Below are 57,671 nucleotides of genomic sequence, written 5' to 3'. Positions count from 1 at the left end.
TTTATTTGGCCCCCTGCAGGAGCTTGGTAACGTTATTTTATCATGGCGAGAGGCCGAAGTATCACTGGGTAATTTCAAACGGATTCTGAGCACCCCTATAGATCAAAAACCTGTAAACCCTGTTCAGCTGGAGAAAATCAGCAAGCTTTCTTTTGAAAATGTCAACTTCCGTCATTTAACAGGAAAAAGCAATGCTTTGAATAACATCAGCTTTAACTCTTTTAAAGGAGAAACCATTGCCTTTGTTGGCCCTTCAGGGTCTGGTAAAACTACCCTTGTTAAGTTATTAGTAGGACTATATCAGCCAAAAGAAGGACAGGTATTATACAATGAGATTAGTAGTGATCAGATAGACCTTGACCAGTTGCGTGAAAAAATTGGTTTCGTTACCCAGGATACGCAATTGTTTTCTGGCACCATCAGGGAAAACTTATTGTTTGTACGACCCACTGCAACAGACGAAGAATGTTTACATGTGCTCCAACAAGCGGCTTGTCAGAATTTAATGGCCAGGGCAGAGAAAGGTCTTGATACAGTAATTGGTGAAGGCGGTGTAAAAGTTTCAGGTGGTGAAAAACAACGTTTATCTATTGCCCGTGCTTTGCTGCGTAAACCAGATATTCTTGTTTTCGATGAGGCCACATCTTCTTTAGATTCACTGACGGAAGAAGAAATTACCGCTACCATCCGTGAGATATCAGAGCAAACCAGTCATATCACCATTTTAATCGCACATCGCTTGTCGACCATTCGTCATGCCGACCGTATCTACGTATTAGAAAAAGGTCACATCATTGAACAGGGTAAACATGATGACCTGCTGGAAGAGAAAGGTTTATATTATGCCATGTGGCGTCAGCAAGTAGGAGAGAGGGTAGAAATCTAAATCTAAAATCCTGCATCATAGTTCTATGATACAGGATTTTTAACGTGATATATGCTAAAAATGCGGCAGTTAAAGCAGCAAATTATAAAATTCACTATAAGCATCCCGAAGGTCTTCTGCCTGGTTAATGGCAGCAGAAGCGGCAATGCCAAATACACCGGTTTGCAACAAGGGCTTTACATCGTTTAAAGTTACCCCACCCACGGCAAGAATAGGCAAATCGATATTCAATTCTTTTAAAGCTGCCATGCCTTCCTGATAACCATTTAAGCCTAACAGGGGGGCATTATTTGGTTTTGTAGTCGTTATATTAAAAGGACCAAAACCTGCATAATCAACACCTTCTTTGGCTAGCCTCATCAACCCTTCAACAGTATTGGCCGAGCCCCCAATAGTTGTTTCTTCACCGAGCAGTTGCCTTAAAGCTACAAAATCTGCGTCCATGTCCTCCATGTGGAAACCCTGAATATCAGCTTTCCCTTTAAATTGAACATGATCCGTAACGATCAGGGTGGCACCCCAATCGTCACAAATTTCCGCAATCTGGTTAATTTCATTTAACAAATCTTCCTCTGTTTTAGTCAAACAGCGATATTGTATCCATTTTGCACCTGCCTCACAGGCCAATTGTGCTTGTTGCACATGACTTAATTCAGGTAGGTCATGGGTAATGAAATGTAGCTTTTCTATATATTTTTTCATCTATTGTTTGTCTTTGGTCAGAGGAAGCTGTTTGTCTTTGTTTAAAAATGAAGCGCTAACATTAACCCAAACCTATTTCAGCTTAGAACTTCAAATTTAGCGAAAGTAAGAAGTTTGTGCCCGCCTGAGGGAAATAAAAGTTCTCCCTGGTGGTTACACCCTGGTATATAGATCCGTAGGTGTAGCCATTGCTTTCGTACTTTTTATTAAACACATTGTTCACCAGCAAGCCCAGGTTTACCTTTTTAATGCCAAAGGCCGTAAAATCATATCCCGTACGCAGGTTACTTACAAAATAGCCTTTCAGCTTTCTGGTCTCCTCCTGTGTATTATCTAAATACTGTTTACTCACGTATTTGTTTTGCAGGGCAATGGCAAAGCCAGTAAAGGGTTGATAAGCCAGTTCAGCAAATAATACTGCCGAAGGAGAGAAGCTGATAGCTGTACTTTTATAATTTGTTTCTACCGTATTAGTGATGTTCCCATCATCATCGTACTCATACAAGTAATCAACATAGTTGCTGATTTTATTTTTGCTGAAGGCCGCATTGGCATTTAAAATCAGCTTGCTGCTTAAAGTATATGCAGCATCAAGTTCTACACCAATTCTATAGCTGTCCTCTACATTCTGCCTCATGGAAGCACCTACGTCATTGATTTTGCCCGTAACCACCAATTGGTCTTTATAAAACATGCCATAAGCATTTACACCTGCATTCAGGTTTCCACTATTGATGCGATAGCCCAGTTCGGTGTTATATAAACGTTCGGGCCTTGGAAATAATCCCGGGTTGGCACTCACATAATCATCACGCTTTGGCTCTTTATTGGCTACACTTAATGATAAATAGACATTGCTTTTGTCATTGACGAAAAACGTCGCCCCAACTTTAGGGTTAAAGAAATCCATTTTATCTTGCAGGTCAAGGAAATTCAGTTTATTCTCTGTGCCCAGCACCGCGTAGTTAATGCTACGGTATTGCAGGTCTGCAAAGAGACTTACTTTTTCCGTCGGACTATAACTCACTTTACCGTACACATTGAAATCTGTTTTATCACCCTCATTGTCGTAATAATGATCTCCATAATTACCGTTAGCGGCATATTGTGCCCAGATGATTTCGCCAAAGTGTTTGCCCTTATACTCATTATAAGCACCGCCTAAAGTAAAACTCAGGTTAGCCTGTGGCTGGTAAACAAAGTTATAAGTAACGCCATAAAAGTCATTGTCAAGCCACCTTCTGCGAATTAAATCTGTCTTAGTGATAGCCGTTGTGCCGGTGCCAACTGGGGCTAGGCCATAGCTTGCCAGTTTTTGGTCCTCTTTGAATTCTTCATAATAACCGCGGCCATCCGTATAATGCAGGGCACCATTAAAAGAGAACTTGTCGGTAAACTGCCTGGCATACAACAACTGGTAATGATTTTGCCAATAATTGTCTGTTTGATCCTTATAGGTAAAAGAGTTATAGGTTCTGCTGTTGGAATTCAATAGCAGCTGGGCGTCGGCCTCACTGAGGTAATTTCTGTCGATGTAAGCTTGCATGCCTGCCACATCACCATTTAGCCGTGCTTCTGGAATACCATTCCAGGCCTGATAGGTTTTTTCTGCACCCGCAAAGACATTCAGGCGTAAGAGGTCTTTTTTACCCTGGTAAGCACCAGAAAGAAAGTACGACTTCAAATCTGCGCTGCCACGGTCAACAAATCCATCTGTTTTAATTTGAGAAAGACGGCCATCAAAACTAAACTTACCATTAATAAGTCCTGAACCTAATTTAACCGTATTTTTAAGGGTTCCAAAAGAACCTGCGGAGTTGTTAATTTCGGCAAAAGGTTCAGCAGCAATGGCGCTGGTTTGCACATTAATGCTGCCCCCAAAGGCACCTGCGCCGTTTGTTGAAGTACCTACACCGCGTTGAATCTGAATATTTTCTACCGAAGAAGCAAAATCAGGCATGTTTACCCAAAAGCTGCCCTGGCTTTCACTGTCGTTATAAGGAATGCCATTTACAGTTACATTGATCCGGCTGGCATCACTGCCTCTAATGGTCATGCTGGTATAGCCAATGCCGGCACCAGCATCAGAGGAAACGACTACTCCCGGCGTATTATTCAAAAGAAAGGGCAGGTCCTGACCAAAGTTGTTCTCGCTAATTTCTGCTTTACTTAGGTTTTTATAAGTAGTAGCAGACTTTTCATTAGCACGGGTGCCGCGAACAATGACCTCATCTGCCAGGTAAGCCGAGGCTTTCAGGTTAAAGTTCAACACTACATCGGCATTTAAGGTAATGTTTTTTACCTGGGTCTGGTAACCCATAAAGCTCACCTCTAAAGTGTAACTCCCTGCTTTAACATTTTTAAACTGGTACTGGCCCTGTTTGTTCGCTGTCGTACCCAGGCCTGCGTTTTTAATCCTGATACTTGCTCCAGGTAAATGTTGTTCATTTTCAGAAACGCTTCCTGAAATGTTAAACTGTGCTTTCGTCCATAGCGGCAAAAGCAACACAGCTAAAGCTGCGATCAATAATTTTTTCAATTTTAAAATTGTTTTTAGTAAAACACGCTATAAGTAGGGGTACTTACAGTTTAGTTAAACTCCATAACTCCAATCCCTCCGCCGGCATTATCCGGATCAGGTGCATACATCCGAACGTTTTTATGTTCGATGTAATGGGTATGATCTCAGCCTGTTTTTGTGTTTTTTGACAAAACAAGGCACCCCTTTTGATGATGCAAATCTATAACTTTAATTCACAATAGCAAATCATTCAATTTTTTAAGAATTTTCCTTAAGAAAATCGTCAACTGCTTTTACAGCCTTAGCAAAGCGATCTTCAATGCCGCTCACCACCATATAGTTGGCGCCTAAGGCTTTTAATTCCTGGTGCCATACCGACATAAAATGCTCACGCATATGAGGGAAATCACGCAGGGGATCCTCCTGCCATGGTAAATCAATATCCATCAACAGGTAAAGGTCGTATGGGTGTTTTGGCAATTCATCGAGTACAACTTGTGGCGTGGTGCCGAACATTTCATCACTCCAGATCTTGACCGTCAAAATGGTGGTGTCGCAAAATATAAAGGCTTTTTCAGCTGTCGCTATTACTGTATTCTCCAGGGCAAGCTGTCCGTAAAACATATTAACTTCATCCTGGAGGGTACAAGGAGTGGTTAAGCCGGCACAGTAATATCGTGAATATTCTGCTACCCATTGCGTATGGTAATGCCGGGCTAACGCTGCAGTGATGGTAGATTTACCCGTACTTTCAGGGCCTACAACAGCAATTTTTTTAATTCTTTTGATGGTGGCATTTTCCATGCTTCAAAAGTAAAGCATACAGGGAGATATTTATCAAAAAAAAATCCGGTAGAAATAATTCCTACCGGATAATAAACCAAACAAACTATTTATGAAGAATATCCTTCCGAAGAAGAATGCTTTTATTATAAGGTGGCGTTAGGCGATGAGCTGAAACTCAAAGCAGCCTTAACACTTACATCCGTAGTTACACCATTTCTTAAAACATATTCTGCTCTAATCCTTAAGCTGTTTCCTTTGATATAGTTATCTAAGAAACGTGAATTATCTATGTCTAGTACAAGTGAAGAGCCAATATTTTCTGCAATATCGTTTCGTGACGCTACCATGACTTCACCGCTGCTACCGTTAGAAATAAAGATTTTTACCGACTTAAACATACCCATACTTTGGGTGTTAGGATTAACAGCTGACAGTTTTGCAGAGGCAATTCTTACTTCCTTAATATAACTTGTTCCATTTTGATTGCCAAATACCTCATCGAAGCTACTCGCTGCACTGGTTGCAGAAATAGTGGTATTTGCTTTCGAAGATGCTGGTATAATTAAAGTTGCAGTATAAGGGAAGCTAGATTTAATGATGGACTGTACAGTTGCACATCCGCTAATTCCTATAGTGATGGCTAAAAATGCGATAATTACTTTTTTCATATCACCCTTCGAACAAATTTTGTTCCAAGTGCAGCACAACTGCCAAACATCATCATTTATTTGGTTGGCCACTGATAATTTTGCATCTTTAACAATACCGAGCATTAAAATCTATCTTATGAAATTTTTTAAAATTGCTGCCTTCATCCTGCTGCCTATTGCTTTATTTGCTTTTAAAACGCAATACAGTGGCGCCATACAGGGTAAAATCTCCCCAATAAATGGTTTTCAACAGGTGCTTGTCATTTCAGGCGTTGACACCCTTACCGTGCAAGCCACCAACGGCAGTTTTAATGTTGCTCACTTGCGCCCAAGAACCTATAAAATTTGGATCAAAGCCATTCCACCCCTTAGAGATTCGGTGCTCAATGAGGTTGCCGTTATTGACAGTGCCACAACAGATATTGGTCAAATACAATTGCAACAGCGCTAAGCGCTTATTTTGCCCCTTTTTACAAAAATGTATCATTCTTATGCTCTAAAAGCTTAACTTTGCACCCCGACAGAGAAGTCGGGACATTTCTTTTTCGTATAGAGATTCTCGCGCGCAAAACTTTTAAAGCCATATGCCTAAAGACACTTCCATACGCTCCGTATTGATCATCGGATCCGGACCTATTATTATCGGTCAAGCCTGTGAATTTGATTATTCAGGATCCCAGGCAGCCCTATCCTTAAAAGAAGAAGGAATTGAAGTTTCCATCATTAACTCCAATCCTGCAACAATTATGACGGATAAGGTCATCGCAGACCATGTTTACCTTCGCCCCCTCACGGTAGATTCCATTGAACAGATCTTAATTGAACGAAAAATTGATGCGGTTTTGCCTACTATGGGTGGACAAACAGCATTAAATCTTTGTAAAGAAGCTGAAGAACGTGGCGTTTGGGAAAAACACGGCGTAAGGGTAATCGGTGTTGATGTTGCCGCTATCGAAAAAACAGAAAACAGAGAAGCCTTCAGGCAATTAATGGTTGATATTGGTATTGGCGTTGCCAATTCTAAAATCGCTAATTCATTCCTGGAAGGTAAAGAAGCTGCACAAGAAATAGGATATCCATTGGTTATCCGTCCTTCTTACACCTTAGGTGGTTCTGGAGGTGGTTTCGTGCATAAAAAAGAAGAATTTGATGCTGCTTTAAAACGCGGTTTAGAAGCTTCTCCAACTCATGAAGTCCTGGTTGAACAAGCTGTATTGGGATGGAAAGAATACGAATTGGAACTGTTGAGAGACAGCAACGATAATGTCATCATTATCTGCTCTATCGAAAACTTTGATCCTATGGGTATCCATACAGGAGATTCCATTACTGTTGCCCCAGCAATGACTTTATCAGATCGTTGCTACCAGGACATGCGTAACCAGGCCATTAAAATGATGCGTGCTATTGGTAATTTTGCCGGCGGATGTAACGTTCAGTTCTCCGTTAACCCTGCAAATGACGAAATTATCGCTATCGAAATCAACCCAAGGGTTTCTCGCTCTTCTGCATTGGCAAGTAAAGCTACAGGTTATCCTATCGCTAAAATTGCCTCTAAGTTAGCTATCGGTTATAACCTTGATGAAATTGAAAACCAGATCACTAAAACTACTTCTGCTTATTTTGAGCCTAGTTTGGATTACGTGATCGTTAAAATTCCTCGCTGGAACTTTGATAAATTCAAAGGTGCTAACATGGAACTTGGCCTTCAAATGAAATCTGTAGGTGAAGTAATGGCTATTGGCCGTACTTTCATTGAAGCTTTGCAAAAAGCTTGTCAGAGTTTAGAAATTGGCAGAGCAGGTTTAGGTGCCGATGGAAAACACAACCGCAGTATCGAAGAAATTATGTACGGCCTGGAGCATCCAAGCTGGAACAGGTTGTTCCTTATTAAAGATGCCATGGCTATGGGCGTTCCTTTGGAGTCTATCCGCAAGGTTACCCGTATCGACAAATGGTTCTTATCGCAAATTCAGGATCTTGTACACCTGGAAACAGAATTAAAAAGATATTCCTTAAATAATATACCTAAAGACTTCTTCTTTACTTTAAAACAAAAAGGTTATTCTGATATTCAGATTGCTTATTTATTGGGTAACGTTACTGAAGATGAGGTTTATGACCGCAGAAAGTCGTTAGGCATTAAGCGTGTTTATAAAATGGTTGATACTTGTGCTGCTGAGTTTGCTGCACAAACACCATACTACTATTCTACTTTCGAAGAGGAGAATGAATCCATTGCTTCCGACAAGAAAAAAGTGATTGTTTTAGGTTCAGGTCCTAACCGTATTGGTCAGGGTATTGAATTTGACTACTCTTGTGTGCATGGTTTATTGGCTGCTAAAGAAAGCGGTTTTGAAGCCATCATGATCAACTGTAATCCTGAAACGGTATCTACAGATTTTAATATGGCAGATAAGCTATATTTTGAGCCTGTATTCTGGGAGCATGTACGTGAAATTATTGAACTTGAGCAGCCTGAAGGTGTAATTGTTCAGCTTGGTGGTCAGACTGCCCTAAAAATGGCAGAAAAGCTTCATCAGATGGGCATTAAAATCATCGGTACATCTTACAATGACATGGATATTGCTGAAGATCGTGGCCGTTTTTCTGACTTATTGAAAGAACTTGAAATTCCTTACCCTAGATATGGTGTTGCCGAAAATGCCGAAGAAGCTATTGTTGTAGCTAACCAGGTAGGTTACCCAGTTTTAGTACGTCCTAGTTATGTTTTAGGCGGACAGGGAATGAGCATTGTCATCAACGACGAAGATCTGGAGAAAGCTGTAGTTAAATTGCTGGGTGATTTACCGGGTAACCGTGTGCTGATTGACCATTTCCTTGACAGAGCAGAAGAAACGGAGTCAGACTCTATCTGTGATGGTGAAGATGTACATATCGTTGGTTTAATGGAACATATTGAGCCTGCAGGTATTCACTCTGGTGATTCATTTGCTGTATTGCCTCCGTTTAGTCTTTCAGAACAAGTGATGAACGACATGGAGACTTATTCTAAGAAAATTGCAAGAGCATTAAACGTTCGTGGCTTGCTGAACATTCAGTTTGCCGTGAAAGACAATAAAGTATATGTAATTGAGGCCAACCCAAGGGCATCCCGTACGGTTCCTTTCATTGCTAAAGCTTACGACGTTCCTTATATCAACATTGCAGCTAAAATTATGCTGGGTGTAAATAAATTGAAAGATTTCACCATTGAACGCAAGTTAGTGGGTTATGCCATTAAAGAACCTGTGTTCTCTTATGAAAAGTTCCCTGAAGTACCGAAGGAATTAGGCCCTGAGATGAAATCTACCGGAGAATCTATCCGTTTCATCAAAGACCTTGAAGATCCTTATTTCAGAAAACTGTATAAAGACAAATCGATGTATTTATCGAAATAATACAAGGTAATTTCACAAAAAAGTCCCGTAAGGGACTTTTTTGTTTGCTGTCTTTTTTAATTGTTTAATCAGCTGCAGTAAATTAATAAGCAGCAGTAAAACGTTGTTGCGGATGTTTATTGTTTTCCATTTCATCTACAATGGCTACAGCTAAATCTTGTACAGAAAGAATAGATCTTCCTTCATCATTAAATACCGGGCTATTGCTACCTAAACGGTAGTTTCCTGTGCGTCCAGTAGTGATACCCTGGTGCATTTCAATGGCCGGACTAAAAAAGCACCATTGCAATTCTTTTTCTTCTTTCAGTTGCTGGTAGTAATCTCTTGCTGCTAAAGCCCCCTGTTTATAATCAGCTGGAAAATCTGGACTATCTACCAATTGGTGACCATCAATTTCTAAACTTCCGGCTCCACCTATAACGATCAAGCGTTTCACACCTGCTTCCTTAACCGCTTGTTGAATGGCTTGTGAGCCTGCAATGAAATCACTGTAGATATTCGGATTGGTCCAGCCTGAATTATAAGCACTAATCACAACATCTACACCTTTAATGCCTTCAACCAGGTCTGTAGTTGCTAAAACGTCAATTTCTTTGATGACCAGGTTGTCGTGTTTAAAAGTAATTTTATCAGCATGACGTGCAATTGCGGTAACCTGGTGTCCGCGGTTTAATAATTCTTCAAGAATGCTGGTGCCAACAAAACCACTTGCACCAATTAATGCTGTTTTCATATTTTATAATTTAAATAAATACTAATAAGTTGCCCAATGTAATTTACCCAAATAAAGCACCGAATACATCTTCAATCTTTCCAACGCCAACCACTTCTATACCGTATTTTTCCAGCGTTAAACCTTTGAGGTTATACTTAGAAATAAAAATCTTTTCAAAACCTAATTTATCGGCTTCAGAAATGCGCTGATCAATCCTGTTCACTGCTCTGATTTCGCCAGAAAGGCCTACTTCTGCAGCAAAACAATACTTTGATGGAATGGCAATATCCTCATGAGAAGAGATAATGGCAACCATAATGGCCAGGTCAATGGCAGGATCTTCTACACGGATACCACCAGCAAGATTTAAAAATACATCCCTTGCACTTAACCTAAAACCACATCTTTTCTCCAGCACGGCAAGCAGCATATTCATGCGTTTGGTGTCAAAGCCCGTAGCAGAGCGCTGTGGTGTTCCATAAGCCGCTACGCTCACCAATGCCTGCGTTTCAATTAACATTGGTCTGGCGCCTTCTAAAGTAGCTGAAATGGCAATTCCACTGAGCTCTTCATCCCTTTGGGAAAGTAAAATTTCAGAAGGATTGGTCACTTCCCTCAAACCGGTGCTGTTCATGGCATAAATACCCATTTCTGCAGCAGCACCGAACCTGTTTTTAATAGACCTCAAAATCCGGTAAATGTGGTGCCTGTCGCCTTCAAACTGTAAAACGGTATCCACCATGTGTTCCAGAATTTTAGGTCCGGCAATGGCGCCATCTTTGGTAATGTGGCCAATTAAAAATACAGGCGTATCGGTTTCTTTAGCAAACCTTAACAATTCTGCCGTACATTCCCTCACTTGCGATACACTACCTGGCGTAGATTCGATATGTGCAGAATGCAGGGTTTGAATAGAATCAATAATTACGATATCCGGCTCAAGGCTTTCAATCTGTTTAAAAATATTTTGAGTTGAAGTTTCCGTTAGAATATAACAGTCTGCCGTAGGTTCATTGGTAATCCGCTCTGCACGCATTTTAATCTGCTGCTCGCTTTCCTCACCAGAAACATAAAGGATACGTTTTTTAGAAAGATTTAAGGCCAGTTGCAGCATTAATGTAGATTTGCCAATGCCCGGTTCACCACCAATTAAGGTAACAGATCCGGTAACCAAACCACCGCCCAATACGCGGTCAAGCTCTTGGTCGCCGGTTAAAATTCTTTTTTCTGTAGAAGATTCAATAGTTTCTACCCTGCTAGGCTGGTTGGCCCTGGTGCTGCCATTGTTGCTGCTTTTCCATGCCGGCACTTTTGCCGCTGTTTTTTCAATGACCTCTTCTACAAAGGTATTCCAAGAATTACAGGAAGGGCATTTGCCAAGCCATTTTGCGGATTCATATCCACAACTCTGACAGAAATATGCTGATTTAGTTTTAGCCAATGTATGCTGATTTAGAACTCCTAATTTAACGCTTAATAGGCGAAATTTCGAGCTATATTAAAAAGGACATTAAATAAATAAGCCTGACTTCAATTAGAAGTCAGGCTTAAATGATGCTTTAAACAGGAGTTACAATTTAATTTCTTCGTCTTTAGCAGACAAGAAATGGAACTCTGTAAGGTTGTACGAAGGTACAGCCCTTATTTTGATGCGTTGACCGAATTTGAAGAACCATTTCCATTTCAGGGAAACAATACCTTTTTTAATAAAGGCTTCAATATATGGATGTACACACAGCGTAACGTTTTTCTCATTCTGTTCTTGCAGAATATACGTCAGGTTATTTTCGATATCATCCATCAGGACAATACTTGCTTTAATTTCACCTGTACCGCCACAAGTAGGACATTTCTCGCTGGTAACGATGTTCATCTCAGGTCTTACCCTTTGTCGGGTAATCTGAACCAAACCAAATTTACTTGGAGGCAATATCGTATGTTTAGCACGGTCCAGCTGCATCAGCTCCCGTAAATAGTCAAACAACATTTTACGGTTCACAGGTTTGTGCATGTCAATAAAATCGATCACCACAATACCGCCCATATCACGCAGCCTAAGCTGACGTGCAATTTCTTTAGCGGCTTCTTTATTTACCTGAAGAGCATTTTCTTCCTGGTTTTCTTTGCTCGCTGTTCTATTACCGCTGTTCACATCAATAACGTGTAAAGCTTCTGTATGTTCAACAACCAGGTAAGCACCACCTGCAAGATTTACCGTTTTACCGAAACCATTTTTAATCTGTTTGTCCAGACCGAAATGTTCAAATATGGGTTCTTTCTGCTTGTAATACTTCACTATTTTCTCCATTTCAGGAGATATTTCATGAACATAAGAACGAATGTCTTCAAATAAACTTTGATCGTTTACATAAACATTAGTAAAATCTGTGCTCAGGATATCACGGATCAACGTAGAGGTACGATCCATTTCTCCCCACACTCGTTTTGAGGGTTCTGCATCAGGTAACTTCTTCATGAAGTTTTCCCATTTGGTTACAGAATCCAAGAGATCTTTTTGCAGTTCTGCTACACCTTTTCCTTCAGAGACGGTTCTAATAATGACACCAAAATTCTTAGGCTTTATACTTTCAATAATCTTTTTTAAACGATTACGTTCCGTATTGCTTTTGATTTTTTTGGAGATAGAAATCACATTCGAAAAAGGGACCAATACAATATAGCGACCCGCTATAGAAAGGTCAGAACTTAAGCGCGGCCCTTTAGTTGAAATAGGCTCTTTGGCTATTTGAACAGGGATGACAATATTTTTGGAGACAATTTCAGAAATCTTACCGGCCTTATTAATGTCAGGTTCCAGTTTAAAATTATCTAATAACGTTCCATTAACGGTGCCATTACGCTTTATTTTTGTCAGCTTTAATAAAGATTGCACTTGCGGTCCCAGATCAAAATAATGCAGGAACGCATCTTTTTCATAACCTACATCAACAAACGCAGCATTTAAGCCCGGCATAATTTTCTTTATACGGCCTAAATAAATGTCGCCAACAGCATAGTTGTTGTTGATGTGTTCTTTATGAAGTTCTACAAGTTGTTTATCTTCAATTAAAGCTATGGTTACTCCCGTAGGAGCTGAATCGATAATTAATTCTTTTACCAAAAGCTGTAAATTTAACGGCATCCGAAGATGCCCCATTAACACATGGACCAATAGGAAAACATTGTAAACGAGCAAAATATACGTCGATAAATCAACGTATATTTTACTTGTTTACATTTAAAAAATAAGAGGCTATTTTTTCTTATTCTTGTGTCTGTTCTTTCTTAAGTGTTTTTTACGTTTGTGCGTAGCCATTTTATGTCTCTTTCTTTTTTTACCACTTGGCATAATTCTGTAAATTAAATATTTTAAAAAATCTGTTTATTAATTATTTACTGAGCTCCTCTACACGTTTATCAATGAATTTAGATAACGTTGGATTTGCCGCAAGTTTTTTACTATTCAAATAGGCTGCAATAGCTTCTTTCTTTTTGCCCAGGTTTTCATAGGCTGTAGCCAGATAAAAATAAGCATCTGGTGAAGGCTTCTGTGCAATAATATCATTAAATCTGGTGATGGCTTTATCAAATTGACCTGACTTAATTGCAAATGTGCCTAAACTCATATTTGCTTTTAAGTTTTTTGGGTCTTTTTTAACAACGTCTAACAACATTGTGATGCCTTCCATCGGCATTCCAGCTCCATTTACGATGGTAATTCCCAAACCGGTTTTAGCATCGTTGCTGGTAGAGTCTAGTTTAAGGGCGTTTCTATAGGCCAAATTCGCTTTTTGAAGTAATATAGGCTGCATTACGCTATCCCTGGTTAAATCAAAGGCTTTCATAAACCTTTCGCCAGCATTTAACCAGTTTTTAAATACTGGTTGTTTGGTGGCAATAAGCTCTAAATACACGGCGCTAGGCACGGGTTGTTCAACATCATCCCATTTTAGGGCAAGCTCCTGTGCTATTTTAATCTTCTCATTTTCACCTGCAGCTTTAAAATTGTTCTCCAAGGTAGTAATTTCAGCGGCTATATTGGAGTTTATTGAATTCTTACCAATTGTAGATACTTCTGTTAGATTGATTTCCTGTATAGCAGCAGGAGTTGATGTTGCACCGGCAGCAGGTGCACTGGTGGTTTCTTCTTTAGGTTTAACCAAACCTGTAATATCTCTTGTAAACAAAAATGCAATCAGCAGCACTACTGCTCCAATAATTATAACTTGTTTAGTCCGGATATTTTTAATCATGATTAAGCTTCTACACTAAGTTTTTTTGTGTTATTTTTAACCTTGTCAACAAATACTTTTGCTGGTTTAAAGCTTGGTACATAGTGTTCAGGGATAATAATTGCGGTATTTTTTGAAATGTTACGCGCTGTTTTTTGTGCTCTTTTTTTAACTACAAAACTTCCAAAACCTCTTACGTAAACATTTTCTCCTCCGATCATGCTGTTTTTGATCACTTTGAAAAATGCTTCGACAGTCTCCTGCACATCTACTTTTTCAATTCCTGTCTTTGTTGATATTTCTGAAATAATATCTGCCTTAGTCATATTCTCTATTATTAATTTTTGTGTGTTAAATATTATAAGTGATTTGGGGTTGCAAAAGTATTGCTTTTTAATGAGATAGGAAAATAAAAGATCAATTATTTGTGCTATTCACCATCAGGGAATTGCAAGTTTTGTTAAAACTACGTTTCAACACCGTATTTTTGCGCATATGAATTTTCAGCAAGAAATTGTGAACTGGTATCAGCTGCATCAAAGGGATTTGCCATGGCGCCATACGCAAGATGCCTATGTCATTTGGCTTTCCGAGATCATTATGCAACAAACACGGGTAGAGCAGGGTTTACCGTATTTCAACCGGTTTCTGGCTGCATTTCCTACGGTTGCTGATTTTGCTGCCGCCACAGAAACACAGGTGCTCAAATTATGGCAGGGGCTAGGTTATTATTCACGTGGCCGTAACATGCACCATACCGCACAGCAAGTCATGCTGCTTTATGGTGGTGTTTTTCCGGTACAATACGAGCAGCTGCTGCAATTGAAAGGTATTGGTTCCTATACGGCTGCAGCCATCTCCTCCTTTGCTGCAGGAGAGTCCAGAGCGGTGGTAGATGGCAATGTCTTTCGAGTGCTTTCCCGTTACTTTGGCATCGCAGAGGCCATCAACAGCACTACAGGAAAAAAGCAATTTGAAGCCCTTGCGCAGGAGCTGATACAGGGGCAAAATCCTATGGTTTATAACCAGGCTATCATGGAGTTTGGCGCCCTGCAATGTAAGCCTAAATCTCCCGTTTGTGAGCTTTGTCCTTTGCAGTTATCCTGTCATGCACGTCAGCACAATCTGGTAGACGTACTGCCTTTAAAACTGAAAAAGGTGGTGGTTAAAACACGCTATTTTAACTACCTCATTATGCAAAATGGGGAGCAGGTTCTGGTTAATAAAAGACAGCCTGGAGATATATGGCAGCACTTGTACGATTTTCCTTTAATTGAAAGTATGGGGCCCGCAGCCTTCGAAGAGGGAACACTGGCTGCCGATATTAAAAATTTATATGGAAATGAAGTTTCGGTGTCACCTTTGATGACCAAAAAACACGTATTAACACACCAAATTATATATGTTCAATTTTTTGTTTTAGCTAATTATATCCTTAACTTTAAGCAAGATACACCGTTTATTTGGGTAAGCAAGGCCACTTTAAATGACTTGCCACAGCCCAAAGTAATCACCAATTTTATAAATGCCTATTTAATCTCATAATCTTTTTTTCCCATGTCAGGTATCAACAAAGTAATTTTAGTAGGACATTTAGGCAAGGATCCTGAAGTTCGTCATTTAGACGGTGGAGTAACCGTTGCAAGCTTTCCATTAGCTACCTCTGAAACCTTTAATAAAGATGGTAAACGCGTTGAACAAACAGAATGGCATAACATAGTGCTGTGGCGTGGACTGGCCGAAGTAGCGTCCAAATACCTCACCAAAGGAAAGCTCGTTTATATAGAAGGGAAACTACGGACACGTTCTTTTGAAGACCGCGAAAAAGTAAAAAAATATGTGACCGAAATTGTTGCCGAGAACTTTACTATTCTGGGTAGGAAGAGTGATTTTGAAGCTGCCCCGGTGGTGCAGAATCATGTAATTCCAAAACATGAGGATGAGTTTACAGATAGGGATAGCGATGCTGGAAACATCCCTTTTTAAGCAAACCTTAATTTTAAGCATAAAAAAAACCGGCTAAATGAATAGCCGGTTTTTTTGTGTTACACAAGATCTTAGTTGATCACTGTGTAATATACATTAAGTTTAACCTTGTTAGTGCCATTGTTAAAAGCGCCAATGATAGACCTGTTAGCAGAAGTTAACGTAGGGTTAATGCTGTATTCTGTTAATAATGCTGGTGCAGGGGCTAAATAAAGGCCATTATCTACAATTTTGCCATCCATCAAATCCTGCAATAGCGCAGTTACAATGAAGGTGTAATTTTTATTGCTGGCAATGTATGAAGTGCCAAAGTTAGCTGTATATCTTAAGTCACTAGAGTTTTGATCTGGAATCAGCGTTCTTTGTCCGGCAATATCATATTGATATAAAGCAATTCTTTGTGCCGGTAAAAATGGGGCTACATCTGTACCTGAACTTAAGTCTACAACAAGCTCTGCTTTGTTGATGAGTACTTTTTTGCCAAGGTTAGCTACAAATTTTTTCAGGTATGGAATGCTGATTTTGTTTCTAACGCCAGACAAAGGTTGTAAATAAGTAGTCTGGTATTGTGTGTTACTCACATCAGCAAGTTGAGTGGCAACAGGCGTATTTGCATAATCATGCTTAATGGTTGCAGCAACAGGGTTGAGTGTTTGGTTAATAGGGAACACCGCAGATACCGTATCAGTTGAAGTAGCCGTTGTTGCATTTTGTCTTTTGTAGTAAACCTGCACAGCAGAAGCACCAGTAAAAGTAAAGAACATCAAACCACCTGTACCTGAAGAGTTGGCTCTATTCAAACTAATTTGCAAGCCTTTAAAAGCCTGGTTAAAGGTTACATCGTTACGCAAAATGTTTGTATCCAGGTTAACAATATTGTTTTGGATAAAATTATTGGTTAATTTGATCCTGATAGAAGCAGGTACTGCAGCTAAAGTATCGGCACCACCTGAAACGATATTAGTAACCATGTAAGGGGTAGTCGGTTTAATTTTACCTTTAAAGTTACCTACTAGAGCGGTTCCTGTTGCCCATTCTTTGTTGCTTTGAAAAGAACTTTCTACAGCGAAATTTTTGGCCAGTTGTTTTACGTCAATACTGTAAACCGAAGTAGTGGTATCTCCATAAAAATCTGTGGAATAAGGAAGAATCAGTACCGCTGAATCTACAACAGCGTTAGTACCAAAGCTATAGGCAGCACTTGGCAAGTTTACGCTGAAAGAAACGCTGGCTTCTGTAGTTCCGAAAATAGGATCCTCAAGGTAGCCAAAAGGAAGGCGCGCAGGGTTATTGGTGGCAGTTGTGCCATAATACGTAGGTTTTACCTCGTCTGCAACTGTTTGAGTTTTAACAGTCAGGCTGTCTACTAGTGCACCCTGAATGGCATTATCCGGATCAAGATCCAGGCCTAAAGTGTTTGACTCATTACAAGAGGCAAAAAGAAAAAGACTTATTAACAGGGTCAATAAGTCTATTTTTGAAAATTTCATATTTAAAATAATAATACCGTTTGTTTATGCTATTGAAACCATTTCTTCGTTCGAAATCTCCTCATATAAATTATAGAAGTTGTCGAAATTTTCGGTTAAATTATAAGCTAAAGTTGGCTTATTAGAATCTTTAACAAATTTTAACACATCAGCATCGATTGTTTCAGCTGCAAAAACCACGGCATCTGAGTAAGAAACAGCGCCTTTATCAATGGTATTGTTCGTTGCGTTTTCAAATACTTTAGTGTCTTCAGCGGTCATTGCACTCATTACTGCCTTTTTGTGCAGGTCTGCATTTAATGTTTCTGTAAAGCAGTTCTCATAAATTGAATACACTACTTTCGCATTTTTGAAGGTAGGGTCATTCTTGTAAGAAGTTTTAATATATGCAGGTACCAGTGCGGTCATCCATCCATGACAGTGAACGATGTCGGGAGCCCAGCCTAATTTTTTCACAGTTTCTAATGCGCCTTTGCAGAAGAAGATCATTCTTTCGTCGTTGTCACCATAGAATTTGTTTTCTTTATCACGGAAAACATATTTACGCTGAAAATAATCCTCGTTGTCCAAAAAGTACACCTGCATGCGTGCTGCCGGTATAGAAGCCACCTTAATGATTAATGGATTGTCATTATCATCAATGACAATGTTCATTCCAGATAACCGAATGACTTCGTGTAACCTGTTGCGTCTTTCATTGATGTTACCAAACCTGGGCATCAGAATCCGGATTTCAAATCCTTTTTCTTGCATTGCCTGCGGTAATTGGCGGGTAATTTCTGAAATTTTTGTAAGTTCGAGGAAAGGCGACATCTCGTGTGTAACAATCAGTAGCTTCGTTTTTGCCATCTCCATATTCGTGAATAATATTATGTTAAAGAAAAGATAATCAAGGGGCAAAGGTAATCAAAATAATAATATTTATCAAGTTCTTAATCAAGATGTTTTGTTAAGAATGGATAAATAACCAACTTTGGCGCTCAATACTTTTAACTCAGCTTTGGAAATAATAAATACCATAGCAGCATTAAAAATGCTGTTGGAGCCTTTAAAACAGGCTCAGCAAAAAATTGCAATTGTACCCACTATGGGCGCATTGCACAAGGGACATGTATCTTTAATTGCCGCAGCGAAGCAACAGGCCGATATTGTTGTGTGTAGCATTTTTGTAAACCCTACACAATTTACAGATGTTAAAGACCTGGAGAAATATCCGCGGCCACTGGAGCATGATATTCAAATGCTTGAAGATGCAGGTTGCCAGGTAGTGTTTATGCCTTCTGTGAAAGAAATGTACCCCGGTGCAGAAGAATGGCATATTGACTTAGGTAACGCTGAATTTTTATTGGAAGGTGAATTCAGGAAAGGTCATTACCAGGGCGTTACACAAATAGTTAAAAAGCTTTTCGATGCGGTAAACCCAGATCTTGCCTTCTTTGGTCAGAAGGATTTTCAGCAGGTGCTGATGATCAAAAAAATGGTGGCCACCTTTAATTTGCCCGTTCAAATTGTAAGCTGCCCCATTATCAGAGATGCCGATGGCCTGGCCATGAGCTCCCGAAATATACATTTAACGCCGGCCGACCGCCAGCACGCCCTTATTCTCAGCAAGACACTTCAGTTTGTGAAGGAGCATTTTCAGCAATATAGTATTCCGGTTTTACTGGAAAAGGCTACGGAAATGTTACAGAGTGTAAATGGCGTAGAACTTGATTATTTTACCATCGCCAATGGAGAAACTTTACTCCCTGAAAGTAATAAAAATGCAGAAAACCTCGTTGCACTTGTTGCAGCAAAGGTTGGTGAAACCCGCCTGATTGACAATATATTGCTGAACTAAAAAAAACAATTCTTGCAAACATTAAACTTTAGTTAACTTTGCGACATGATTATCGAGATTTTAAAATCGAAAATACACCGTGTTAAAGTAACGCAGGCTGAATTAAATTATGTTGGCAGTATAACCATTGATGAAGATCTGCTGGATGCTGCCAACATTATTGCGAACGAAAAAGTGCAAATCGTAAACAATAATAATGGCGAACGATTTGAGACTTATGCAATTAAAGGGGAGCGTGGAACCGGTATGATCTGCCTAAATGGTGCTACAGCCAGAAAAGTACAGGTGGGTGATATCCTGATTATCATGTCTTATGGTTCCTTACCTATCGAGGAAGCTAAAAAATACCATCCTATTCTTGTTTTCCCTGATGATAACAATCACTTGTTGAAATAAATCTTTTGCTGTACTGGCTTTTTGAGAAAATGTTATGCAACCATAGTATATTCAATTAGAATAACTAAATTTGGTTTATTGGATTTTTCAAAAAATAAAAGATATGCTATTTCAACTCAGTGAAGAACAATTGATGATACAACAGGCCGCCAGGGACTTTGCACAAAACGAACTCAAGCCCGGTGTCATTGAGCGTGATGAGCACCAGAAGTTTCCTGTTGAACAGGTTAAAAAACTAGGAGAATTGGGCTTCCTTGGGATGATGGTATCAGAAAAGTACAACGGCAGTGGCTTAAATGCCCTTTCGTATGTATTGGTCATGGAAGAGCTTTCCAAAATTGATGCCTCTGCTTCGGTAGTGGTCTCTGTAAACAACTCCCTGGTTTGTTATGGACTGGAGGCTTTTGGTACAGAAGCACAAAAAGAGAAGTATTTAAAGCCGCTTGCAGCGGGAGAACAGATTGGCGCTTTTTGCCTTTCTGAGCCTGAGGCTGGTTCTGATGCCACCTCACAGCAAACTACAGCGGAAGATAAAGGCGATTACTATTTGTTGAATGGTACCAAAAACTGGATCACCAACGGCGGTACAGCCTCGACCTACCTGGTCATTGCACAAACACATAGAGAATTAAAACATAAAGGCATCAATGCGTTCATCGTTGAAAAGGGAACGCCTGGTTTTACCATTGGCCCTAAAGAAAATAAATTAGGTATCCGTGGTTCAGACACCCATTCGCTGATGTTTAACGATGTAAAGGTGCCTAAAGAAAACCGGATTGGCGAAGATGGCTTCGGCTTTAAGTTTGCCATGAAAACCCTCGAAGGTGGCCGTATTGGTATTGCTGCACAGGCACTGGGCATTGCTGCCGGTGCTTACGAACTAGCACTTGCCTATTCTAAAGAAAGAAAAACCTTCGGTAAACCTATCCACGAACACCAGTCTATTGCTTTTAAACTTGCCGATATGGCCACTCAAATTGAGGCTGCCCGTTTATTGGTTTATAAAGCAGCATGGTTAAAAGACCAGGGACAATCGTATACCTTAGCCGGTTCTATGGCAAAATTGTTTGCTTCTAAGGTAGCGATGGATGTGACTATTGAAGCCGTGCAAATCCATGGTGGTTATGGTTTCGTTAAAGAATACCATGTAGAAAGGTTAATGCGTGATGCAAAAATTACACAGATCTATGAGGGTACTTCAGAGATCCAGAAAGTGGTCATCTCCAGAGATATTCTAAAGTAAAACCATCGCTGTTTTAAAATAAAAAAAGCGTCATCCCGAACTCTTCTAAGTTCAGGATGGCGATTCTTCATTTATAATGTCCTGTTTTTAATCCCTCGAACGAATAAAACTTCCGAATATCATTTGAATAACAGCCACTACAATAGCAAGAATGGCAGCCGCCCAAAATCCGGTGGTGTTGAAGCCTTCCATCATTTTATCGACCAATAAGATCATCAATACGGTAATGATAAAGGATACCAGGCCCAGGGTAAGGAAGTTCAAAGGCAAAGTAAGGATCCTTAAAATAAAGCCAATGGTGGCATTTACCAGCGCTATTAATATAGCAGCAATAATTGCACTTCCAAAACCGTGAAGTTCTACACCCGGCACCAGGTAGGCACCTATTAACATGGCTACAGCTGTTAATAAAATTTCCAAAATAATTCCCATAATTAGTAATTTAGTTAAATGATAAAGATATTGTTCAGAATAGGAGCTTTAGCTACTATTGCAATTTGTTTGTGCTGTACCTCATCAAATAATAAGCCAGTAATGATTAATTTCTCGGCAGATAGCAGCGCAATAGTATTAACAGATATACATCCTGTGGGTTTATTGCAATTGAAAAACAGCGCCACTAATGATAGTACGGCCAACAAATGGCTTAGCGTTACCACGTCAGGGAAAGAAATTGCAGGTAAGGTAAAGATTGAAGACGATCGCATGCTTTTCTTACCTGCGCAGCCCTTTAAAAAGGGCCAGCAATACCTGGTCAGTACACCCTTGAACACCAGCTTTGGTGGCGCCCGGGAAATCCTCAAGGGTAAAATAAATTACAGGCTTAAATCACAGCAAAAAATACTGACGCGTTAGGGGTGCCTTGTTGACAGTTAGTAATGACAGCAGGGTGAGTCCACCCTGAGTCCACACTCAGTCCACCCTTTGTTCGGCGAAACGTGGACTCACCGTGGACTCAATGTGGACTCACCGTGGACTCACTCTTACCTGTAGATAATCAGACCCTAAGCTTGCAATTTTTATTTTAAAAAATTATTCTTATCTTTGCAGAGATATAGAGAATTAGAGGGGGCGCGTGTCCCCTCTTTTCTGTTTTAGCAAATTGGTTATGCAGGTAGAAAACAGAGTAAGAGAACTAGTTGAAGAAAAAATTGCGGATAGACCGGAATTGTTTTTAGTGGAGGTAAAAATGCTTCCAAACAATAAGCTTATTATTCATGTTGATGGTGATGAAGGCATCAGCATACAAGATTGCGCAGCAATCAGCAGACATGTGGGTTTTCATTTAGAAGAAGAAAACACTATTGTGCAGGCTTATAACTTAGAGGTTTCTTCGCCCGGAGTGGGTGAGGCCCTAAAGCTGAAAAGACAATACCAGAAAAACATTGGCAGAGAAATCAGTGTTAAACTTGCGGGTGGCGAAAAGAAAGAGGGTAAATTGCTTTCTGTAACCGAAACCGGGCTCGACATTGAAGAAAGTGTTAAAGAAAAAGGTAAGAAAGCATATATGGTAGAAACCCATATAGCGTTTGAGAATATAACAGAAGTAAAGGTTTTAATTTCATTTAAATAAAAATGAGCAATATTAATTTAATCGATTCGTTCCAGGAATTCAAAGAGTTCAAGAACATCGACCGTCCGACAGTAATTAGTGTGCTGGAAGAGGTGTTTCGCAGTATGTTGCGAAAAAAATACGGAACCGATGAGAATTGCGATGTAATTGTTAACCCTGACAACGGCGATTTAGAAATTTGGCGGACTAGAAAAGTGATGGAAGATGGGTTTTCTGAAGATGACGATTTAGAAATCGAACTTTCGGAAGTGAAGAAACTGGATCCTGATATGGAAGTTGGCGACGACTATATAGAACAGATTACCTTAGAAAGCTTTGGTCGCAGGGCTATTTTAGCTGCCCGTCAGACTTTAGTGTCAAAAGTTCTTGAGTTAGAGAAAGACGAAATCTTCAAAAAATATAAAGACAGAGTTGGTGAGATTGTAACTGGTGAAGTTTACCAGGTATGGAAGAAAGAAACTTTGGTGCTTGATGATGAAGGTAATGAGCTGATGATGCCTAAAACCGAACAGATTCCTGCAGATTATTTCAAAAAAGGCGATACCGTGCGTGCGGTGATCTCTAAAGTTGACATGATGAACAGTTCTCCAAAAATTATTATTTCCAGAATTGCTCCAGAATTTTTACAACGTTTATTTGAAATTGAAGTTCCTGAAATTTTTGATGGTTTAATTACCATTAAGAAAATTGTTCGTGAACCAGGTGAGCGTGCTAAAGTTGCGGTAGAATCTTACGACGACAGAATTGACCCGGTGGGTGCTTGTGTAGGTATGAAAGGTTCTCGTATACATGGTATCGTAAGAGAATTGAAAAATGAAAACATCGATGTAATTAACTTTACAAACAATGTTTCCTTATATATTACAAGGGCTTTGAGCCCGGCAAAAATCAGCTCTATTAAATTAGATGATGTAACAAAACATGCATCAGTTTATTTAAAACCTGATCAAGTATCTTTGGCTATTGGCCGTGGTGGACATAATATTAAATTAGCGGGTAAGTTAACCGGTTATGAAATTGATGTATACCGTGAAGCTGGTGAAGAAGATGAAGATGTGGATATCGAAGAATTCTCAGATGAAATCGATAGCTGGATTATAGATGAATTAAAATCAATTGGCTGCGATACGGCGAAAAGCGTATTGTCACTTTCTATAGATGAGTTAGTGAAACGTACCGATTTAGAAGAAGAAACCATTAAAGAAGTAGTGAATATTTTAAAATCAGAATTTGAGTAATTCAATTCTGAATAGTGAGAAATCAGTGTAAACCATTTGAGAAAATTCAAACAAATTACATACACATGAAATAAAACAAGAATAAACATTACTTTTGTACAAGAATTAAGAAAAAAGAGGAATATCAATGTCAGACGACAAACCAATAATTTTATTTAAGGCAGTTAAGGAACTTAACGTAGGCATAGCTACGGCCGTTGAGTTTCTGGAAAAGAAAGGCTTTTCTGTCGAGAATAAACCCACTACCAAGCTTTCAAAAGATATGTACGATGCATTATTGAAAGAATTTCAGGGAGATAAAATCGTAAAAGAAGAGGCCAATCAAATTGTTATTGGTAAAATACGTCGTGATGAGCCTGATGTAATTGAGAAAGCTGCTGAAGCTCCGAAAAAGAATGTAGAGTTCGAGAGTGAAGGTATTTTAATCAAAAACCTTCAGTCGCATACGCCTCCGGCAGAAAAGCCGAAAGAAGAACCTGTTGTTGAAAAAGAACAGCCTTCTGTAAAAGCCGAAGCGCCAGTAGAAAGAGCCCCAGAAAAGGCAGAAGAAAGTTCACTTCCAGGTGTTAAAATCATAGGGAAAATAAACCTTGATGATTTAAACAGTAAAACCCGTCCGGTTAAGAAGGAGGAAACTCCAGCTGCACCGGCACCCGTTGCTGAAGTTAAAGCAGAAGTTCCTGCTCCTGATCCTGTTCCTGAGGCTGTTAAAGAAACACCAAAAGAGCCCCTGAAAGAGCCAGTGAAAGAAGAAAAACCTGCAACGGTTGTCCCTGAAGTAAAAGCGGAAGTGATACCACCTGCACCAGCACCAAAAGCTGAAGTGAAACCCGTTCCTGTAGAAAAACCTGCTGCCCAGGCGGCACCAGTTGTTAAAGCTGAACCTGCAAAAGTTACCCCACCAGCCCTTAAGGCTAAACCTGAAGAGGTTGAGGTGATTAAAGCAAGATCGGTGAAATTAACAGGACCGAACATTATTGGTAAAATTGTTTTGCCAACAACGCCAGATCGTAAATCATCGCCGATTGCTTCGTCTAACGACAGCGAAAATGCGAAGAGAAAGCGTAAACGTAAAAAAACTCCGGGACAACACCCAACTACAGGACAAGGTTCAACACCTCCTGCAGCAGGACAAGGTACGGGCACCGGTGCACAGCATCCGCCAAAACCGGCCACTCCACCGACGTTTACCAACAGACCGGATTTTAGAAATAACACAAACAATACTGCCAACAGGCCTAACTTTAGAAACAGCAAACCAGGTGGACCTGGAGGCTCTAAAGAAGAACCTACGGAAAAAGAAATACAAGATCAGATTAAAGCAACACTTGCCCGTTTAAGTGGTGCTGGTAAATCTGGTAAGTTTGCACAAAGAGCAAAAATGCGCCGTCAGAAGCGTGATGATGTTGCCTTAACTGCAGATGAATTAGCATTAGAACAAGAGGCACAATCCAAAGTGTTGAAAGTAACGGAGTTTGTTACGGCAAATGAACTTGCAACCATGATGGATGTACCGGTGACCAAAATTATTGGTACTTGTATGAGTTTAGGTATGTTCGTATCCATCAACCAACGTTTGGATGCTGAAACGTTAACGATTGTTGCTGATGAGTTTGGTTACGAAATTCAATTCGTTAAACCAGATGATGAAGGTGACATTTTAATTGAAGAAATTGATAATCCTGAAGATTTAGTGCCTAGAGCTCCTGTGGTAACCATTATGGGTCACGTGGATCATGGTAAGACTTCACTACTGGATTATATCCGTAAAGCTAACGTTGTTGCTGGTGAAGCCGGTGGTATTACACAGCACATTGGTGCTTACATGGTAACTACACCAACAGGCAAAAAGGTAACCTTCCTGGATACGCCAGGTCACGAGGCCTTTACCGCGATGCGTGCACGTGGTGCTAAGGTAGCGGATATTGCCATCATTGTTATTGCTGCAGATGATGCGGTGATGCCACAAACTAAAGAAGCCATCAACCATGCGCAGGCAGCTGGTGTGCCTTTAGTATTCGCCTTTACAAAAATTGATAAACCAGGCGCGAATTCTGAAAGAATCCGTGAGCAGTTATCAGCAATGAATATCCTTGTGGAAGATTGGGGTGGTAAATTCCAATCGCAAGAGATCTCTGGTAAAAGCGGTTTAAATGTAGACTTACTTTTAGAGAAAGTATTACTTGAAGCTGAATTTTTGGACTTGAATGCAAATCCTAAAAAACGCGCTACAGGTAGTGTAATTGAAGCAACATTAGATAAAGGTCGTGGTATTGTAACGACGGTTCTTGTTCAGTCTGGTACTTTAAAAATCGGTGATCCTATATTAGCCGGTAGTTACAGTGGTCGTGTTAAAGCTTTATTTAACGAACGTGGACAGAAAGTATTGGAGGCTGGTCCTTCTGTACCGGTTCAGGTATTGGGTATGCAAGGTGCACCTACAGCAGGTGATCGTTTCAATGCTCTTGAAAGTGAAACTCAAGCGCGAGAGATTGCAAATAAACGTCTGCAGTTAATGCGCGAACAAGGTTTACGTACACAGAAACACATTACTTTAGATGAGATTGGTCGTCGTTTGGCTATCGGTAACTTTAAAGAACTTAACCTGATCATCAAAGGTGACGTGGATGGGTCTATCGAGGCTCTATCTGACTCCCTATTGAAACTTTCTACGGAAGAGATTCAGGTGAATATCATTAGCAAAGCAGTTGGTCAGATCTCTGAATCTGATGTATTGTTAGCTTCTGCCTCTGATGCGATTATTATTGGTTTCCAGGTTCGTCCTTCTACGGGAGCACGTAAGCTTGCTGAAGCTGAGCAAATCGATATCCGTCTGTACTCTATCATCTACGATGCGATCAACGAGATCAAAGCGGCGATGGAAGGGATGTTGGCTCCGGAATTTGAAGAGAAAATTACGGCTAACGTTGAAATCAGGGATGTCTTTAAAATCACTAAAGTGGGTACCATTGCAGGTTGTATGGTATTGGATGGTAAGATTACCCGTAACAGTAAGATTCGTATCGTTAGAGATGGCGTAGTGGTCTACACAGGTGAACTGGCTTCATTGAAACGTTATAAAGATGACGTGAAAGAAGTAAGCGCTGGTTATGAGTGTGGTTTAAATATCCAGAACTTTAACAACATTGAAGTGGGCGATATCGTTGAAGCTTACGAACAAGTTGAAGTGAAAAGGAAATTGTAAAAGAATATAACTTAAAATATAGCCGCTCAAATAATTAATTGAGCGGCTTTTTTGTGGGTTTTATATTAATGAGGCGAAGGATTTTTTAGCAGGGAGAGCTAATGTATGTTAAATTTACAGCATGATTCATTTGATTATAACTACGGCCAGTATAAAGGAAAATTACCTGCAAAGAAAGGAGCAATATATCAAATCGATTGACCTTGCCTTGAAATTTGATTATCTGTTTGATTCTTGTACAGTGTTGGAATGCTTTTCTGCACATGAAGACTACCTTGATGCCTATCCTGTATTTTATAGCAAAGTGCAGAATAAATACCCAGAAAAAGGATTGAATGAGATGCAGCATATAAAGGCCTTTTTAGAGCAATCGCCTTTTAAAGAGCAAGATGGAATTATCAAACTAACAGGTAGATACCTGTTAGAAGATAGCTCTTTTTTTAATAAAGTGAGGCTGCTGGAGGATGATTATGACAGTATTTTTAAAGATGATAGTGATATTTATGAAGGCAAAGGTTATCACACCTTTTTGTATTACATGAAGAAGGGCCTCTTTCTGGATACCATTAATTCTTTACGCTTTTCGAAAGACAATTTAGACCCTATAGAATGGGGCGTTAAAGATTTTTTAAACGATAGAAAAAGACATTATGTGTTAAACCGACTTGGAGTAAAAGCTTACCAGGGTACTTATAGTGAAAATGTATTTAGCTGTTAAAACGCTCTTTAAACCATCTTTTGAAGCGGCGTTTTAAAGAATTGTGCTTTTTCCATCTTGCTACCAGATTAAACTCATGAATTAAGGGGGCATAATCGGCTTTTTTCTGAGGCAAAACATATTTTGGATACGTGATTTCCGTAATTTCTTCGAGCGGAAGGTTTGCATGGGCACTCTCCGCATTAAAGGTATGTGTTGCATCTTCCCTGAAACCGATGTTCTTGATCAAATTTACATTTGGATTAATAGAGAGGCTGTTGTTGAAATAATTTATTAAAGCAAGCTGATAATCCCAGGTATCAATTTTACCTGCTTTTACCTCTTTGAATATGTTTGCCCAGGTTTCTATAACCAATTTGTCAGTAAATATATTGCTGAATATTTCTTCAACCTCATTTTCATGATAAGCTTTTAGGTCTTTGTCATAGTCTTTCCAAACTCTTTTCCAACTTGCCCAGCCCCATACATGGGTTTGGTTGGCAAAATAAATACTATCATTACCCCATTTAGTTCCCATTTGAAGATTGCATCCTGCAATATGTCTGATTCTTGTATCAAAGCGGTATTTAGCTAATAAAGTATCGCAATAATAGAAAAAGCTTTTTGCCGGTAAACAATCATCTTCCAGGATGATCCCTTCTTCTTCATTGTCAAAAAACCAATCGATAGCTGAGGAAATGGCATTTTTACAACCAAGGTTATTTTCCCTGAAAAGCGTTTTAACTTCGCAATCCCAATCTATATTTTTAACTATTGCCAATGTTTCCTGGCATCGTTGTGCATCATTTTCGCGCCCTGCACGTGGGCCATCTGCTGCGATATATAGTTTAGCAGGTTTTGCACCTCTAATCTCTTCAAAAACCAGATTAGTTGTATCAGGTCTGTTAAAAACCAAAAATAATACCGGGGATTTTGTTTGATAATCTTTCATAGCTAGCCACACTGGGCAATATTTTTATAAATATTGATAGTCAATTCCAGGCAGTTTTTCATGGTGAGATTTGACAATCTCTTTTGTCCAGCTTTAACTAAATTAATTTTGGTTTCTTTATTGATCAATACGTCTTCAATTACTGTACGCATATTTTGCTCATCATAAGGATTGAAGTAGCTAATGGCATCCTGACCTACTTCTTTGAAACAAGCAATATCACTTGCCACCACAGGACAATTGTATTGAAAAGCCTCTAATAAAGGCAAACCAAAACCTTCATCAATTGAAGGATACAAAAATGCAATGGCATTTCTATAAAGATTAGCCAGCTCATGGTCAGTAACTGTTACTTGTATAACCTGATTTAATATGTTTAAGCGTAAAATAAGCTCCATCTCTGCACATTGAAGGGCTCCACCGCCAGCGCATATCAGCCTCAAGGAAGTGTCTTTTTTTAATAGTGGAGCGATAGCCATTAATAACCTGAAGAAGTTCTTATAAGACCTCCTATCACCTATATAGAGCAGGAAATTTTGGTGTTGACTATTTGCAGTTGGATTACCCTCATGTGTTAATGGCTCAAATCCATGATGGACGACAGAGATTTTACTTTCAGGTATTTTATGATACAATTGAATGTCATTTTTTGTAGATTCAGATATAGCAATGATATGATTTGCTTTTTCGATACATAGCCTTTTATGATAAGGTGTATTATCTCCCGTATCAAAATAATCAGGAAATTTTTCATGGATCATATCATGTACCGTTAAAACAAATGGCTTTTTAAGGTTCTGGAGAAAATAAGGGTTATAATAGGTAGGATGGAGTACATCGAAATCATTTCCTCCAATCATATATCTGGAATATTTTTCATTCCATTTATAGACTTTTTTTTGTTTGTGAAGTAATAATTTGCCTAGACTTTTATTCAATTGCCGCTGACTATCTTGAATATAATGATTGTTGCTGTATAAAATGCTGATACTTGAGTTGATGCCCTCTTGCTTTAGGGTCTCATGATGTAAATTGGCGAAATAACGTGATATACCACCATAGCGCTGAAGGGAAAAAGTTTGATGGTCGTATAGGATATTAAGCATTTATTTTCGGAGATTAACTATATATTTGAAAAGTAAATTATGGAATAAGACCAGGGTTAATTGCTTTAAACCTTGGTGTAATTAAAATTATAAAGGTAACAAACAGGTGTAATTATACAAATTATCGACACTTGAATGGGTAGCGAGAACTTAATCTCTTCATCTATTTCAATTATACTTTACTCGATTTAAGTTTTTTAAATAAATACCTAAGCCAAATTACCCATCCAAAATTTTTATATATCAAAGTTGACATATCTCGTTCCAGCATTAAATCTTTATTTGATGAGACCCCAGTGTGATTAAAGTTTGCCAGGATGAAATCTATAAATTTAAACTTGTAGTTTGCATCTTTCCAACACCACATGTTTAAAACATAATCTGCAGAAGTTTTGTACTTGGTGTCAAATTTATATTTATCAAATACAGATGAAGGATAAATTATTGCTTGATGGCAAACTGCGGATTTTGCAAATTGATAGGGGGTTGCCTTTCCGTAATACTTTACACCTTCTTTAAGAACACTTCCATAATAAATAATATGCTCATCCTTTAATTCTTTGGCGAATAAAGAGAAATCATCCATTAAAACATCGTCGGCACCCAGAAAGTAAACCCAGCTACCTGTAATCAGCTTTAACGCCTTATTCATTGCATCATAAATACCATCGTCTTTCTCACTTACCCAATGTGTAATTATTTTATTGTTATTTTTTATAATTTTCAGCGTATCATCTGTACTACCACCGTCAACAAGGATAACTTCTAAATTTTTATATTTCTGTTTTTCAATACTTGTTAAACACGATTGGAGGTATTGTTCAACGTTGAGAGTGACAATAATTATTGAAATCTTATCCATTATTTGTTTTTTTAAAGGAACTTTTAAGTCTTCTGAATATATAACGGAACCATATACTAATACCGAAGTTTTTTAAAATCAAATAGTTTTTATCCTTTTCGAAATTGATGTCCTTTTGTAAAGCAGATATTCCGGTGTCATTATATGCTGAGATGACATAATCTTTATAGGTAAAAGTGTAGGCTTTATCTTTATAAAGCTGCATGTTTAATGCATAATCCGCTGCAATTTTATATCTGGTATTGTATTTGTATTTTTTGAAGATAGAAGAGGGATAAATAATAGACTGGTGGAAAATTCCTGACTTTGCTTGCCTGTATGCTGAAATCTGCCCAACACATTTGCGGCCTTTATAAATAACATTAGCATAATAAATGGCATGAGGATCTGTTAGTTCAGCAATCAACTTAGAAAAGTCAGGTAACAAGATGTCATCTGCCCCTAAGAAATAGACCCATGGTGTATTTATTTGAAATAGTGCTTTATTCATGGCATCGTAAATACCTTCATCCTTTTCGCTTATAGCATATTTTATTTTTGCAGCATTTTTTTGAATGATATCCACAGTGCCATCGGTACTTTGCCCGTCAATTACTATAATATCAAGTAAAGGATAATTCTGTTCATAGATACTATCAAGGCATTTTTGGAGTGTTTCAACGGCATTATAGGTGACAACTATTACGGATATCATTAATCATTAAATGTTTGCATATTGATTAAACGTTTATATAACCCATCTATTTTTAATAATTCACTGTGGCTGCCTGTTTCAACGATTTGGCCTTGGTCAATAACGACTATAGTATCTGCATGTTGAATAGTGCTCAAACGATGCGCGATAACGATAGAAGTTCTGTTTTTCATTAAATTATTTAAAGCATTTTGTACAAGTTTTTCTGATTCTGTATCTAGTGCTGAAGTAGCCTCATCAAGCAGCATAATCGGAGGATTAGCTAGTACTGCTCTGGCAATGCATATGCGCTGTCTTTGTCCTCCCGACAGGCGGTTTCCTCTGTCGCCAACAAATGTTTGATAACCATGTTCTTGGTTTAATACAAACTCATGGGCATTAGCAATCTTAGCTGCAATAAAAATTTCTTCCTCAGTCGCTTTGGGGTTCGCAAAAGCGATATTGTTATAAATGGTATCGTTAAATAAAAATGAATCCTGGTTTACAATCCCCATTTTAGACCTCAGACTTTCAAAGGTTAAATCTTTATAATCTTGTCCGTCTATTTTAAAGCTTCCTGACACAGGATCGTAAAATCTAGGTATCAAGTCCATAAGTGTGCTTTTACCACCACCAGATGGACCGACTAATGCAATGGTCTTCCCTTTTTCTATTGTTAAATTAATGTTCTTTAAAACCGTTTTTTCACCATAATTAAAGCATACGTTATCTAGTTGTATAGCATGATTAAAACTGCTTATTTCGGTTGCATTTGATTTGTTAACTAATTCTGGTGTGGTATCTATTAAGGATAAGACTCTATCGCCGGCTGAAATTCCAGAATGAATGCCACTGAAGGAATCGCTTATTGCTTTAACAGGTTGCATTACCTGGGAAAATACGGCAATGTACATGATGAATTGTGATGGTGTAAATTCACTACTTCCATTAATTACAAGCGTACCTCCATATAAAACAATAAATACTACAACCATTACACCTAAAGATTGTGATACTGGCGATGCAAGTTGCTGCCTTCTCACCATTTTACGGTTTAAATTGGAGTACACTTCGTTTTCTTTTTGAAACCTATCTTTAATTAATGGTGTAGCATTGAAGGCTTTAATGATTTTAATGCCACTTAATGCCTCATCCAAAAAGCTAATCATTCTTGAGAAAGATTCATGAGCTTCTGTAGCTTGTTGTTTTAAGCGTTTAACAATCTTACTTATAATTAAACCTGAAACTGGAATGACCAAAAGTGAAAATAAAGTGAGTTTAACAGATATGCTTAATAAAACGACAATATAAAAAATAAGTTGAAGGGGCTCTTTGAAAACAACTTGCAAGGTATTGGTGACCGTAAATTGCACAACTTGTACATCAGAAGCAATTTTTGACATGATATCACCTTTTCTTTCATTATTAAAATAGCCAATGTGAAGATTCATCACATTGTTAAATACTGACTTACGAAGATTTAATAAGGTATGCACCCTTAAATCTTCCATAAATCTTTGAGCCAGGTAACGGAATAAATTAGATAATATTACAGATGTAAGGATTACAGCACAAACCAGTTGAAGGGTTTTAGTTTTGCCATTTTTCAATATGGAGTTGCCAATATAATTATTGAATTTCGCTAATAAATCAAAATCGGTTGCTGCTTTATCAATGAGGCTATGTGCTGCTGTAGCACTTGATGAAAATAAGGTGTCTAATAAAGGCGCTAATAAGGTAAAATTAAAGGTGTTGAAAAGAACGGCTAGAAGTGTTGCTATAATATATGGTATTGCAAATTTTTCTATTGGTTTAGCAAATGATAATAATCTAAAATAGGTCTTCATCAAGAATGTTTAAACGGTAAAGTTACAAAATCTATGTTAACCCTTTGCCAGAGATTTATAGATTTTCCAGTAAGCTTTAGCACTTGTTTCCCAGCTAAACTGTTTTGCATGGTCTATGATGGATTGTTCAGGCTTTCTTATTTTATAATCATTTATTCCTTCCTGAAAGACTTTTTGCATATTTTCAGGATTAAAATCTTCAAAATAATAAGCAAATTTTCCACCAATTTCAGGTAAGCAAGTTGCTGTAGAAAGGAATACTGGTTTTCCAAACCTCATAGCCTCAATAACGGGAATTCCAAAACCCTCTGCTTTAGAAGGAAACAGGAATGCTTTACAGTGCTTATAATACCAATATTTATCTTCTTTGGTTATGCCACCTAAAATTTTTACCTGATGCTCTACTTTATACTTTTTAGCTTCGTCCAGAATCTTTGATATATATGTTGGATCTGGATTACCACCAATGATCAGCTCCATGTCTTGATTTTGAAGCAAACATGGTAGTACATGAAAATTCTTTTTGGCATTAACTGTTCCAAGAGCAAACAAAAAAGGCTTTTTAGGGATATATGTTGGATTGAGCCCCTCCGGATAATCATCTACATTACAGCCATTATAAATTACAGTAATTGGTTTACTAACTTTTAAATGTTGTAAAATGTCATTTTTAGTAAATTCAGATATTGCTATTATATGGTCAACTGAATCAATATTGCGCTGGTGAATTGTTAAATAAGAGGCTCTTTTAGCAGCAGACTTTTCTTCGTAAAGAAAATTTAAATCATGGATAGTTAAGACACGTTTAATTTTTCTATGTGTAGAGGGAATGTATGAAGATGTTTGATGGGTAGCGTGCCAAATCTCATATTTTTTATCTAAAAATGGGAAAAAGAACTTATGAATACTTCTTTGGGTAAAGAAATCGATATCTGGAGGGAAAAACTGTTGGTTTTTCTTTTGAACATAGATATCAACATGATCTTTTTCTTCTTTTGTTTGCAATAAAGCTAAACCAAGCTGATGGCAATATTCAAATAACCCTGTATAAGGGTATTTCATCCGTTCACAGTCTAAAATAACGTTCATCCTCTATGTAAGTGCTGTAATAATTCTTTAATTCCGACTAAATGATCTGTGTTTCTGATCAAAGGTACTTATTCAGGCTTAAGTACTGTAGAAGTCTGCTGTAGTTTCTTCCAATGGTTCGATTTATTCTCGTAAAGAAAGAATTTTGCTAATTTATATTTGTCTTTTAGAAAAGGTGCATATTCTATGCCAAAAACGCGGTAAGAAATTCCTGGATTCTTTTTTAAGCATTCATTAATGGCAATGGTATAAACTGCCGGTCCGGTCATTTTGTGAACATCATGGGGAAACTTGTTTTGACGGATATTTTCTAGAATCATTTCTATAGTTTTTTCAAGAAAGGGGTGGCCTGGTTCGTAAAACATAGCCCATTGCACAAAAAAGATTGGATTTTTTTCTACAGAAAGTACAGCAACATCCTCAGGTCTTAGCAGCTCATTTAATTTTCCTTTAAGGTGGCAATCAATATCGAGGTAAACGCCACCTTTTTTTAAAAGAATAGCATACCTGAAAAAGTCAGCTTTAGCGGCACCAATGTTAATTCTTTGATAAAGCGAAAAAACCTCCTGACCAAATTCTGTCGATAGAAAGTGTTCTATACGTGCATCATCATAAAACTCATAGGCATAATCAGGGTTCTTTTTTCTGAACCTTGAAATATGCCAGCGGGTGATAAAAGGAAGCTGCTTTGTCTTAAATGTCTGGTGTATAATTTTTGGTATTGGCATGAGCGTAATGACAGCAAATTAGTGGTTAAGTAGTTTATTTGTTACACGGTACATATAATCTTGAATATATGCTTTGCAATTTTCCATTCCACTTTTAATTTCCGGATCAGGATTGCTGATCAGGTTAGTTTGCAGACCGGTGTCTTTTATGGCAAACACACCTGAAAATTTCTCTCCATCGAAGATATAAGTGTAGTTGCCCTCCATAAACTGATAAATGTTTCCAGGTGAATTGATGACGCGTGGTGTTTCATCAGGATTGTTGGCTATTAAACTTCTGCCCCATGATCTAAAAGGTTGATGATAGCCGATGAGGTCAATAACAGACGGGTAAATATCTGTTTGCGAAGCTAAATCAGTTCTCACTCCTTTAAGATTTAGTGCTTTATTTGGACTGAAGAATAAAATAGGAACAGCAAAACGATTAATAGGTTTACTATATTCCTCATAATTAATTTGGTTAGTATGGTCTGCTGTAATAACGAAAATGGTGTTTTGATACCATGCTTGTGTTTTAGCATGTTCAAAAAACTTTCTCAAAGCATGGTCTGTATATTGTACACATTTATCTATGGGCATTGGTCCGCCCAGGAATTGTTGTTGATACTTTTCAGGTATTTTAAAGGGATCATGTGACGATATTGAAAACATAGTCGCTAAAAATGGCTTCTTTTGTTTGGTGAGCGTCTTACTCATAAATTGAAAAAAGGGCTCGTCCCAAATGCCCCAAATCCCATCGTAGTCTGCATCATTATTATACTCTGTTCTTCCATAATAATCTTTTATGCCCAATAATTTACTAAAGCCTAAAAAGCCCATAGAGCCATTTGCTGCACCATGGAAAAAAGAAGTTTGGTAGCCTGCGCTATTGCTAATGGAGATTAATGATTGTATATCTTGTTTAGCATACGGGGATGAAGTAAAGGCAGTTTGAAAAGACGGAATACCTGCTAAGATTGAACTCATGGCATGAATGGATTGTCTGCCATTGGCATAACCATTTGTAAAAATAAGACTGCTTTCTGATAAAGAATCTAAAAAAGGCGTGTAAGATTTGAAGTTAGGGATGTTGCTGTCCTTATTCATACTTCCCCAATATTCTCTACCCATGCTTTCCAGTATAAAAATAACAACATTAGGTTGTGTACCAGTATGGCTTTTATATTGCTTTATAGGTTTAATGTGTTGGTTAATGTAATTAGCATTTGTCCAGTTTGGCACCTTAAAGCCAGAAACTTTTAGTGTTCTAAAAATTGAAAAAGGTGTGTTTAATACAATGTCTCCCTGGTTTGGAATCCGGACATGGCGGTATGCATCTACTAAATTGATTGGCCTTGTGCTGTGTTTAAAACCACCCCTGATACCACCAATAATTAAAGTAGCAGTGAGGAGGATACAAATTGCAGAGGATAAAAAATAAGCAATGTATTGTCTTTTGTGAGGTTTGTTAACCTTAACATTGACCTTTTTATATAACCAAATCCAAACCAGACTACAAAGCAGAAAGAGTGCAATGATATACCAGTAATCACCGATGAAGTGACTTAACAAAGTAGATTTATTGTTTTCATGGACCAGCACATCCAAAGTAGCCCGGGTAGACCTGACCTGACTAAAACGATAGTAAATAATATCAATGAAATTGGTTGAATAGGTAAGGATGTTCAGCGTGAAATAGAGCCACAACAAAAACTTTTGAAATCGTAAGTTAGTATTAATGGTTAATGGGAGAATACTAATGAGGATAAAGAGGCTGTTGATATATAATAAAGCCGTTGTGTCAAATGAAAGGCCGTAATAACACAATTTCAATAGATCGGTAAAGCTGTCTATTCCAAATAATTCCCTATTAAATGAATAAAATAAAATACGGCTTATGAAATAAAACAGATAGATTAAAAGTATTCTATAAATTAATACTTTATATTCATTTAAGCGGAACGTTCTGATCATTGTGTAAATACAAAATAAGATAGCAGTTTAAACAGTATTTATTTATACGAACTAATTTCTTAAATTCATTTACTTATTTAAATACAGATTGCTTTCTTTGTGCAAAGATAGTTTTAATGCGTTCATCTTCCCAGTTGCTAAAAGAAATAAATGAAGGCAACTTTGTTGCCATTGCCAGAGCATTAACGCTTGTGGAGAATGATATTTATCCTTCGGCAGAACTCTTACGTCAATTAATACCACGTACAGAGGTGCCTGTTTTAGGCATTACCGGCCCACCGGGTGCCGGCAAAAGTACCCTTGTCAATGCTATCACGGCTAATTTTATAGGTCAGGATAAAAAAGTGGCCATTTTGGCGGTTGATCCGACATCACCTTTCAACTTCGGCTCTCTCCTGGGTGACAGAATACGCATGACACAACAATTTAACAACCCTAATGTTTTTATCAGATCTGTAGCTACGCGGGGCGAATTGGGGGGTATCTCCACAAAAACCATTGAAATGGTGGATGTATTGCGTTCAGCGAACTTTGATCTCATCATAGTAGAAACAGTAGGTGTTGGACAGTCTGAATTAGAAATTGCAGGCCTTGCTGACCGAACAGTAGTAGTGTTGGTGCCCGAATCAGGGGATGAAATACAAAACATTAAATCTGGCCTGATGGAAATAGCGCAGGCATTCGTGGTTAATAAAGCTGACCGCGAAGGGGCCATTACCTTTTCTAATAACTTACAAAAGCTTGTTCGTCAGCAGCATACCGAAATACCGGTGTTTTTAACGGTTGCAGATAAAGGAGAGGGTATTAGTCCTTTATGCGAATGGCTGCTTAAGCCTGGTGCAGACTATAATGTTCGCCAGCCACTTTTATTAGCAGAAAAAGCATTTAAGCTTATCCAGCATCATAGAATGCGAAATGTAGACAAAGGACGATTAAAGGCCGAATTAATTCAGGCAACTGCCAAACCAGGGTTTAACATTTACAATTTTATTGACCAGTGGACATAAACAGTCGTACATGGCAGTTCATGTCTGAAAAATAGGACTAGTGTCGCTTTAGGGTGCCTCTTTTGACTAAAGCAGGCGGTGCTGTCCAGAATTGGCTAAACAATCAAACATTCTAATTTACTTTAAATAAACCATTACTTTATTGTGTAATATATTGATTAGAAGTATATTAATTGGTAGATTTGAGTGCAGAGCGAATGAATATGTTAAATAAAGAGTATGGTTAAGCCTACAATCAGGTATAAATATGCTGCTTATTTAAGTTTGGAACGGTGTTTGTATATCTGTTTTTATAATTTAAAAATTTGTTTAATTTTGCTCTACAAAAAAATTAGACGATTAAAATTTGTTTAACCTTAAAAAAGAAAATTATGAATTATTCTACTTTAAAAAAAGGTCTTGCAGTTTCTTTTGTTGCGCTTATGGGAGCTACGACTCTTGCTAACGCACAGGATTCTACAATGACAACATCTTCAGCCAAGGTATTTGGTGGAAGAGGCCAGTACAGAACTTGGTCAATTGGCGTGAATGCAGGTGTAATGTCTCCATTCTTAGTTATTGGTGGATCAAACGATTTCACTAATCAAGACGTTAACTTAGGTTACGGTGTTTCATTGAAGAAACAATTAGGTCATGCATTTGCTTTAGAAGGTAACATTTTCCGTGGAAAAGTTTCTGGAACAAACAAAGATGCAGCTGGTGGAACTCAATTCGGTGTTAAAGAATTTGAAACTGAAATCGGTTACTCTGCAGATTTAAGAGGTGTTGTTAATGTAGCAACAGTAGATTTCTTACGTCGTGAGAACTCTGTTAACTTTTTCGTATCTGCTGGTTACGGTTTAATTGCTTATGCTCCTTCTAATGTTTCTGCTGCTGGTGTAACCAACGACTGGAAAGATAGAGCTGGTGATGATGGTGATAAAAAATATGTGAAAGAAGCTTATATCCCAGTTGGTGCTGGTGTTAAATTTAAAGTTTCTGACCGTGTTGCCTTTAACTTAGGTTACACTATGCACTTCATCGATAGCGATAACTTTGATGGTGTTTATGCAAAAGGAACAACTAAAGATAAATTCTCTTACGGTTACGCTGGTTTAGAGTTTTCTCTAGGTTCAAGTGCTAAACCTAATTTAGAATGGGTTAACCCTTTAGCTTTAATGTATGATGAATTGAAAGATCCTTCATTACGTCAAGAAGTTGAAGCACTTAAAAACCGTGTATCTAACGTAGAAAAATCTGTTGAAGATTTGAAAAGAGATACTGATGGTGATGGTGTAGCTGATCAATTTGACAAATGCCCAGGAACTCCAGCTGGTACTGCTGTTGATGGTTCAGGATGTCCACTTCCAGTTTCTTCAGCTGTTAATACAGCTAATGTAACAGGATTTGAGCCAATTCAATTTGAATTCAACAGTTCAGTTTTAAAAACTGAATCATACCCTATCTTAGATAAATTATCTTCAGAATTACGTGAAAACGGTGGTAAAGTAACTTTAAACGGTTACGCTTCAAGCGAAGGTACTGCTGCATATAACATGAAGTTATCTAAAGACAGAGCTAACTCTGTTAAAACTTACTTAGTGAACTCTGGTGTTAATTCTAGCCAGGTAATTGCTAAAGGTAATGGTGAAGCAAATCCAATCGCTTCTAACGATACTGAAGAAGGTCGTATCCAAAACCGTCGTGTTGAATCTGCAAGAAACTAATATTTCTTAAGAACATATCATAAAAAGAGGTCTTCGATATTCGAAGGCCTCTTTTTTTATTTATACATTTGTATATGTATTTCTTCAGAAAGAAAGATAACAACAGACCCTCTAGCGGAAGCCTGAAAGCAATGCATTTTATCAATGCCTTGGCTATTCTGATCTTCCTGGCAGGGATTTTATGGAAACTAATCCAATACTTTTTTAAATAATTCAATCAATAGCATATTTACTTATGCTCAATACCCTACAAACGATGATCAAACAAATTACACACACTACTGATGCGCCCGCTCCAATTGGTCCTTACAGCCAGGCTGTTTTAGCTAATGGAGTTCTTTATCTTTCCGGACAAATTGCTATTAACCCTGCAACTGGCGAATTGACCACCCTTTCTTTAAAAGGTGAAACTCACCAGATAATGCGTAACCTGAATGCTGTTTTATTAGAGGCAGGTTTTGCTTTTGAACATATTGTGAAAACAACTATATTTTTATCTGACATGGAGCTTTTTGCAGAAGTAAATGAAGTGTATGGCTCTTACTTTACCAAAGACTTTCCTGCAAGAGAAACTGTTGCGGTTAAAGGATTACCTAAGGGAGTGAATGTAGAAATTTCAGCTATCGCCGTTAAAGCTTAAGGGCAATAGCCGTAGCAAAACTTAAATACCTTGTATCAAGAAATATTAGCATCGCCTATTGAATACCTGAAGGGTGTTGGTCCCAGACGTGCCGAACTTTTGAAAAAAGAGTTGGGCATTTTTTCTTATGACCAGCTTTTAAACTATTATCCTTTCCGGTATATTGACAGGACGCGCTTTTATAAAATTAACGAGCTTGATGTAGATCTGCCCCTGGTGCAACTGGTGGGTAGAATTACAGATAAACAGTCTATAGGGGAAAAGCACAAAAGACGTATTGTAGCTAAGTTTACGGATGAAACGGGTACCATGGAGCTGGTATGGTTTCAAAGTTTAAAATGGGTGGATGAAAATGTGATGCGTGGCAAGGTTTATATCGCCTTTGGCAAACCTACTTTGTTTAACGGAACTTTCAGTATCTCTCACCCTGAACTTGAAACCTATCCCCGTCCTGCAACCCTTACCGGTAATCTAACACTGCAGCCCATTTATAACTCTACAGAAAATCTTAAGAAGAATTTCTTAGACAGCAAGGGCATTCAGAAACTACAAGCCCTAGTAATAGAACAGCATATCAGGGAGGTGAAAGAAAGCCTCCCTGCTTATATTCTGGATAAATACAAACTCATCTCTAAAAGAGAGGCCATCCTTCATATTCATTTCCCTGCGACGCCACAGGCATTGCAGGATGCACAACGGCGGCTTAAATTCGAAGAACTTTTCTATATTCAACTGCAGGTGCTCAACAGCAAGCAGCAGCGTACTTTGAAATTTAAAGGGCTGCTCTTTGATAAAGTCGGCGATAAAGTAAATATTTTTTACCGGGATATCCTTCCTTTTGAGCTCACTAATGCACAGAAAAGGGTAATCAAGGAAATTAGAACAGATACCCAAAGAGGGGTGCAAATGAACCGCCTGGTGCAAGGGGATGTAGGCAGTGGGAAAACCATTGTTGCTTTGATGAGCATGCTGCTGGCCAACGATAATGGCTTTCAGGCTTGTATGATGGCCCCAACAGAAATTCTTGCACGTCAGCATTACCAATCGCTGGTTTCCCTGGTGAAAGATGATTTCGTTAAGGTAGCTGTACTCACCGGCAGCAGCACTAAAAAGCAACGTACAGTTCTTCATGAACAATTAATAAATGGAGAAATTGATATTCTGGTAGGTACTCATGCTTTAATTGAAGATAAAGTGCAATTCAAGAACCTTGGGATTGTAGTGATCGATGAGCAGCATCGTTTTGGTGTAGAACAACGATCGAAACTCTGGCGTAAAAATAGTGTGCCCCCACATATTTTAGTGATGACGGCCACACCTATTCCGCGTACACTGGCCATGACTTTATATGGGGATCTTGATGTATCCGTGATTGATGAGCTGCCAGTAGGAAGAAAGCCTATTGAAACCAAACATCTTTTTGAAGGTCAGCGCCTGCGCATGTTCGGCTTCATGAGAGAGGAGATCAAAAAAGGGCGACAAGTTTATGTTGTCTATCCCCTGATAAAAGAAAGTGAAAAGCTAGACTTGCTATACCTTGAGGCTGGTGTAGAACAAATGCGTTACCAGTTTCCACTGCCAGATTATCAAATTAGTATTGTCCATGGTAAGATGACCAATGCAGATAAGCAGTTTGAGATGCAGCGCTTTGTAAAAGGGGAAACGCAGATCATGGTGGCCACCACAGTAATTGAGGTAGGCGTGAATGTTCCTAATGCTTCGGTAATGGTGATTGAGCATGCAGAACGTTTTGGATTGTCGCAGTTGCACCAGCTGCGTGGCCGTGTAGGCCGTGGTGCAGAACAGTCTTTCTGTATCCTGATGTCCGGCAATAAACTGACCAGGGAGGGCAAGTTAAGGCTGGAAACAATGGTGAAAACAAATAATGGTTTTGAGATCTCTGAAATTGACTTACAATTGCGTGGGCCGGGAGATCTTTCAGGAACACAGCAAAGTGGTGTTTTGGATTTAAAACTAGCAGACCTGGCAAAAGATCAGGCTATATTACAAGAAGCCAGGAACACTGTTATTAAAGCTTTTGAGGAAGATCCATCGCTGTCACTTCCTCAAAATCATTTGTTAAGGTCTTATTTAGAGAAGAAAAATAAAGGCATTTCTTTCGATAAAATATCCTGATTAATCTTCATCACTTCCAGGAAGCGACCCATTGCCAGCATAAGCACCTTTACGGATAATAGGCATCTTTAAATGTTTGTACAGGTCATCAAGGTGGAGTAAACTTCCATTAGTGAGGTTCCCTAAAAACATTACAACAATATTCTGATTTAAGTCACGCACATAGATATGTCTGAAGCCGTGCCACCAACCTGTGTGGTAAGCCACCTTACGGCCTTTGTCTCCCTCAAATAATCTCCAGCCATAGCCATAGTTAAAATGTCCGTTTACGGCCTTATTACGGCCTGTATAAGCAGAATCAAGACTTGCTTTAGTCAACAACCTACCTTTGCGCAAAGCATTGTCGTACAATACCATATCGTGCAGGGTGCTGTAAATACCTTTATCGCCCACTGGTCCATCTAAAAAGTTCTGCACTACCGAGTATCTCCAGGTACGGTCGTGGCCCACCACATCTACTGGGATTTTAGGGTAAACGGTAGTCGAGTAAACATGTGTGTTTTTCATGCCTGCAGGTTTAAACACATTCTGCATCATGTAATCCGCATAGGTCTTTCCAGTAATTTTTTCTATGATGGAGGCCAGTACCATATAGTTAGAGTTGTTGTAATGAAAGCGGGTATCAGGTTGAGCGTAACGTGGTGGTTTATGTGTTGCAATCAAGCCCATAACATCCTGGTTACTCATGGGTTTTTTCTTGTCCTTCCAGATGCCATCAGTAAAATAAACATAGTTCATCATGCCACTGCGGTGACTAAGGAGCAATTTAATGGTTACACCGTCATAAGGGAAGTTAGAATAATACTTTTTTACATCGTCATTTAGAGACAGTTTGCCTTTTTCTAAAAGCTGCATAATGGCAACACCGGTAAAAGTTTTGGTGATAGAGGCCAGCTCAAATTCGGAATTGATTTTTAAGCTATCGCGGTGCAGGTAATCTGCCCAGCCAATAGCTTTTTGATACAGGATCTTTCCATCTTTGGCAACCAGCACGTTTCCGTTGAAGCCGTATTTTTTATGTAAGTTCTGAACAAAGCTGGCAATAAATTTATCCTCATTTTTTGGGTTAAATGTAACCAATAGGCTGTCTGCCTTGTCATCACTTTCTGTCCTTACCTTAGGGTCGATATGATCTTTACTTGATGAAGAGCAGTTTGTGAATAGGAGTGTGGCCATAGCTGCCACCACTAAAATATTGCGATAAGTCATGAATTAATTGGTGTCTTTATAAAAAGCCGAAATTTAAGAAAATAATAAACCTTTAACGGTAAAATTCTTAAAACAATATCTATTACTTTACCTCCCTGTACCAAGATAAAGCTTAAATTTGGAGCAAAACTTATAAAATTATGGCTTTTAGAACAGAACACGATACCATGGGTGATGTACAGGTGCCTGCTGATAAATATTGGGGAGCACAAACTGAACGTTCACGTAACAATTTTAAAATAGGTCCGGAGGCTTCTATGCCAAAAGAAATTATACATGCTTTTGGGTATTTAAAGAAGGCTGCAGCCCTGGCAAACCAGGAATTAGGAGTTTTAACCGCTGATAAAAAAGACCTTATTGTTAAGGCTTGTGATGAAGTAATTGCTGGTCAGCTTGATGATCAGTTTCCACTGGTAATCTGGCAAACAGGTTCTGGTACACAAAGTAACATGAACGCTAACGAGGTGATTGCCAATCGTGCACATGTAATTAATGGTGGTGATCTTAATGACACCAGCAAAGTGTTGCATCCAAATGATGATGTGAACAAATCACAATCATCTAATGATACTTACCCAACGGCTATGCATATTGCGGCTTATAAACAAGCTGCAGAAATTACCTTACCGGGTTTAGAAAAATTATATAATACGTTAGATGCTAAAGCAAAAGAATTTGCTGATATCGTTAAAACTGGCCGTACCCATTTTATGGATGCTACGCCTTTAACCTTAGGTCAGGAGTTCTCTGGTTATGCACAACAAATATTCAATGGTATCCGCGCCATAAAAAATGCATTAGTGATGATCAGTGAAGTGGCTTTAGGTGGTACCGCAGTGGGTACTGGTTTAAATACACCAAAAGGATACGACGTACTTGTTGCACAGAAAATTGCAGATCTTACTGCACTTCCTTTTGTAACTGCACCAAATAAATTTGAAGCACTAGCGGCACATGATGCTATGGTGGAACTTTCTGGTGCCTATAAACGCATTGCTGTTTCCTTAATGAAAATTGCAAATGACATCAGGATGTTGAGTTCAGGTCCTCGTTCAGGTATTGGCGAAATTATCATTCCTGACAATGAACCAGGTTCTTCTATCATGCCCGGAAAAGTTAATCCTACACAGCCTGAGGCTATCACTATGGTGTGTGCACAGGTAATTGGTAATGATGTTGCTGTAAGTATTGGTGGCTGTAATGGCCATTTTGAACTTAATGTTTTCAAGCCTGTTATTGCTGCTAATGTTTTGCAATCAGGCAGGTTAATTGGTGATGCTTGTGTTTCTTTCAACGATCACTGTGTGGAAGGTATTTTACCTAACCTTCCGGAAATTAAGAAACACCTTGAGAATTCTTTAATGTTGGTTACAGCCTTGAACCCACATATTGGGTATGAGAATGCTGCAAAAATTGCTAAAAAAGCACATAAAGAAAATAAAACTCTTCGCGAAGCTGCAGTAGAATTGTCTTTGCTAACCAGCGAGCAATTTGACGCTTGGGTAAAACCAGAAGAAATGGTAGGAAGTTTAAAATAAATTGACCAGAAACATGTTTAAAAACCTCTTCTTTCTCCTTTTATCAATTTGTGTGTTTACAGCCTGTACCAGGTTACCCAATGTACAAGGAAAAGGAGAGGCTTTCCTTCAGGGCGTATGGAACCAGGATAGTATAGCTCATTCTGATCAACTGTTAAACTACACCCAGCATAAGTTTAAATTTACTTGTGATTCTTTCTATGTAGACCTCACCACATACTCAAAAGTTAATTACTATCCCGATTCTTGTTTCAATAACGGCGTATGGAAAGAGTATGCAAAAGGGGTATATGTAGTTCGTGGCGACAGTCTTTTTATGGAGGGCGATTATACCAAGCCTAATTACAAACAAAAGGTGTCTGGTTGTTACCGTACCGGGCGTTACATAAAAGGATTCTACATTAGTGCTATTACACCTGAAACTATACAGTTGCAAAGTCTTAATGACCAGCGCGACTGTAATCTTGTATTGAAGGAAAGAATAGTTTGTGAACCCAAAAGTTTATAACAGCATACATCAGTAGCAGTAAATGTTGCTGATGATTTGCTTGATCACCGTTTAAAAGCAGTAATATACAAATGAACATCTTTACAGTTAAGAACAAAATTAAAATAGGGTTAACCCTTGCAATAATGGCTTATATGCCAATGAAAGCGGCAGCATGGGGTATAATTGGTCACCGTGTAGTTGGCGAAGTGGCTTCCACTTATTTAACCTCTAAAGCACGCAAAGGCGTGAAGCAAATTTTAGGTAATGAAAGTATGGCTATGGCCAGTAATTGGCCTGATTTTATCAAGTCTGATACTTCCTTCAATTACATGGGCGCATGGCATTATGTAAACCTGCCAGGCGGATTGGATAAGGCAGGTGTTTACCAATTTTTAAAGTCAGCAGAAGAGCCGAATGTTTTTAACCAAATCAATAAAATGGTGGCCTTGTTGAAAAACAAACAAACACCTGCGGCAGAGCAGAAAATGGCTTTAAGGGTATTGATCCACCTGGTCGGTGATCTTCATCAACCAATGCACACCGCAAGAAAAGAAGACCTTGGGGGTAACAAAGTATACGTTACCTGGTTTGGCGGTCGTTCTAACCTGCATAAAGTATGGGACGAAAGCATTGTTGATTACCAACAGCTAAGTTATACTGAATATGCAACTGCGATTAACCACCCTACTAAAGAACAAATAACAGCATGGCAGGCCGCTCCGTTACAAGACTACGTTTTAGAATCTTATATGATCTGTAACCAGGTTTATGCAACGATCAAACCTGATGACAAATTAGGTTACCGTTATAATTTCGACTATATCGATACTATTAATGGACAGCTGTTAAAAGGTGGTGTGCGCTTAGCGAAAATCATCAATGATATTTACGGTGGTAAAGGCTAAAACATTTTGCCGCTTTGACTGTTGTTTTAGTTCATCAAATATATATTATTATGGGAAACAGCACAGCAAACGCAGAGATATTAAACGACCTTATTCAAATCAACAATGATAGAATTGAAGGTTATGAAAAAGCAATCAAAGAATTAGAGCCAGCCGATAGCGATCTTAAAGCTTTGTTTGTGAAAATGATTGGGGAAAGCCACAAGCATAAACTTGCCCTTGCTACAGAAGTACAGGCTTTGGGATCTGATATTGAAAAAGGAACAACTGGTTCAGGAAAGATATATAGAGCATGGATGGATGTTAAGGCTGTTTTTACAGGTCACGATCGTAAAACTATCCTTAATAACTGTGAGTTCGGTGAAGATGCAGCTCAGAAAGCCTATAAAACTGCTTTAGAGCAAGAAGATCTTTCGGCTAACCTAAGAGAACTTATCTCGGAGCAAAAAGCAGAATTAAGAGCATCTCATGACCAGATTAAAGGTTTAAGAGATTTACAAGCTAGTTAAGCGCTATACTTATTTTATAAAAAGGCCCGGTAATTCAAAACTACCGGGCCTTTGTGCTAAATACCGTATTCTTTATCCAGGTATTCGGTTACCTTAACAATGGCATTGTCAATGGTGTCACTTAAAATGGTATAGAAAGATCCAGATTTAGCCGTAGCTATAATATACTGAAGGGTCTTATCCCCACTATTATTAATGATTACCTGCATATTAGGCTTAATTTCATAGATTCCTTCCAGCAAAAGGTCTATAAGATCTTGCTGGTTACGTCCCCTAAGGTATTTTTCCTGGCAAAGGATGATCTTGTCAAACATTTGGGCTGCTATTCTTGCCGTTTCTCTTATGTCCTCATCTCTTCGGTCGCCGGTTGCAGAAATTACCCCAACATGCTCCGTAGCCTCAATGGTTTTTAAGTAGTTTTTAATACCTGTAAAGCCATCCGGATTATGTGCAAAATCTACCAGGATCTGAAACTCTTTGAACTTAAAGATGTTCATTCTTCCTGGTGTTTGAGCTGCCGATGGAATAAAGGTTTCCAGCGACATCCTGATGTCTTCAGTTTTATAGCCGTAAAGGAATGTGGCAAGCGTTGCTGCCAACACATTCTGGATCATGAAGTCTACGCTGCCACCAAAGGTTAAAGGCACATGAGTAACTTTATCAACCCTGATTTTCCAGTCGCCTTTTTTAATGGTAATGTAGCCGTTCTCATAAATTGCTGCAGTGCCACCTTTTTTACAATGGGCAACGATAGCAGGATTATTTTCATCCATGCTGAAATAGGCAACCTGACAATCGGCAGTGTCGCCAATCTTGCGGCAATATTTATTGTCGGCATTTAATACTGCCCAACCAGACCTCACCACAGATCCGATAATGACACTTTTAACCCTTGCCAGGTCTTCCAGGGTATGGATATCAGCAATGCCTAAATGATCTTCCTGGATATTGGTCACTACGCCAATGTCGCATTTGTTGAAGCCTAAACCTGCACGAAGAATACCGCCACGGGCAGTTTCAAGGACAGCAAACTCTACCGTGGGGTCACGCAAAATAAATTCTGCACTCACAGGTCCGGTAGTATCACCTTTCATCAGCATGGTGTTCTGCACATAAATACCATCTGAGGTAGTATAACCAACGCGTGTACCATTACTTTTTACAATATGGGCAATAAGCCTTGTGGTGGTCGTTTTTCCATTTGTGCCTGTTACAGAAATAATTGGGATTCTGGCAGATTTTCCTGGAGGGTATAACATGTCGATAACCGGTGCAGCCACGTTTCTTGGCAGGCCTTCACTTGGTGCAAGGTGCATCCTGAAACCCGGTGCAGCGTTTACTTCCAATACCACACCACCGTTTTCAATCAACGGTTGGGTAAGGTTTTCTGCCATGATGTCGATACCGCAGATATCCAGACCAATGATTCTGGAAATGCGTTCACTCATGAAAATATTCTGCGGATGCACTAGATCAGTTACATCAATAGAAGTGCCCCCTGTACTTAAGTTGGCGGTAGATTTTAAATAAAAGACCTCTCCGTTTGGAATGACAGTATCCAGGGTATAGTTCTGTTTTTCTAAAAGATCCAGTGTATCACGGTCCACGATAATTTCCGTCAGCACATTTTCATGCCCATAACCTCTGCGTGGATCTTCGTTTTCCTTGTCGATCAGCTCCTGAATAGTTTGTTGTCCGTTTCCTTTCACATGTGCAGGCACACGTAGAGCAGCAGCCACCATTTGATGGTCAATCACCAGGATTCTAAAGTCATAACCTGTAATAAATCTTTCGATGATGATTTTGCGGGAATATAATTTAGCATATTCAAAAGCCTCATGTGCTGCGGCTTCGGTTTTTACATTTATTGTAGCACCTTTTCCATGATTACCATCCAATGGTTTAAATACCAACGGAAAGCCTAGTCTTCTTAGGGCTTCTGGTAAATCTGAAATTTCAGAAAGGGTAACTCCTTTAGCTACTGGAATAGCAGAATCTTGTAAGAGCCTTTTTGTTTCATCTTTATTGCAGGCAATGTCAACAGCAATGCTATTGGTTCTTTCGGTCATTGTTGCCCTAAAGCGAACCTGATTTTTGCCGTAGCCTAATTGAATTAAGGAGCTTTTATTCAGTCTGATCCAAGGAATATCTCTTGCAATAGCTTCATTGACGATGGAGCCAGTACTTGGACCTAAGCGTTCCAGTTCTCTCAGTTCCTTTAATGTCTGTATATGCTCTTCAAGTTTGCAGTCTTCATTATTGATCAGCGCTTCCACGATTTTAACAGATGCTTCGGCAGCATAGACTCCGGCTTTTTCTTCCAGGTAACTAAATACAACATTGTAGATGCCTTCTGTTTTCGTTTGCCTGGTTCTGCCAAATCCAGTGTCCATTCCTGCAAGTGTTTGAATTTCTAAGGCAATATGTTCAATTACATGGCCCATCCAGGTTCCTTCTTTTACTCTTTCAAAAAAACCACCCGGCTTTTCTTTGGAGCAACGATGAGAATAAAGACTAGGGATAGCTTCTTCAAGCCTTTCTTTAAAGCCATCAATTAAATTTGTTGGTCTTTGCTCCAGTTCTTCCAAATCAAGGCGCATTTGAATCAGTTTTTTTCTTTTAATAGACCAAATATTCGGTCCCCTTAGCACTTGAATGCCTAAAATCTTCATGTATTCGTTTGTTTTTTATAATTTTCTATTGTATTGGAGCAAATTTTTTGGAAAACTGCAATTATGTAGCCAAAAATCGAGCTTATATAACACAGTCGTTTTTTTTATAAAACTAATGAAATAAATTTAACCATCATCAGCTTATGACGTACTAAATGATTGCAAGTGGTTATAACCGCCTTAAAATAGTATAAAGGACGGAATAACTGCAATTAAGCCCTCGTTGAGGGCTTAAAAAAACGCTATGCCGATGAAAAACAGGACCATGCAGTATGTATAATTAAAGTCCTTTATTATTAAAAAATCATAAATATATGTTTAAGGAACTTATCTTTGAGCTAATTGGAATAAAAAAGATACAGATGACTCCAAAAGGTAAGTTAATAATTATAGGTGGCGCCATAAATACGGGTAGTTTTACCGAAACTCAATTCGGTTTGCCCGAGAACATGAATTTCTTTGAGCGGGGTATCCTAAAAAGAATTGCAGAGGAGTCATCTAAGAAAATAGAATCAAGGTTTGAGATTATCACTACGGCATCTTTAATTCCTGAAAAGGTAGGAGAGGAATATATCAAGGCCTTTGCACAGCTTGATGTGCAGAATGTTGGGATATTGAATATCAGTTCTAGAGAGCAGGCTAACTCAGCAGAAAATTGCGAAAGAATAAGAGCGGCAGATGCTATTGTTTTTACCGGTGGCGATCAGCTGCGGTTATCATCTATTTTCGGTGGAACAGCTATTCATGATATCTTATTGGAGAAATACAACCAGGAAGATTTTGTTATTGCTGGTACTTCTGCCGGTGCGGCGGCAAGTTCTAAAAATATGATATACCAGGGTAGTAGTAAAGATGCGCTGTTAAAAGGCGAGGTTAAAATTACCGGTGGCTTGGGCTTTATTGACGGGGTCATTGTAGATACTCATTTTGTACAAAGGGGAAGAATTGGACGATTGCTCTATGCGGCGGCCAGCAATCCAGGAATTTTAGGCATAGGGTTAGGTGAAGATACCGGTCTTTATATTTCCGATGGACATGTGATGCAGGCTATAGGCTCTGGAATGGTCATTTTGGTAGACGGCAAACATATGAAAGATACAAATCTAACTGATGTGGCCATGGCGCAACCGGTTTCTATCAATAACATGGTGGTACATGTGATGTGTGAAGGTGATACTTATGACTTACATACACATCAGCTGGTTATTCATCATTCTAAATCAATAGGCATTATTTCATGAAGTTAATTATACACGGTGGCTTTTTCAGCGAATCTGATAGTGACGAGCAAACCAAACGCGCTAAACAGGAGGCCCTTTCGGCAATAGCCATGGAGGCTCATGCCTATTTGCAAACGCATACAGCAGTAGAAACTGCAGTGTACGCGGTAAGCTTACTAGAAGATAATGAACTTTTCAATGCCGGCTATGGATCTCAAATTCAAAGCGACGGTAAAGTAAGGCTGAGTGCTTCTTTAATGGATGGCAAAACCCAGCGCTTTAGTGGGGTAATTAATATTGAGGAAGTGAAAAACCCAATTTTAATTGCGGAAAAACTAATAGCTCATGACGACCGTGTTTTAAGTAATATCGGGGCACTTAATTTTGCCCGAGAAAATGGCTTCGAATATTTTAATCCCTTTACCCAGCACAGGCTCATTGAATATGAAGCGAAATTAAACCAGAAAGAAAGAAAGGGCACGGTAGGTTGTGTGGCTCTTGATAAAGACGGTCATCTTGCTGCAGCAACATCTACTGGTGGCAAAGGTTTTGAAATTCCTTGTCGGGTGAGCGACTCTGCTACTGTAGCAGGAAACTTTGCCAATTCTTTCGCAGCAATCTCTTGTACCGGTGTTGGTGAAGATATTGTAAGCGGAGGCCTGGCCACAAAAATTGTTACCCGTGTAACTGATGGAATGACTTTAAAACAGGCAACCGATAAGTCTTTTAAAGAATTGGCGCAGATAAATGGTTTTGCCGGTGTCATTGGCATCACTGCTGAAGGTGAAATCTATCATTCAGATTCTCATCCTTATATGGTTTGGGCGTCTTTTGACGTTAGTTTACAGGTATTTACCTAAAATACTTTATCTTTGTAAAATGTATAAACTTTGCCTGGTCGGCTTTTGTTGGCTTTTTTGTTTAAATGCAACTGCGCAATCCAGTGGTATGTCCGTACCAGAAACAGGTTTTAGCACAGGTGTGATTAACATTGCTGTATCTGAAGAGGATGAAGTTACCGGCGACAGCCTTTTTGCGGAAGCAGAAAAAAATCAAAAGAAGGGCGACCTGAATGAGGCTTTAACTTTATTTGGCAAAGCTGCTTTTGAATACAATAGTGTCAAAAACTTTAATGCTTATGGTGCCGCTTTGTTAAGATTAAGTACTATTCATTTACTGTTAAACAATTATACCGAAGCAGAGCAGGTTATTTTGAATGTTGCGCTGAAAAACTATTCCCGCATAGGAAATAGAAACGGGCAAATGGATTCCTACTTCCAACTGGGTAAAGTGTATTTTGCCTCCAACAAGTTAACACAGTCTTTATGGTTTTACACACAACAGGGAATCTTAGCTAAACAGCTTAAAAATAACCCCGCCTATATTGATTCAATGCTGGGGATTATCTTTATAAAAATTAAGAAAAAAGAATATAGCCTGGCACTTAAGGATATAAATAAGGCAGAGCTCTTTGCCAAAAGCACAAAAGTCAGTAAATATAACTTGCAATTTAAAAATACGCGAAGTGTGATTAAAAGTAAGGTTAGTGCGAAGAAGTAAATAGGATTTGCCTGGCTTTTTTAAGTTTACAATATAGAGACAGTATTATTACCGTCTCTTTTTTGGTTATTTCAGAAATTGGTATCATATTGGTTGTTGATTATAAAAATGGATTTTAAATTATTTAAGGAGATGTTGAAAAGAATTCTAATGGTAACTTTTACTGCCGCTGTATTAGCCTGTCAGGCTTCGCCCAAACAGCAGCCTATTGTAGAAGGTTTACCTAATATAAAACCTGCGGAGCAGCAAATCCTGGTTTGCAAAGAGCTTGTTGCCCTGATAGAAAATTACAATTACAAAAAGTTGAAACTCAATGATTCTATTTCCTCTCTTATTTTAGATGAGTATATAAAATCGTTAGATGGCGGTAAGAATTACTTTCAACAGGCAGACATCAAAGAGTTTGAGAAATATAGAAATACACTGGATGACGATTTCCGTAATGGGGACCTTAGTGCACCATTCTATATTTTTAATGTTTACCTGAAACGCTATAATGAATGGATCAACTATTCATTGGTGCAGGTAAAAGGAAAATATGATTTTAACCAGGAAGAGACCTACGTGTTTGATCGTGAAAAAATGCCCTGGGCTGCTTCTTCGACAGTGTTAAATGACATCTGGAAAAAAAGAATCAAGTATGAGCTTATTAATTTGCAAATTGCTGGTACTCCTCAAGAGAAGAACATAGAAACCTTAACCAAAAGGTACACAAATTTAAGGTCTCAGGTTGCTAAGATTAACAACCAGGATGTGTTTCAAACTATCATGGATGCTTTTACCCAAACCATAGACCCGCATACCAGTTATTTTAACCCTTCAAATGCAGTTGCTTTCAACGAAGATATGGCCCGTTCTTTTGAAGGAATTGGCGCCCGTTTGCAAATGGAAAACGAAGTGTTAAAGATTGGTGAAATCATTCCTGGAGGACCTGCATTCAGGTCTAAACTATTGAGTGCCGGCGACCGTATTATTGCAGTCGCTCAAGGTGCTGGTGAGTTTGAAGATATCATTGGCTGGAGAATTGAGAACTCTGTATCTAAAATTAAAGGGCCTAAAGGCACTAAGGTAAGGTTGAAAATTATCCCTGCAGGACAGGAGATGTCGAGTAAACCGGTAATCATTGAGCTGGTGAGAGAGAAAATTGTGATGGAAGAATCTTCAGCAAAAAAAGAAGTGAAAACAATCCAGTCAAATGGTAAAACCTTTAAAATAGGAATTATCAAAGTGCCTGGATTTTATGCTGATTTTAAAGCAGCTAAAGCAGGAGACCCTAATTATAAAAGTACCACTCGTGATGTGAAGTTGTTGATCGACACTTTGAAAAATAAAGATAAAGTTGATGCTATTGTGATGGACCTTAGGGCAAATGGTGGTGGTTCTTTATTAGAAGCGATCAGCTTAACAGGTTTATTTATTGATAAAGGACCTGTTGTACAAGTTAAAGACCTCAGGGGAGATATTGAAGTGAGTGATGATGAAAATCCGGGTGTTGCCTGGGCTGGTCCTTTTGGCGTGATGGTAGATCGTCTAAGTGCTTCGGCTTCTGAGATCTTTGCTGGCGCTATCCAGGATTATGGTCGTGGTATCATTCTTGGTACTCAAACTTATGGTAAAGGTACGGTACAATCCTCTATTGATTTAAATAGTCTTGTTAATCGCTCTTTATTACAACGTTTAGCTGCTTTAGTGGATAAAGGAACAATGAGAGCGCCCAATGGTGCAGAGCCAGCCGTACCTCAGTTAGGTCAGGTAAATTTGACGATGGCTAAATTCTACAGGGTGAATGGAAGCAGCACCCAACATAAAGGCGTGATGCCCGATATCGTATTTCCATCGCTTTATCCTCTTGATAAAATTGGTGAGGATACTGAACGTTCAGCTTTAGCGTGGGATGTGATTCAGCCTTCTGCTTTTGTCCCTGTAAGTGACCTTTCTTCTATTAAAGCTAACTTGAAGAAGTTGCATGAAGAAAGAATGAAGAGTTCTGTTGAATACAAAATGATGGAACAGGAGATTGCGGACATGAAAAAACGCGATGGTGAGGTTTCTGTAAGTCTTAACATCAATAAACTTAAGGCAGAGAGAGATAGTCTGGAGAACGCAGCGCTTGCCAGAGCAAATAAATTGCGTGCCTTAAGAGGCTTAGCGCCGGTTAAAAAAGGCGATAAAATTAAGAAAGAAGAAAGCTTTGACTTTGTTGAAGATGAAAGCCTACAAGTAATGGCTGATTTGATGCAGGTGAAAAACTAGATCACCATATTCTTTTAAAATCCTTAAAGGGATTAGCTCATGGAGATGAGTTAATCCCTTTTTTTATGACATAGGTATGGGTTGCCATAATCACTCCATCGAAAATACAATTAGCGGCACAGATATTGCATTTGCTGGCATATATAAACAAATCTACTTATGAATGTAAAACGTACTTTCGGGACTATTTTAACTGTGTTAGGAATTATCGGACTAATCTGGGGCGGAATTGGTTTTGTAAACCATAGTATTCAAACTCGCGAACTGGTTGTAGTGGCCATCATTGGCATCTTGTTCTTCGTATCGGGAATTGGACTAGTAAGAAACACAAAAGACGAAGCTTAGTGTTAAAAGGCTTTTTCATTAATGTTAATGAACCTTATAACATCAGGAATTAACTGAAGAGGGAAATGATCATTTACCTGGTAACAGAAAATTCAAGACACAAAAAGAGAGGCCGTCTCACTATCAAAAGTGATGCGGTCTTTTTTTTACTTTAACTTTTTGGATTTATCGAGATTTTTAAGATCTAAAACTTCTGTATTGAAGATTATTCATAAAAAGACCTAAAAAGAGCCGTTTTAGGCGGCTTTCTTTCTTAGATTTTGTGCAATTGCCAATAAGCCCCATTCTATTGCTACTTTTTCTTTACCACGGAGCATAAAGCGGCGGAACGCATGGTCTGTTTGATATTTGCGAAGACCGGTTCAACATCAAAGCAGCGCTTCTTCCTGTGCCTTATTCCTTGTTCGCTGGTAAGCAGCTCGTGTGCTTTCTTTTTTTGCCTTTTCAGATTTACATTGATCTCTATGATTCGGTTCGTTTTCGACTTATGACAAGCGCCGTTCAAAGGGCAATTGCTGCAGTTCTTAGCTTGATATCTCCTGGAGGCTTGTATAAACCCGTTGCCTGATTTCTTAGTGACATCGCCTATATAGTTCATTTTCTGACCCATCGGACAGATGTAAACGTCTTCTTGCGCATTGTAGAACAGCTTGTCAGCATGAAACGGGAACTTGTTTTTATAGTTTTCATTTTGGCTCTTATCAAACATATTGTATTTCACGTAACCCTCAATCTCCTTTTGCTCGAGCAAGGTATAATTTTCTTCGGAGCCGTATCCTGCATCTGCGGTAAGGGTTTTAGGCGCTTTGCCGAAACTGCTTTCATGTTGCTCCAGATGGGATTTTAGAGTTAGCGTATCTGTTGGATTTGAGTGAATGGTATAGTTAACGATGAACTGGTTTGAGGTGGATATCTGCACATTGTATCCAGGCTTTAGCTGCCCATTAAGCATGTGGTCTTCCTTCATGCGCATAAAAGTGGCATCAGTATCTGTTTTGCTATAACTATTTCTTTCCCCTAAAACAGCTTCCTGCTTTTCATACTTAGCAATGTTATCCGGGAAGTTCCTGGTGACATACCTGAGCTTGGCCTTTACCTTTTTATCTATGGTTTTGCCCGAAAGTGTTTCATTAAGCTTTTCTACTGTAGCCTTCACTTTTTCGGCATCAATGCTTGTAAAATCAGGAGGTTCAGGCATTTTATCTTCTTCAGAGGCGATATTCTGCGCATATTGCCAGATATCCTGAAGCTGCTTTTTCATCTTCTCCTTATTGGTCTGAATTGATTTCTTCCATACAAAAGTATATTTATTGGCGTTGGCTTCTATTTTGGTCCCATCAGTATAAACTTCATCGATGCTCAGCAGGCCTTCCTGTGCAAGTAACTGAACTACATTTTCAAAGACACTGCGAAGTGCATCTTTTAAGCGCACACCACGAAAACGATTGATGGTATTGTGATCAGGATGGTTCATCGCGCTTAACCACATAAAGTAAACGCTTTCCTTACATGCAGCTTCAAGCTTGCGGCTGGAATAGATGTTGGTGACATAACCATAAACCAATATCTTAAGCAACATTTGAGGATGATAGTTGGATCCTCCTTTAATATGATAGGCCTTTAATAGCGGCTCAAGATTGATATTATTGATTACTTCGTTCACAATCCGAACAGGATGGCCTTGGGGAACAAGTTCTTCCAGCGAAGGTGGAAGCATGAGAACCTGATCTTGACTATAAGGCTTGAAAGTAGGGTAATTGACAGCCATATTTCATTAACTTTTATACTTAAAAATATGAAAATCAGCTGTTTAAACAAAATATTAGTGCTTATATTTTATACTAAATATCTAAGCCCCAATCGATAAGGCAAAAAAATTAAGACATTAAAAAGCCTGTCATCATGATTAATGAGACAGGCTCTTTTCTTGTTTATAAACAGTTTTTTGAGATTAAGGACATTTATCATTTTCTAATTATAGGTATGACAAAACAACTGTTACCCCTCCTTTCTCATATTCTCTAATAATCTTGTCTCAGCTACTCCCAGTTAAGGTTACTTCTCTGAATATCCCCCACGTGGAATAATTTCACACGATACACCTCTTGATGGGCTATCTCCTTAGCCTAAACTCAAATAGATTAATATAGTTATGAAATGATCAAGACCGGTATATTTTGAATTATCTCATCTATTTAATCTTGCTATTCATGGACTTTTTAATTTCTTTTAGTATTGGTATCAACTATTTCACGACCCTATAATAATATTGTTAATTTAGTGAAAATAAATTTACAACAGTAAAATGCCAAAAATCGCGTTTAAGAGATATTGTGTAGGCTTTTAGTCGATTACAAATGCATTTGTTTTTTTACATTAGGGAAATACAGGACGGTACAGGTTGCCGCATTATATGTGAATAATTAATTTTAGGTAAACCAAATAAGAGTCCAACCAAATAATAGGAATTAACAACCTTAATAACCAAATATACTGTATGTAACAAATTCTACTTTCTTTTCATGGAATCATTGTGCGTTCGTGCAACTGATTTAGATTTTAGATTTTTTGTCAATTAATTACAAGATAGTTAATAAGGTATTTTTTATTTAAAAAATGCTATGAGTAAAATTGTGTGTAAATTTTTAATTGTCTTTTTGACAGTTATTGTAGCTGCTACGGGCTGCAGGAAACAAGAGTTTGATGAATT

Annotated in this window: 48 protein-coding genes and 1 pseudogene (1 of these 49 running past the window's edge); 26 read left to right on the top strand and 23 right to left on the bottom strand. The window is 38.6% G+C overall.

All coding sequences use genetic code 11. The features are described 5' to 3' along the window. Positions 1-886, top strand: the 3' portion of a protein-coding gene (locus tag ACR2F7_RS11825) for an ABC transporter ATP-binding protein (protein ID WP_432713764.1). It extends 863 nt beyond the left edge of the window; 886 of the gene's 1,749 nt are visible here — the last part of the coding sequence; its start codon lies off the left edge, out of view; the stop codon is at positions 884-886. Between the two features lie 69 nt (positions 887-955). Here ACR2F7_RS11825 and ACR2F7_RS11820 read toward each other — a convergent pair whose 3' ends face one another. The 4 genes from ACR2F7_RS11820 to ACR2F7_RS11805 form a co-directional block, all read right to left on the bottom strand. Then, entirely contained in the window at positions 956-1,588 is a 633-nt protein-coding gene (locus ACR2F7_RS11820; RefSeq protein ID WP_432713763.1) for a thiamine phosphate synthase, read from the bottom strand. Between the two features lie 82 nt (positions 1,589-1,670). Then, positions 1,671-4,115, bottom strand: a complete 2,445-nt coding sequence (locus tag ACR2F7_RS11815; RefSeq protein ID WP_432713762.1) for a TonB-dependent receptor — start codon at positions 4,113-4,115, stop codon at positions 1,671-1,673. A 252-nt stretch (positions 4,116-4,367) separates the two neighbouring features. Further along, positions 4,368-4,913 carry an AAA family ATPase gene (locus ACR2F7_RS11810; RefSeq protein WP_432713761.1) on the bottom strand — a complete coding sequence of 182 codons (546 nt, stop codon included), beginning with the start codon at positions 4,911-4,913 and terminating at the stop codon, positions 4,368-4,370. Positions 4,914-5,038: 125 nt separating this feature from the next. Beyond that, entirely contained in the window at positions 5,039-5,563 is a 525-nt protein-coding gene (locus ACR2F7_RS11805) for a hypothetical protein (RefSeq protein ID WP_432713760.1), read from the bottom strand. 118 nt (positions 5,564-5,681) lie between these two features. Between ACR2F7_RS11805 and ACR2F7_RS11800 the strand changes: the two genes are divergently transcribed. Continuing rightward, positions 5,682-5,996 (top strand): carboxypeptidase regulatory-like domain-containing protein, encoded by a 315-nt coding sequence (locus ACR2F7_RS11800; RefSeq protein ID WP_432713759.1) that lies wholly within the window; start codon positions 5,682-5,684, stop codon positions 5,994-5,996. Positions 5,997-6,129: 133 nt separating this feature from the next. Beyond that, positions 6,130-8,946, top strand: a complete 2,817-nt coding sequence (gene carB, locus ACR2F7_RS11795; RefSeq protein ID WP_432713758.1) for a carbamoyl-phosphate synthase large subunit — start codon at positions 6,130-6,132, stop codon at positions 8,944-8,946. 82 nt (positions 8,947-9,028) lie between these two features. Here the strand turns inward: carB and ACR2F7_RS11790 are convergent, their stop codons facing one another. From ACR2F7_RS11790 to ACR2F7_RS11770, 5 genes are all read right to left on the bottom strand, one after another. Next, on the bottom strand, positions 9,029-9,679 hold the full coding sequence (locus ACR2F7_RS11790; RefSeq protein WP_432713757.1) for an NAD(P)-dependent oxidoreductase: 651 nt from the start codon (positions 9,677-9,679) through the stop codon (positions 9,029-9,031). A 43-nt stretch (positions 9,680-9,722) separates the two neighbouring features. After that, positions 9,723-11,102, bottom strand: a complete 1,380-nt coding sequence (gene radA / locus ACR2F7_RS11785) for a DNA repair protein RadA (RefSeq protein ID WP_432713756.1) — start codon at positions 11,100-11,102, stop codon at positions 9,723-9,725. A 129-nt stretch (positions 11,103-11,231) separates the two neighbouring features. After that, positions 11,232-12,782 (bottom strand): Rne/Rng family ribonuclease, encoded by a 1,551-nt coding sequence (locus ACR2F7_RS11780; protein WP_432713755.1) that lies wholly within the window; start codon positions 12,780-12,782, stop codon positions 11,232-11,234. Between the two features lie 268 nt (positions 12,783-13,050). Next, a complete protein-coding gene (locus ACR2F7_RS11775) occupies positions 13,051-13,914 on the bottom strand; it encodes a tetratricopeptide repeat protein (RefSeq protein WP_432713754.1) in 864 nt (287 codons plus the stop codon). 2 nt (positions 13,915-13,916) lie between these two features. Beyond that, positions 13,917-14,219: an HU family DNA-binding protein gene (locus tag ACR2F7_RS11770; protein ID WP_339591162.1), complete on the bottom strand. Its 303-nt coding sequence runs from the start codon at positions 14,217-14,219 to the stop codon at positions 13,917-13,919. Positions 14,220-14,388: 169 nt separating this feature from the next. Here ACR2F7_RS11770 and mutY point away from each other — a divergent pair, with 169 nt between their 5' ends. Next, positions 14,389-15,438: an A/G-specific adenine glycosylase gene (mutY, locus tag ACR2F7_RS11765; RefSeq protein WP_432713753.1), complete on the top strand. Its 1,050-nt coding sequence runs from the start codon at positions 14,389-14,391 to the stop codon at positions 15,436-15,438. A 12-nt stretch (positions 15,439-15,450) separates the two neighbouring features. Further along, positions 15,451-15,879: a single-stranded DNA-binding protein gene (locus ACR2F7_RS11760; protein ID WP_432713752.1), complete on the top strand. Its 429-nt coding sequence runs from the start codon at positions 15,451-15,453 to the stop codon at positions 15,877-15,879. 71 nt (positions 15,880-15,950) lie between these two features. Here ACR2F7_RS11760 and ACR2F7_RS11755 read toward each other — a convergent pair whose 3' ends face one another. Then, positions 15,951-17,369, bottom strand: coding sequence for a DUF4270 domain-containing protein (locus ACR2F7_RS11755; RefSeq protein ID WP_432713751.1), 1,419 nt, complete (start codon positions 17,367-17,369; stop codon positions 15,951-15,953). Between the two features lie 24 nt (positions 17,370-17,393). Then, entirely contained in the window at positions 17,394-18,218 is an 825-nt protein-coding gene (locus tag ACR2F7_RS11750; protein WP_432713771.1) for a glycogen/starch synthase, read from the bottom strand. A gap of 151 nt (positions 18,219-18,369) precedes the next feature. On the opposite strand from ACR2F7_RS11750, the gene panC reads away from it, so the two are divergent. From panC to ACR2F7_RS11735, 3 genes are all read left to right on the top strand, one after another. Then, complete coding sequence (gene panC, locus ACR2F7_RS11745; protein ID WP_432713750.1) at positions 18,370-19,209, top strand: pantoate--beta-alanine ligase; 840 nt, start codon at positions 18,370-18,372, stop codon at positions 19,207-19,209. A gap of 45 nt (positions 19,210-19,254) precedes the next feature. Next, entirely contained in the window at positions 19,255-19,605 is a 351-nt protein-coding gene (gene panD, locus ACR2F7_RS11740) for an aspartate 1-decarboxylase (protein ID WP_432713749.1), read from the top strand. Between the two features lie 103 nt (positions 19,606-19,708). After that, positions 19,709-20,848, top strand: a complete 1,140-nt coding sequence (locus ACR2F7_RS11735; protein WP_432713748.1) for an acyl-CoA dehydrogenase — start codon at positions 19,709-19,711, stop codon at positions 20,846-20,848. Positions 20,849-20,935: 87 nt separating this feature from the next. On the opposite strand, the gene ACR2F7_RS11730 is transcribed toward ACR2F7_RS11735, so the two are convergent. Beyond that, on the bottom strand, positions 20,936-21,280 hold the full coding sequence (locus tag ACR2F7_RS11730) for a phage holin family protein (RefSeq protein WP_432713747.1): 345 nt from the start codon (positions 21,278-21,280) through the stop codon (positions 20,936-20,938). A gap of 102 nt (positions 21,281-21,382) precedes the next feature. On the opposite strand from ACR2F7_RS11730, the gene ACR2F7_RS11725 reads away from it, so the two are divergent. The 5 genes from ACR2F7_RS11725 to ACR2F7_RS11705 all read left to right on the top strand — a co-directional run bounded on the left by ACR2F7_RS11725 (position 21,383) and on the right by ACR2F7_RS11705 (position 27,582). Next, positions 21,383-21,703, top strand: coding sequence for a hypothetical protein (locus tag ACR2F7_RS11725; protein WP_432713746.1), 321 nt, complete (start codon positions 21,383-21,385; stop codon positions 21,701-21,703). Positions 21,704-21,956: 253 nt separating this feature from the next. Further along, on the top strand, positions 21,957-22,421 hold the full coding sequence (rimP, locus tag ACR2F7_RS11720; protein ID WP_432713745.1) for a ribosome assembly cofactor RimP: 465 nt from the start codon (positions 21,957-21,959) through the stop codon (positions 22,419-22,421). A 2-nt stretch (positions 22,422-22,423) separates the two neighbouring features. Next, positions 22,424-23,659, top strand: coding sequence for a transcription termination factor NusA (nusA, locus tag ACR2F7_RS11715; RefSeq protein ID WP_432713744.1), 1,236 nt, complete (start codon positions 22,424-22,426; stop codon positions 23,657-23,659). A gap of 127 nt (positions 23,660-23,786) precedes the next feature. Then, complete coding sequence (gene infB / locus ACR2F7_RS11710) at positions 23,787-26,864, top strand: translation initiation factor IF-2 (RefSeq protein ID WP_432713743.1); 3,078 nt, start codon at positions 23,787-23,789, stop codon at positions 26,862-26,864. Positions 26,865-26,985: 121 nt separating this feature from the next. Next, complete coding sequence (locus ACR2F7_RS11705) at positions 26,986-27,582, top strand: hypothetical protein (RefSeq protein WP_432713742.1); 597 nt, start codon at positions 26,986-26,988, stop codon at positions 27,580-27,582. On the opposite strand, the gene ACR2F7_RS11700 is transcribed toward ACR2F7_RS11705, so the two are convergent. The 8 genes from ACR2F7_RS11700 to ACR2F7_RS11665 form a co-directional block, all read right to left on the bottom strand. Next, positions 27,572-28,513 carry a nucleotide-diphospho-sugar transferase gene (locus tag ACR2F7_RS11700; protein WP_432713741.1) on the bottom strand — a complete coding sequence of 314 codons (942 nt, stop codon included), beginning with the start codon at positions 28,511-28,513 and terminating at the stop codon, positions 27,572-27,574. The genes ACR2F7_RS11705 and ACR2F7_RS11700 overlap by 11 nt on opposite strands. A gap of 2 nt (positions 28,514-28,515) precedes the next feature. Beyond that, positions 28,516-29,619 carry a glycosyltransferase family 4 protein gene (locus ACR2F7_RS11695; protein ID WP_432713740.1) on the bottom strand — a complete coding sequence of 368 codons (1,104 nt, stop codon included), beginning with the start codon at positions 29,617-29,619 and terminating at the stop codon, positions 28,516-28,518. 172 nt (positions 29,620-29,791) lie between these two features. Then, positions 29,792-30,481, bottom strand: a complete 690-nt coding sequence (locus ACR2F7_RS11690; RefSeq protein WP_432713739.1) for a glycosyltransferase family 2 protein — start codon at positions 30,479-30,481, stop codon at positions 29,792-29,794. Then, positions 30,474-31,175, bottom strand: coding sequence for a glycosyltransferase (locus ACR2F7_RS11685; RefSeq protein ID WP_432713738.1), 702 nt, complete (start codon positions 31,173-31,175; stop codon positions 30,474-30,476). Before ACR2F7_RS11685 ends, ACR2F7_RS11690 begins: the two co-directional genes overlap by 8 nt. After that, positions 31,175-33,001 carry an ABC transporter ATP-binding protein gene (locus ACR2F7_RS11680; protein WP_432713737.1) on the bottom strand — a complete coding sequence of 609 codons (1,827 nt, stop codon included), beginning with the start codon at positions 32,999-33,001 and terminating at the stop codon, positions 31,175-31,177. Before ACR2F7_RS11680 ends, ACR2F7_RS11685 begins: the two co-directional genes overlap by 1 nt. Before the next feature lie 36 nt (positions 33,002-33,037). Continuing rightward, positions 33,038-34,090 (bottom strand): glycosyltransferase family 4 protein, encoded by a 1,053-nt coding sequence (locus ACR2F7_RS11675; protein ID WP_432713736.1) that lies wholly within the window; start codon positions 34,088-34,090, stop codon positions 33,038-33,040. 68 nt (positions 34,091-34,158) lie between these two features. Further along, complete coding sequence (locus ACR2F7_RS11670; RefSeq protein ID WP_432713735.1) at positions 34,159-34,818, bottom strand: glycosyltransferase family 32 protein; 660 nt, start codon at positions 34,816-34,818, stop codon at positions 34,159-34,161. An 18-nt stretch (positions 34,819-34,836) separates the two neighbouring features. Beyond that, entirely contained in the window at positions 34,837-36,771 is a 1,935-nt protein-coding gene (locus tag ACR2F7_RS11665; protein ID WP_432713734.1) for an LTA synthase family protein, read from the bottom strand. 116 nt (positions 36,772-36,887) lie between these two features. On the opposite strand from ACR2F7_RS11665, the gene meaB reads away from it, so the two are divergent. The 5 genes from meaB (at position 36,888) to recG (ending at position 42,260) form a co-directional block, all read left to right on the top strand. Continuing rightward, positions 36,888-37,778: a methylmalonyl Co-A mutase-associated GTPase MeaB gene (meaB, locus tag ACR2F7_RS11660; RefSeq protein ID WP_432713733.1), complete on the top strand. Its 891-nt coding sequence runs from the start codon at positions 36,888-36,890 to the stop codon at positions 37,776-37,778. Positions 37,779-38,149: 371 nt separating this feature from the next. After that, positions 38,150-39,484 (top strand): OmpA family protein, encoded by a 1,335-nt coding sequence (locus ACR2F7_RS11655; RefSeq protein ID WP_432713732.1) that lies wholly within the window; start codon positions 38,150-38,152, stop codon positions 39,482-39,484. Positions 39,485-39,558: 74 nt separating this feature from the next. Next, on the top strand, positions 39,559-39,696 hold the full coding sequence (locus tag ACR2F7_RS11650; RefSeq protein WP_432713731.1) for a DUF6728 family protein: 138 nt from the start codon (positions 39,559-39,561) through the stop codon (positions 39,694-39,696). A 47-nt stretch (positions 39,697-39,743) separates the two neighbouring features. Next, positions 39,744-40,124 carry a RidA family protein gene (locus tag ACR2F7_RS11645; protein WP_432713770.1) on the top strand — a complete coding sequence of 127 codons (381 nt, stop codon included), beginning with the start codon at positions 39,744-39,746 and terminating at the stop codon, positions 40,122-40,124. Positions 40,125-40,154: 30 nt separating this feature from the next. Beyond that, the gene (gene recG / locus ACR2F7_RS11640; RefSeq protein WP_432713730.1) at positions 40,155-42,260 is read left to right on the top strand and encodes an ATP-dependent DNA helicase RecG; all 2,106 of its coding nucleotides are present in this window, start codon (positions 40,155-40,157) and stop codon (positions 42,258-42,260) included. Here recG and ACR2F7_RS11635 read toward each other — a convergent pair whose 3' ends face one another. Then, on the bottom strand, positions 42,261-43,469 hold the full coding sequence (locus tag ACR2F7_RS11635) for a serine hydrolase domain-containing protein (protein WP_432713729.1): 1,209 nt from the start codon (positions 43,467-43,469) through the stop codon (positions 42,261-42,263). Positions 43,470-43,609: 140 nt separating this feature from the next. On the opposite strand from ACR2F7_RS11635, the gene fumC reads away from it, so the two are divergent. The 4 genes from fumC (at position 43,610) to ACR2F7_RS11615 (ending at position 46,911) form a co-directional block, all read left to right on the top strand. Then, entirely contained in the window at positions 43,610-45,007 is a 1,398-nt protein-coding gene (fumC, locus tag ACR2F7_RS11630) for a class II fumarate hydratase (protein WP_432713728.1), read from the top strand. Positions 45,008-45,020: 13 nt separating this feature from the next. Continuing rightward, on the top strand, positions 45,021-45,515 hold the full coding sequence (locus tag ACR2F7_RS11625; protein ID WP_432713727.1) for a fumarate hydratase: 495 nt from the start codon (positions 45,021-45,023) through the stop codon (positions 45,513-45,515). A 71-nt stretch (positions 45,516-45,586) separates the two neighbouring features. After that, complete coding sequence (locus tag ACR2F7_RS11620) at positions 45,587-46,402, top strand: S1/P1 nuclease (RefSeq protein ID WP_432713726.1); 816 nt, start codon at positions 45,587-45,589, stop codon at positions 46,400-46,402. Between the two features lie 14 nt (positions 46,403-46,416). Further along, positions 46,417-46,911: a PA2169 family four-helix-bundle protein gene (locus ACR2F7_RS11615; protein WP_432713725.1), complete on the top strand. Its 495-nt coding sequence runs from the start codon at positions 46,417-46,419 to the stop codon at positions 46,909-46,911. 56 nt (positions 46,912-46,967) lie between these two features. Here the strand turns inward: ACR2F7_RS11615 and cphA are convergent, their stop codons facing one another. Next, entirely contained in the window at positions 46,968-49,583 is a 2,616-nt protein-coding gene (gene cphA, locus ACR2F7_RS11610; RefSeq protein WP_432713724.1) for a cyanophycin synthetase, read from the bottom strand. Positions 49,584-49,945: 362 nt separating this feature from the next. On the opposite strand from cphA, the gene ACR2F7_RS11605 reads away from it, so the two are divergent. From ACR2F7_RS11605 to ACR2F7_RS11590, 4 genes are all read left to right on the top strand, one after another. Beyond that, positions 49,946-50,824, top strand: a complete 879-nt coding sequence (locus ACR2F7_RS11605) for a cyanophycinase (protein WP_432713723.1) — start codon at positions 49,946-49,948, stop codon at positions 50,822-50,824. Next, complete coding sequence (locus ACR2F7_RS11600) at positions 50,821-51,663, top strand: isoaspartyl peptidase/L-asparaginase (protein WP_432713722.1); 843 nt, start codon at positions 50,821-50,823, stop codon at positions 51,661-51,663. The genes ACR2F7_RS11605 and ACR2F7_RS11600 overlap by 4 nt, the downstream gene beginning before the upstream one ends. Before the next feature lie 88 nt (positions 51,664-51,751). Next, a complete protein-coding gene (locus ACR2F7_RS11595) occupies positions 51,752-52,363 on the top strand; it encodes a hypothetical protein (protein ID WP_432713721.1) in 612 nt (203 codons plus the stop codon). A gap of 108 nt (positions 52,364-52,471) precedes the next feature. Then, positions 52,472-54,616, top strand: a complete 2,145-nt coding sequence (locus tag ACR2F7_RS11590; protein WP_432713720.1) for a carboxy terminal-processing peptidase — start codon at positions 52,472-52,474, stop codon at positions 54,614-54,616. 581 nt (positions 54,617-55,197) lie between these two features. Here the strand turns inward: ACR2F7_RS11590 and ACR2F7_RS11585 are convergent. After that, positions 55,198-56,729 (bottom strand): annotated as a pseudogene (locus ACR2F7_RS11585) (IS1182 family transposase). Positions 56,730-57,671: the final 942 nt, after the last annotated feature.

Origin of the sequence: Pedobacter sp. (assembly GCF_045628745.1) — a bacterium.
GTDB lineage: Bacteria > Bacteroidota > Bacteroidia > Sphingobacteriales > Sphingobacteriaceae > Pedobacter.
The sequence above is the reverse complement of the archived record's forward strand: the minus strand, read 5'-3'. Positions and strand labels throughout refer to the sequence as shown.

Coding starts and splice junctions, on each gene's coding strand:
- ACR2F7_RS11790 (WP_432713757.1), bottom strand. CDS start 9,679: ATGAAAACAGCATTAATTGGTGCAAGTGGTTTTGTTGGCACCAGCATT.
- ACR2F7_RS11805 (WP_432713760.1), bottom strand. CDS start 5,563: ATGAAAAAAGTAATTATCGCATTTTTAGCCATCACTATAGGAATTAGC.
- fumC (WP_432713728.1), top strand. CDS start 43,610: ATGGCTTTTAGAACAGAACACGATACCATGGGTGATGTACAGGTGCCT.
- ACR2F7_RS11620 (WP_432713726.1), top strand. CDS start 45,587: ATGAACATCTTTACAGTTAAGAACAAAATTAAAATAGGGTTAACCCTT.
- ACR2F7_RS11700 (WP_432713741.1), bottom strand. CDS start 28,513: ATGAAAGATTATCAAACAAAATCCCCGGTATTATTTTTGGTTTTTAAC.
- ACR2F7_RS11655 (WP_432713732.1), top strand. CDS start 38,150: ATGAATTATTCTACTTTAAAAAAAGGTCTTGCAGTTTCTTTTGTTGCG.
- ACR2F7_RS11595 (WP_432713721.1), top strand. CDS start 51,752: ATGTCCGTACCAGAAACAGGTTTTAGCACAGGTGTGATTAACATTGCT.
- ACR2F7_RS11665 (WP_432713734.1), bottom strand. CDS start 36,771: ATGATCAGAACGTTCCGCTTAAATGAATATAAAGTATTAATTTATAGA.
- ACR2F7_RS11750 (WP_432713771.1), bottom strand. CDS start 18,218: ATGGCAAAAACGAAGCTACTGATTGTTACACACGAGATGTCGCCTTTC.
- ACR2F7_RS11755 (WP_432713751.1), bottom strand. CDS start 17,369: ATGAAATTTTCAAAAATAGACTTATTGACCCTGTTAATAAGTCTTTTT.
- panD (WP_432713749.1), top strand. CDS start 19,255: ATGATTATCGAGATTTTAAAATCGAAAATACACCGTGTTAAAGTAACG.
- mutY (WP_432713753.1), top strand. CDS start 14,389: ATGAATTTTCAGCAAGAAATTGTGAACTGGTATCAGCTGCATCAAAGG.
- ACR2F7_RS11770 (WP_339591162.1), bottom strand. CDS start 14,219: ATGACTAAGGCAGATATTATTTCAGAAATATCAACAAAGACAGGAATT.
- infB (WP_432713743.1), top strand. CDS start 23,787: ATGTCAGACGACAAACCAATAATTTTATTTAAGGCAGTTAAGGAACTT.
- ACR2F7_RS11760 (WP_432713752.1), top strand. CDS start 15,451: ATGTCAGGTATCAACAAAGTAATTTTAGTAGGACATTTAGGCAAGGAT.
- cphA (WP_432713724.1), bottom strand. CDS start 49,583: ATGAAGATTTTAGGCATTCAAGTGCTAAGGGGACCGAATATTTGGTCT.
- ACR2F7_RS11800 (WP_432713759.1), top strand. CDS start 5,682: ATGAAATTTTTTAAAATTGCTGCCTTCATCCTGCTGCCTATTGCTTTA.
- ACR2F7_RS11820 (WP_432713763.1), bottom strand. CDS start 1,588: ATGAAAAAATATATAGAAAAGCTACATTTCATTACCCATGACCTACCT.
- ACR2F7_RS11775 (WP_432713754.1), bottom strand. CDS start 13,914: ATGATTAAAAATATCCGGACTAAACAAGTTATAATTATTGGAGCAGTA.
- ACR2F7_RS11670 (WP_432713735.1), bottom strand. CDS start 34,818: ATGCCAATACCAAAAATTATACACCAGACATTTAAGACAAAGCAGCTT.
- carB (WP_432713758.1), top strand. CDS start 6,130: ATGCCTAAAGACACTTCCATACGCTCCGTATTGATCATCGGATCCGGA.
- ACR2F7_RS11625 (WP_432713727.1), top strand. CDS start 45,021: ATGTTTAAAAACCTCTTCTTTCTCCTTTTATCAATTTGTGTGTTTACA.
- ACR2F7_RS11650 (WP_432713731.1), top strand. CDS start 39,559: ATGTATTTCTTCAGAAAGAAAGATAACAACAGACCCTCTAGCGGAAGC.
- nusA (WP_432713744.1), top strand. CDS start 22,424: ATGAGCAATATTAATTTAATCGATTCGTTCCAGGAATTCAAAGAGTTC.
- ACR2F7_RS11690 (WP_432713739.1), bottom strand. CDS start 30,481: ATGGATAAGATTTCAATAATTATTGTCACTCTCAACGTTGAACAATAC.
- meaB (WP_432713733.1), top strand. CDS start 36,888: ATGCGTTCATCTTCCCAGTTGCTAAAAGAAATAAATGAAGGCAACTTT.
- ACR2F7_RS11735 (WP_432713748.1), top strand. CDS start 19,709: ATGCTATTTCAACTCAGTGAAGAACAATTGATGATACAACAGGCCGCC.
- ACR2F7_RS11605 (WP_432713723.1), top strand. CDS start 49,946: ATGACTCCAAAAGGTAAGTTAATAATTATAGGTGGCGCCATAAATACG.
- ACR2F7_RS11705 (WP_432713742.1), top strand. CDS start 26,986: ATGATTCATTTGATTATAACTACGGCCAGTATAAAGGAAAATTACCTG.
- ACR2F7_RS11730 (WP_432713747.1), bottom strand. CDS start 21,280: ATGGGAATTATTTTGGAAATTTTATTAACAGCTGTAGCCATGTTAATA.
- ACR2F7_RS11725 (WP_432713746.1), top strand. CDS start 21,383: ATGATTAATTTCTCGGCAGATAGCAGCGCAATAGTATTAACAGATATA.
- rimP (WP_432713745.1), top strand. CDS start 21,957: ATGCAGGTAGAAAACAGAGTAAGAGAACTAGTTGAAGAAAAAATTGCG.
- ACR2F7_RS11590 (WP_432713720.1), top strand. CDS start 52,472: ATGGATTTTAAATTATTTAAGGAGATGTTGAAAAGAATTCTAATGGTA.
- ACR2F7_RS11810 (WP_432713761.1), bottom strand. CDS start 4,913: ATGGAAAATGCCACCATCAAAAGAATTAAAAAAATTGCTGTTGTAGGC.
- ACR2F7_RS11680 (WP_432713737.1), bottom strand. CDS start 33,001: ATGAAGACCTATTTTAGATTATTATCATTTGCTAAACCAATAGAAAAA.
- ACR2F7_RS11675 (WP_432713736.1), bottom strand. CDS start 34,090: ATGAACGTTATTTTAGACTGTGAACGGATGAAATACCCTTATACAGGG.
- ACR2F7_RS11695 (WP_432713740.1), bottom strand. CDS start 29,619: ATGCTTAATATCCTATACGACCATCAAACTTTTTCCCTTCAGCGCTAT.
- ACR2F7_RS11635 (WP_432713729.1), bottom strand. CDS start 43,469: ATGACTTATCGCAATATTTTAGTGGTGGCAGCTATGGCCACACTCCTA.
- ACR2F7_RS11600 (WP_432713722.1), top strand. CDS start 50,821: ATGAAGTTAATTATACACGGTGGCTTTTTCAGCGAATCTGATAGTGAC.
- ACR2F7_RS11685 (WP_432713738.1), bottom strand. CDS start 31,175: ATGATATCCGTAATAGTTGTCACCTATAATGCCGTTGAAACACTCCAA.